The organism is Sulfurovum lithotrophicum, assembly GCF_000987835.1.
GTDB lineage: Bacteria > Campylobacterota > Campylobacteria > Campylobacterales > Sulfurovaceae > Sulfurovum > Sulfurovum lithotrophicum.
In genome coordinates this window covers 461,372-519,042 of the sequence record NZ_CP011308.1, presented here as the reverse complement: position 1 = coordinate 519,042, position 57,671 = coordinate 461,372, and the positions used below count along the sequence as shown (strand labels likewise).

Annotated in this window: 54 protein-coding genes (2 of these 54 running past the window's edge); 41 read left to right on the top strand and 13 right to left on the bottom strand. The window is 44.5% G+C overall.

What is annotated here, in order from left to right; all coding sequences use genetic code 11:
* Together YH65_RS02465 and YH65_RS02460 are read right to left on the bottom strand one after the other, a co-directional pair.
* Positions 1–787 carry the 5' portion of a DMT family transporter gene (locus YH65_RS02465; RefSeq protein WP_046550481.1) on the bottom strand. It extends 116 nt beyond the left edge of the window, so 787 of the gene's 903 nt are visible here — the first part of the coding sequence; it begins with the start codon at positions 785–787; the stop codon falls past the left edge of the window.
* Between the two features lie 92 nt (positions 788–879).
* On the bottom strand, positions 880–1,620 hold the full coding sequence (locus YH65_RS02460; RefSeq protein ID WP_046550480.1) for a DUF3108 domain-containing protein: 741 nt from the start codon (positions 1,618–1,620) through the stop codon (positions 880–882).
* A 64-nt stretch (positions 1,621–1,684) separates the two neighbouring features.
* On the opposite strand from YH65_RS02460, the gene YH65_RS02455 reads away from it, so the two are divergent.
* The 3 genes from YH65_RS02455 (at position 1,685) to trpS (ending at position 5,564) form a co-directional block, all read left to right on the top strand.
* Complete coding sequence (locus tag YH65_RS02455; protein WP_046550479.1) at positions 1,685–2,875, top strand: mechanosensitive ion channel family protein; 1,191 nt, start codon at positions 1,685–1,687, stop codon at positions 2,873–2,875.
* 139 nt (positions 2,876–3,014) lie between these two features.
* Entirely contained in the window at positions 3,015–4,415 is a 1,401-nt protein-coding gene (gene der, locus YH65_RS02450; RefSeq protein ID WP_046550478.1) for a ribosome biogenesis GTPase Der, read from the top strand.
* Between the two features lie 189 nt (positions 4,416–4,604).
* Complete coding sequence (gene trpS, locus YH65_RS02445) at positions 4,605–5,564, top strand: tryptophan--tRNA ligase (protein WP_046550477.1); 960 nt, start codon at positions 4,605–4,607, stop codon at positions 5,562–5,564.
* Between the two features lie 18 nt (positions 5,565–5,582).
* On the opposite strand, the gene murI is transcribed toward trpS, so the two are convergent.
* On the bottom strand, positions 5,583–6,374 hold the full coding sequence (gene murI / locus YH65_RS02440; RefSeq protein WP_046550476.1) for a glutamate racemase: 792 nt from the start codon (positions 6,372–6,374) through the stop codon (positions 5,583–5,585).
* A 10-nt stretch (positions 6,375–6,384) separates the two neighbouring features.
* The gene (gene rho / locus YH65_RS02435; protein ID WP_046550475.1) at positions 6,385–7,710 is read right to left on the bottom strand and encodes a transcription termination factor Rho; all 1,326 of its coding nucleotides are present in this window, start codon (positions 7,708–7,710) and stop codon (positions 6,385–6,387) included.
* Between the two features lie 211 nt (positions 7,711–7,921).
* On the opposite strand from rho, the gene gdhA reads away from it, so the two are divergent.
* Positions 7,922–9,283, top strand: coding sequence for an NADP-specific glutamate dehydrogenase (gdhA, locus tag YH65_RS02430; RefSeq protein ID WP_046550474.1), 1,362 nt, complete (start codon positions 7,922–7,924; stop codon positions 9,281–9,283).
* Between the two features lie 102 nt (positions 9,284–9,385).
* Here the strand turns inward: gdhA and YH65_RS02425 are convergent, their stop codons facing one another.
* On the bottom strand, positions 9,386–9,796 hold the full coding sequence (locus tag YH65_RS02425) for a hypothetical protein (RefSeq protein WP_245609213.1): 411 nt from the start codon (positions 9,794–9,796) through the stop codon (positions 9,386–9,388).
* Between the two features lie 53 nt (positions 9,797–9,849).
* Here YH65_RS02425 and YH65_RS02420 point away from each other — a divergent pair, with 53 nt between their 5' ends.
* From YH65_RS02420 to rfaE1, 30 genes are all read left to right on the top strand, one after another.
* Positions 9,850–12,267: a heavy metal translocating P-type ATPase gene (locus YH65_RS02420; protein WP_046550473.1), complete on the top strand. Its 2,418-nt coding sequence runs from the start codon at positions 9,850–9,852 to the stop codon at positions 12,265–12,267.
* A gap of 141 nt (positions 12,268–12,408) precedes the next feature.
* Positions 12,409–12,660, top strand: a complete 252-nt coding sequence (gene ccoS / locus YH65_RS02415) for a cbb3-type cytochrome oxidase assembly protein CcoS (RefSeq protein WP_154806459.1) — start codon at positions 12,409–12,411, stop codon at positions 12,658–12,660.
* Positions 12,661–12,780: 120 nt separating this feature from the next.
* Positions 12,781–13,362, top strand: coding sequence for a YfaZ family outer membrane protein (locus YH65_RS02410; RefSeq protein ID WP_046550472.1), 582 nt, complete (start codon positions 12,781–12,783; stop codon positions 13,360–13,362).
* Between the two features lie 120 nt (positions 13,363–13,482).
* Positions 13,483–14,496, top strand: coding sequence for a UDP-glucose 4-epimerase GalE (gene galE, locus YH65_RS02405; RefSeq protein ID WP_046550471.1), 1,014 nt, complete (start codon positions 13,483–13,485; stop codon positions 14,494–14,496).
* 43 nt (positions 14,497–14,539) lie between these two features.
* A complete protein-coding gene (locus YH65_RS02400; protein ID WP_046550470.1) occupies positions 14,540–15,952 on the top strand; it encodes a phosphomannomutase/phosphoglucomutase in 1,413 nt (470 codons plus the stop codon).
* The gene (locus YH65_RS02395) at positions 15,949–17,163 is read left to right on the top strand and encodes a glucose-6-phosphate isomerase (RefSeq protein WP_046550469.1); all 1,215 of its coding nucleotides are present in this window, start codon (positions 15,949–15,951) and stop codon (positions 17,161–17,163) included. The genes YH65_RS02400 and YH65_RS02395 overlap by 4 nt, the downstream gene beginning before the upstream one ends.
* A gap of 65 nt (positions 17,164–17,228) precedes the next feature.
* Positions 17,229–18,062: a UTP--glucose-1-phosphate uridylyltransferase GalU gene (gene galU, locus YH65_RS02390; protein WP_046550468.1), complete on the top strand. Its 834-nt coding sequence runs from the start codon at positions 17,229–17,231 to the stop codon at positions 18,060–18,062.
* The gene (locus YH65_RS02385) at positions 18,055–19,458 is read left to right on the top strand and encodes a mannose-1-phosphate guanylyltransferase/mannose-6-phosphate isomerase (protein WP_046550467.1); all 1,404 of its coding nucleotides are present in this window, start codon (positions 18,055–18,057) and stop codon (positions 19,456–19,458) included. The genes galU and YH65_RS02385 overlap by 8 nt, the downstream gene beginning before the upstream one ends.
* The gene (gene gmd, locus YH65_RS02380; RefSeq protein ID WP_046550466.1) at positions 19,459–20,610 is read left to right on the top strand and encodes a GDP-mannose 4,6-dehydratase; all 1,152 of its coding nucleotides are present in this window, start codon (positions 19,459–19,461) and stop codon (positions 20,608–20,610) included.
* A gap of 8 nt (positions 20,611–20,618) precedes the next feature.
* A complete protein-coding gene (locus YH65_RS02375) occupies positions 20,619–21,707 on the top strand; it encodes a GDP-L-fucose synthase family protein (RefSeq protein ID WP_046550465.1) in 1,089 nt (362 codons plus the stop codon).
* A 244-nt stretch (positions 21,708–21,951) separates the two neighbouring features.
* Entirely contained in the window at positions 21,952–22,323 is a 372-nt protein-coding gene (locus YH65_RS02370; RefSeq protein ID WP_046550464.1) for a hypothetical protein, read from the top strand.
* Positions 22,324–22,543: 220 nt separating this feature from the next.
* Positions 22,544–23,653 carry a tail fiber domain-containing protein gene (locus YH65_RS02365; RefSeq protein WP_046550463.1) on the top strand — a complete coding sequence of 370 codons (1,110 nt, stop codon included), beginning with the start codon at positions 22,544–22,546 and terminating at the stop codon, positions 23,651–23,653.
* 72 nt (positions 23,654–23,725) lie between these two features.
* The gene (locus YH65_RS02360) at positions 23,726–24,532 is read left to right on the top strand and encodes an ABC transporter permease (protein WP_046550462.1); all 807 of its coding nucleotides are present in this window, start codon (positions 23,726–23,728) and stop codon (positions 24,530–24,532) included.
* Entirely contained in the window at positions 24,532–25,884 is a 1,353-nt protein-coding gene (locus YH65_RS02355; protein WP_046550461.1) for an ABC transporter ATP-binding protein, read from the top strand. Before YH65_RS02360 ends, YH65_RS02355 begins: the two co-directional genes overlap by 1 nt.
* Positions 25,885–26,511, top strand: coding sequence for a sulfotransferase family 2 domain-containing protein (locus tag YH65_RS02350; protein WP_052746067.1), 627 nt, complete (start codon positions 25,885–25,887; stop codon positions 26,509–26,511). It begins immediately after the preceding gene.
* A 3-nt stretch (positions 26,512–26,514) separates the two neighbouring features.
* Positions 26,515–27,528, top strand: coding sequence for a sulfotransferase (locus YH65_RS02345; protein WP_046550460.1), 1,014 nt, complete (start codon positions 26,515–26,517; stop codon positions 27,526–27,528).
* Entirely contained in the window at positions 27,525–29,078 is a 1,554-nt protein-coding gene (locus tag YH65_RS02340) for a glycosyltransferase family 4 protein (RefSeq protein WP_052746066.1), read from the top strand. The genes YH65_RS02345 and YH65_RS02340 overlap by 4 nt, the downstream gene beginning before the upstream one ends.
* Positions 29,075–29,803 (top strand): glycosyltransferase family 2 protein, encoded by a 729-nt coding sequence (locus YH65_RS02335; RefSeq protein WP_046550459.1) that lies wholly within the window; start codon positions 29,075–29,077, stop codon positions 29,801–29,803. The genes YH65_RS02340 and YH65_RS02335 overlap by 4 nt, the downstream gene beginning before the upstream one ends.
* Entirely contained in the window at positions 29,800–30,642 is an 843-nt protein-coding gene (locus YH65_RS11180) for a glycosyltransferase family 2 protein (RefSeq protein WP_052746065.1), read from the top strand. Before YH65_RS02335 ends, YH65_RS11180 begins: the two co-directional genes overlap by 4 nt.
* Complete coding sequence (locus YH65_RS02325) at positions 30,642–31,670, top strand: hypothetical protein (protein WP_046550458.1); 1,029 nt, start codon at positions 30,642–30,644, stop codon at positions 31,668–31,670. The genes YH65_RS11180 and YH65_RS02325 overlap by 1 nt, the downstream gene beginning before the upstream one ends.
* 235 nt (positions 31,671–31,905) lie before the next feature.
* The gene (locus YH65_RS02320) at positions 31,906–33,228 is read left to right on the top strand and encodes an MBOAT family O-acyltransferase (protein WP_223156731.1); all 1,323 of its coding nucleotides are present in this window, start codon (positions 31,906–31,908) and stop codon (positions 33,226–33,228) included.
* On the top strand, positions 33,203–34,093 hold the full coding sequence (locus YH65_RS02315) for a hypothetical protein (RefSeq protein ID WP_046550456.1): 891 nt from the start codon (positions 33,203–33,205) through the stop codon (positions 34,091–34,093). Before YH65_RS02320 ends, YH65_RS02315 begins: the two co-directional genes overlap by 26 nt.
* Before the next feature lie 21 nt (positions 34,094–34,114).
* Positions 34,115–34,942, top strand: coding sequence for a glycosyltransferase family 2 protein (locus YH65_RS02310; protein WP_046550455.1), 828 nt, complete (start codon positions 34,115–34,117; stop codon positions 34,940–34,942).
* Positions 34,942–36,072 (top strand): glycosyltransferase, encoded by a 1,131-nt coding sequence (locus tag YH65_RS02305; protein ID WP_046550454.1) that lies wholly within the window; start codon positions 34,942–34,944, stop codon positions 36,070–36,072. Before YH65_RS02310 ends, YH65_RS02305 begins: the two co-directional genes overlap by 1 nt.
* Positions 36,060–36,605, top strand: coding sequence for a putative colanic acid biosynthesis acetyltransferase (locus YH65_RS02300; protein ID WP_046550453.1), 546 nt, complete (start codon positions 36,060–36,062; stop codon positions 36,603–36,605). Before YH65_RS02305 ends, YH65_RS02300 begins: the two co-directional genes overlap by 13 nt.
* A complete protein-coding gene (locus tag YH65_RS02295) occupies positions 36,598–37,824 on the top strand; it encodes a WcaI family glycosyltransferase (RefSeq protein ID WP_046550452.1) in 1,227 nt (408 codons plus the stop codon). Before YH65_RS02300 ends, YH65_RS02295 begins: the two co-directional genes overlap by 8 nt.
* 79 nt (positions 37,825–37,903) lie before the next feature.
* Entirely contained in the window at positions 37,904–39,223 is a 1,320-nt protein-coding gene (locus YH65_RS02290; protein ID WP_046550451.1) for a sugar transferase, read from the top strand.
* 5 nt (positions 39,224–39,228) lie between these two features.
* Positions 39,229–39,756, top strand: coding sequence for a D-glycero-beta-D-manno-heptose 1,7-bisphosphate 7-phosphatase (gene gmhB / locus YH65_RS02285; protein WP_046550450.1), 528 nt, complete (start codon positions 39,229–39,231; stop codon positions 39,754–39,756).
* A complete protein-coding gene (gene rfaD, locus YH65_RS02280; RefSeq protein ID WP_046550449.1) occupies positions 39,753–40,763 on the top strand; it encodes an ADP-glyceromanno-heptose 6-epimerase in 1,011 nt (336 codons plus the stop codon). The genes gmhB and rfaD overlap by 4 nt, the downstream gene beginning before the upstream one ends.
* Positions 40,756–42,186, top strand: a complete 1,431-nt coding sequence (gene rfaE1 / locus YH65_RS02275) for a D-glycero-beta-D-manno-heptose-7-phosphate kinase (RefSeq protein WP_046550448.1) — start codon at positions 40,756–40,758, stop codon at positions 42,184–42,186. The genes rfaD and rfaE1 overlap by 8 nt, the downstream gene beginning before the upstream one ends.
* A gap of 4 nt (positions 42,187–42,190) precedes the next feature.
* Here the strand turns inward: rfaE1 and YH65_RS02270 are convergent, their stop codons facing one another.
* Entirely contained in the window at positions 42,191–43,897 is a 1,707-nt protein-coding gene (locus YH65_RS02270) for an ABC transporter ATP-binding protein (protein WP_046550447.1), read from the bottom strand.
* A gap of 95 nt (positions 43,898–43,992) precedes the next feature.
* Here YH65_RS02270 and gmhA point away from each other — a divergent pair, with 95 nt between their 5' ends.
* Positions 43,993–44,559 carry a D-sedoheptulose 7-phosphate isomerase gene (gmhA, locus tag YH65_RS02265; protein ID WP_046550446.1) on the top strand — a complete coding sequence of 189 codons (567 nt, stop codon included), beginning with the start codon at positions 43,993–43,995 and terminating at the stop codon, positions 44,557–44,559.
* On the opposite strand, the gene waaF is transcribed toward gmhA, so the two are convergent.
* Genes waaF through waaC form a run of 7 tightly spaced genes read right to left on the bottom strand, consistent with a single transcriptional unit; the run spans position 44,551 to position 51,166 of the window.
* Positions 44,551–45,495 (bottom strand): lipopolysaccharide heptosyltransferase II, encoded by a 945-nt coding sequence (waaF, locus tag YH65_RS02260; RefSeq protein WP_046550445.1) that lies wholly within the window; start codon positions 45,493–45,495, stop codon positions 44,551–44,553. The genes gmhA and waaF overlap by 9 nt on opposite strands.
* Positions 45,492–46,268 carry a glycosyltransferase family 2 protein gene (locus YH65_RS11580; RefSeq protein ID WP_046550444.1) on the bottom strand — a complete coding sequence of 259 codons (777 nt, stop codon included), beginning with the start codon at positions 46,266–46,268 and terminating at the stop codon, positions 45,492–45,494. The genes waaF and YH65_RS11580 overlap by 4 nt, the downstream gene beginning before the upstream one ends.
* On the bottom strand, positions 46,265–47,011 hold the full coding sequence (locus tag YH65_RS11575) for a glycosyltransferase family 2 protein (protein ID WP_046551978.1): 747 nt from the start codon (positions 47,009–47,011) through the stop codon (positions 46,265–46,267). Before YH65_RS11575 ends, YH65_RS11580 begins: the two co-directional genes overlap by 4 nt.
* Positions 46,990–48,081 (bottom strand): glycosyltransferase family 9 protein, encoded by a 1,092-nt coding sequence (locus tag YH65_RS02245; RefSeq protein ID WP_046550443.1) that lies wholly within the window; start codon positions 48,079–48,081, stop codon positions 46,990–46,992. The genes YH65_RS11575 and YH65_RS02245 overlap by 22 nt, the downstream gene beginning before the upstream one ends.
* Entirely contained in the window at positions 48,065–49,273 is a 1,209-nt protein-coding gene (locus YH65_RS02240) for an O-antigen ligase family protein (protein ID WP_046551977.1), read from the bottom strand. The genes YH65_RS02245 and YH65_RS02240 overlap by 17 nt, the downstream gene beginning before the upstream one ends.
* A 7-nt stretch (positions 49,274–49,280) precedes the next feature.
* The gene (locus YH65_RS02235; protein WP_046550442.1) at positions 49,281–50,174 is read right to left on the bottom strand and encodes a lipid A biosynthesis lauroyl acyltransferase; all 894 of its coding nucleotides are present in this window, start codon (positions 50,172–50,174) and stop codon (positions 49,281–49,283) included.
* On the bottom strand, positions 50,171–51,166 hold the full coding sequence (waaC, locus tag YH65_RS02230; protein ID WP_046550441.1) for a lipopolysaccharide heptosyltransferase I: 996 nt from the start codon (positions 51,164–51,166) through the stop codon (positions 50,171–50,173). The genes YH65_RS02235 and waaC overlap by 4 nt, the downstream gene beginning before the upstream one ends.
* 127 nt (positions 51,167–51,293) lie before the next feature.
* Here waaC and hisH point away from each other — a divergent pair, with 127 nt between their 5' ends.
* From hisH to YH65_RS02200, 6 genes are all read left to right on the top strand, one after another.
* On the top strand, positions 51,294–51,905 hold the full coding sequence (hisH, locus tag YH65_RS02225) for an imidazole glycerol phosphate synthase subunit HisH (protein ID WP_046550440.1): 612 nt from the start codon (positions 51,294–51,296) through the stop codon (positions 51,903–51,905).
* A gap of 36 nt (positions 51,906–51,941) precedes the next feature.
* Entirely contained in the window at positions 51,942–52,655 is a 714-nt protein-coding gene (gene hisA / locus YH65_RS02220; RefSeq protein WP_012083716.1) for a 1-(5-phosphoribosyl)-5-[(5-phosphoribosylamino)methylideneamino]imidazole-4-carboxamide isomerase, read from the top strand.
* The gene (locus YH65_RS02215; protein WP_046550439.1) at positions 52,645–53,475 is read left to right on the top strand and encodes a 50S ribosomal protein L11 methyltransferase; all 831 of its coding nucleotides are present in this window, start codon (positions 52,645–52,647) and stop codon (positions 53,473–53,475) included. The genes hisA and YH65_RS02215 overlap by 11 nt, the downstream gene beginning before the upstream one ends.
* Positions 53,468–55,483, top strand: coding sequence for an ATP-dependent zinc metalloprotease FtsH (gene ftsH, locus YH65_RS02210; protein WP_046550438.1), 2,016 nt, complete (start codon positions 53,468–53,470; stop codon positions 55,481–55,483). Before YH65_RS02215 ends, ftsH begins: the two co-directional genes overlap by 8 nt.
* A complete protein-coding gene (pssA, locus tag YH65_RS02205; RefSeq protein WP_046550437.1) occupies positions 55,484–56,203 on the top strand; it encodes a CDP-diacylglycerol--serine O-phosphatidyltransferase in 720 nt (239 codons plus the stop codon).
* A gap of 323 nt (positions 56,204–56,526) precedes the next feature.
* A protein-coding gene (locus YH65_RS02200) for a 2-isopropylmalate synthase (RefSeq protein ID WP_046550436.1) crosses the window boundary here: on the top strand, positions 56,527–57,671 show its 5' portion. 412 nt of this gene lie beyond the right edge of the window; 1,145 of the gene's 1,557 nt are visible here — the first part of the coding sequence; it begins with the start codon at positions 56,527–56,529; the stop codon falls past the right edge of the window.

Here is a 57,671-nt window from a genome sequence, read left to right as displayed (position 1 = left end):
CGAACACGATATTGCTGTAGGAGATGGTTCCTACGATCCCCGCTTTGGTCAGTTCATAGGCTTTGGTCATTAAAAGCTGTGACATCGTTGCAAAAATACCCACGGCGGTCACATAAAGCCACTCCACTCCCTGAGGCCAGACAAATTTGGCAAACATCCAGTCGAATCCCTCCGGGACGCTTACATAAGGTGTGATAAGCATCAAAAAGAGTGGCGCTATGGTTCCTACGCCCATAAAGGACATGACTATGGCACGGGTATCGTAATACCTTCGAAGCTCCCTTATCGAAGTATATGCCAGAGCTGCACCGATACCCGAAAAGATACCCAGGATATCGTATTTGTCAAAGCTGCCTCCCTGGGGCTGTGCGATCAATACGATACCGACAAAACCGATCACGATCGCGATCATCGCCGAGGGAGGCAGTTTCTCTTTCAGGAAAATATAGGCAAAGATCGCCACAAAGATCGGGGAAGTTTTGTTGTAGGTCACCGCTTCTCCAAGGGGGATATGCGCCATGATGTAGAAGTATGCCAGCAGTGCGGCAAAACCCATGGAACCCCGAAATATCAGAAGCAGGAACTTGCCACCTGTCTGCTTCAAAGGTACTTTGTAAATGGAAAGGCCGACCAGCACCACACCGAAGATATTTCTGAAGAAAGTCACCTCAACAGGAGGCAGGACCTGTGAAACCACTTTGGCAAAGCCACCCATGAACGCGAACGAGAGTGATGCCAGCAGCATAAAAAGGATACCCCTGTCCATATTCCTGATGATTTGTGTCATTGTGCGGCCTGATTTAATAAATTTTTTCGGAAGTTTAGCATAAAAAGGAGCGTTCAGTGACATTTCAATCGATTTTGTTTTAAATGCGGAAGCTATTTGATCCTTTCGACCACCAGGTCACCATACAATACCAAATCTTTCAAAACAGCTTTTTGGGCGATGTTGTCTTTGCCCACTGCAATCATCAGCTCCCCTTTGTTACTCTCGAAGATCTTCTGGTAAACGATAGCCGTCAGGTACCGAAAGTTACCTTTACCAAGTATCTTTTCATAGATACTCCTTCTATCCATATCGGGGACGATGATGGTCACTTTTCCATCCTGTTTTTCCGCTCCTACTGCACCTATCTCATAAGTACCCGCTTTTGAAAGGTCAATTTTTTTTGGGAGATTGAAATAGAGTGTGAGCAGGTCGTCCTGACTGTAAAAAGCAAGCTCTTTTGTTTCATTTTTATATATTTTCCCTTTTTTCCTGGCAATGTAGGTTTTCGTCACTTTTTTCTTCCTGTGATCCGTGCGATATATCTTTTCACTGTATTTGTCACCATAACTCCTGATCATACGTAACGAATCAGAGATCAGTATGCCATTGACGATGTGTCCTTTGCTGATATATTTCTCCTGCCGGTTCCTGCTCAGTTTTTTAACGATGCCTGTTGTTCTGGCTGATATTTCTATGACATAGCTGTTTTTACTGGTCTCCAAATGTGCTGTACTGACACCAAGCTGTCCGAATATACCGTAGCTTACACTGTATGCAGCATCAAGCACTTTGGCATGCCCGACTGATACCAAAAAGATCATAACAAGTATGTATTGCACTGTTTTATTCATTGTTTTTCTCCTACTTGAATGTTATTTTACTATAATGATGGGGATAAAGCGTGGAGGAATTTTTATGGATACAAATACCAGTATAGAGCAGAACCTGACAAGCACACTCAATGTTGTCGACAATCTTGATATGGGGCTTGCCCAGGATATACAGAATCAGCTTATTCCATTGTATACGTCCAAATACGGAGCTTTTTTTCAACAGATGATCTTTGATATACCTCTGGCAAACCTTTTGCTGGCCATTCTTGTCTTTTTATTCATTCTGGTATTGCGAAAAGTATTTACCCGTATCATATTGGGCTTTTTACAGAGACTTGCCAAACATTCAAAGACCTTTTATGATGACCGCATCATTTCGGCATTGAAAGAGCCTTTGCGTTTTGCATTTATCATCATGGCGTTACACTTTTTCTTTCTTCTCATTTTTAAAGAAACAGTCTTCATCAAAACCATACTCAATACGCTGGTGATCTATACAATATTCTGGGCTATGCTTGCCATTACCGAAGCATTAAGGGAACTTTTTTATGATTTGACCGCAAAATTCAATCCGGATCTCTCCAGAGAAATGGGCAATTTTATTTTGGCCATACTCAAGATCGTTATTGGCGGTATCGGGCTGGCTGCCATTTTACAGACATGGGGTATTAACGTCACTGCACTCATCGCATCTTTGGGACTGGGTGGTCTCGCATTTGCTTTGGCAGCAAAAGATACAGCCGCCAATCTTTTCGGTTCTTTTGCCCTGCTTGCCGACAAGTCCATCCGTATCGGTGAATGGGTAAAAGTTGGAGGTGTGGAAGGGGTAGTGGAAGATGTAGGAATGCGTACAACCAAGATACGCTCTTTTCAGAAAACACTTATTACTGTTCCAAATCAACTGGTAGCCAACCAGCCCATAGAGAATTTCTCACGCAGAGGTATCCGCCGTATCAAGATGCATATCGGACTTACCTATGGTACGACCTCACAGCAGCTCGTCAAAATAAAAAGTGACATCGAAGCGATGCTTCGTTCACACAAAGGCATCAGTCAGAAAGATTCATTGATGGTCTTTTTCGACTCTTTTGGAGATTCATCTCTGGATATCTTCATCTACACCTTCACTGCAACAGCAAACTGGGCTAATTACCTTGAGATCAGAGAAGATATTCACCTCAAAATCATGCAGATCGTTGAAGAGAACGGCAGCAGTTTCGCCTTCCCAAGTCAGAGTATTTATGTGGAACAATTACCCCCTGCCCAATCGTAGGTTGGGGGTAATCTTACCCCGACATCCTTATCAACTTCGTATAAATTAACTCATATGCGAATGATTGTCGGGACGAGGGCATCCCGACCTACGTTATTTTCTGCTATAATTGCATTAATTATCTACAGAAAGAATATTAATGCAAGAACATAACCTAACAAAAGTAGCCATACTCGGCCGTCCCAATGTCGGAAAGAGTTCCCTCTTCAATCGTCTTGCCAGGCAGAGAGATGCCATTACCTCCGATGTATCCGGTACAACACGCGATATCAAAAAACGCCTTGTGACCATTTCGGGCAACCGGGAATTCGAAGTCATAGACACCGGAGGAATAGACTACTCTTCCGAACTTTTCTCCAAAGTGGCGGACTTCTCACTCAAGGCAGCCGATATGGCCGATGTGATCATTTACATGGTCGACGGGAAGACCCTGCCCGATGAAAAGGACAGGGAACTCTTCTACAAACTGCAGCAACTGGGCAAACCGCTCGCGCTTGTAGTCAACAAGATCGACAATGACAAAGAGGAGGAGCGCTACTGGGAATTTCTTGAATTCGGCGCCGATGCCACCTTCCCTATGTCGGTAAGCCATAACCGATACTTCAACGACTTCTATGCCTGGCTGGAACAGTATATTCCGGCTGCAGAAGAAAAAGAACCACTTGAACTGACAGAAGATGAAGTCAATCCCTTCGAGGAGATCGTACGCGACATCAACAGTACCACTGAAGAGGCGGACAACAAGATCAGCGTGGCTATTATCGGACGGGTCAATACGGGCAAAAGTTCCCTGCTCAATGCCCTGCTCGGGGAAGAGCGCTCCGTAGTATCGGATGTCGCCGGTACGACCATCGATCCTATCGATGAAACGATCGAGCACAATGACTATGAGATCACCTTTGTGGACACAGCTGGTATCAGAAAACGAAGCAAGATCGTCGGTATAGAGAAGTACGCTCTGGGCCGTACGGAAGCGATGCTCGAAAAAGCGGATATCGCCCTGTTGATCATCGATGCCACAGTGGGTGTGACGGAACTGGATGAAAGGGTCGCAGGCCTCATAGAGAAGTTCAGGCTCGGTGCGCTCATCGTCATCAACAAGTGGGATATCCGTGGTGAAAAAACATACGAGGAGGCGGTGGACGACATCCGTGACGAGCTCAAGTTCCTGCACTACGCCCCACTCATCACCATCTCGGCAAAAACCGGCATGCGCGTGAACAAGATACTCGACCAGATTACCGCGATCTATGAAAGATACAAACAGCGCATCCCTACTTCCAAGCTCAACGACGTGCTCAGAGAAGCCATGCAACGCCACCATGTCCCGTCATACAACGGTGCACTGGTCAAGATAAAATTCGCTACACAGTACGAGACCAAACCGCCAAAGATCGCACTGATTACCAACCGCCCGGACGGCCTGCACTTCTCCTACAAGCGTTACCTGGCAAACTACATCAGAAGCAAATTTGACTTCGAGGGCGTACCTTTGGATATTGTCGCCAGAAAACGCGGTGAGAGATTTGAAGAAGAGTGATCGTAGGGTGCTGTCTCCCGACGGCACCAGAAACCCGATATTCCAATAGTGGTGCCGTGAGGGGCACAGCACCCTACAATAAACCCACGTAAGGCAGTTTTAGCACCCTGCATTGATTTTTCTTAGCACTTAACACTTAATACTTAACACTCTCCTGCTATAATTTCACAAATTATAGCAGGAGACAGCATGCGCGTACTCACAGGAATCCAGGCTTCGGGCAAACTTCACATCGGGAACTATTTCGGTGCTATGAAACCGATGGTCGAACTTCAGGAAGAGCATGAACTCTTTACCTTCATCGCCAACTACCATTCACTCACTTCTTCCAAAGATGCCGAAACTCTCAGACAAAATACCGTCGAAGCGGCGGTAGACTACCTTGCTGTAGGGATCGACCCCGAGAAAACAACCTTTTGGGTACAGAGCCATGTTCCCGAAGTCCTTGAACTTTACTGGATACTCTCCAAGTTCACACCGATGGGGCTGCTGGAACGTGCACACAGTTACAAAGACAAAGTGGCCAAAGGGATTCCTGCCAGCCATGCGCTCTTCTCCTACCCTGTACTGATGGCCGCAGACATTCTGCTCTATGATGTCGAAAAAGTTCCTGTAGGAAAAGACCAGATCCAGCATGTGGAAATGACCAGAGACATTGCCATTAAATTCAACAACGAATATGGAGAGCTCTTTACCCTGCCTGAGCATATGGTCGCAGAAGAGGTCGCCACCGTCCCCGGCATAGACGGACAGAAAATGAGCAAGAGTTACGGCAATGCCATCGACCTCTTCATGGATGAAAAACCTTTACAAAAGCGATGCAACAAGATCGTCAGCTCATCCACTCCTTTGGGAGAACCTCTGGAATGGGAGAACTGCAACATCTACAACCTCTCGGCACTCTTTTTGGATGAAACCCGGAAAAAAGAGCTTCAGGAACGCTATCAAAGCGGCAAAGAGGGATACGGACACTTCAAAAAATACCTCAAAGATCTTATCTGGGAAGAGCTGGCCGAAGCCAGAGAGAAGAGAGCCTACTACCTCGACCATATGGACGAGGTCAACGACATCCTGTCCATGGGCGCCAAAAAGGCAAAGTGTATCGCCGATGCCAAGATGGAAAAAGTAAGAGCCGCTATAGGATTATAGCACTGCTCTTATGGTCATTTACATCTTTTGCAGTGATACAGGGGAAATATACTCGTAACTTTCAATGAGAATATCAACACTTTCTTTACGGATCTGTCCGGTAGCGTAGACATACACATGTAGCGCACCTTCATTACGATGGCCTCTCTCTTTGGCAAGATCAAGCAGTCGTTTCGCAATGGCATCTCCGGTATGGATAAGGTTCATTTTCCTCTGCATGATCTCTTCGATCTTGTGTGCCACCAAAGGATAATGCGTACACCCGAGCACGATAGTATCGACACTGTTCTCACGCATGGAATGGAGCCAACCCTCGAGCATTTCATGCGTTTTTTTACTTTCGATCTCACCGTTCTCGATCTGTTCTACCAGACCGGGACAGGCTTGTTCATACAGTATGACCGTCTCTTTGGCAGAAAGGACATTGACAAGATCCTGATACTTTTCTCCCAACAGTGTGGCAGGCGTGGCAAGCACACCGATATTGCCTGTTCTGGTCTGCTCCAGCGCCGGCTTGATGCCCGGTTCCGTACCGATGATGATCAGTTCCGGATAGGTTTCTCTAAGTGTTTTTATCGCAGCGGAGGTTGCCGTATTGCAAGCAATGATCAATGCATCGATCTGGTGTTTTTTGATAAAATAGGCTGTAATATCGAGGCTGTACTGCAGGATCTGTTTAGGTGTTTTTTCACCGTAGGGTGCATGTTTTGTATCGGCAATGTAAAAAATGTCTGCACCCCTGACCGCCCGGGCCAGTGCCTGAACGACCGTCAGACCGCCCAATCCGGAATCAAAGACACCTACACGCATAGGAATGAACCTACTCGTTCATCATTGCAAGGAACTCTTCATTGCTCTTTGTCTTCATCATTTTGGAGAAGAGGAATTTGAGTCCTTCCACTTCTTCCATATTCTGCATCGCATTTCTGAGTGCCCAGACTTTCTGAAGTGTTTCAGGATCAACAAGAAGCTCCTCTTTTCTCGTTCCGGACTTGGTGACATCGATCGCAGGGTAGATTCGTCTTTCGGAAATGTGTCTGCTGAGTACCACTTCGGAGTTACCCGTACCTTTGAACTCTTCAAAGATCACTTCATCCATACGGCTTCCCGTATCTATGAGTGCTGTTGCGATGATAGTCAGTGAACCGCCCTCTTCAATGTTTCTTGCCGCACCGAAGAACCTTTTAGGTTTATGAAGCGCATTGGCATCGACACCACCGGAGAGAACTTTTCCTGAACTGGGCGTTACCGTGTTGTAGGCACGCGCCAGTCTGGTAATGGAGTCAAGCAGTATGATGACATCTTTTCCCATTTCCACGCGTCTTTTGGCTTTCTCGATGACCATCTCAGCAGTCCTGACATGGTTCTGTGCGGGAAGGTCGAACGTGGAGGCATAGACTTCACCCTTGACCGAGCGTTGCATATCTGTAACTTCTTCGGGTCTCTCATCTACAAGCAGTACCATCAGTGAAGCATCCGGGTTGTTGTGCGTGATCCCGTGTGCCAGTTCTTTGAGCAGCTCTGTCTTACCTGTTCTCGGCGGTGCAACGACCAGGGCTCTCTGCCCTTTTCCTATGGGGGTAAAGAGGTCGAGTACACGGCCTGTCATGCGCATAGGATTGTACTCAAGTTTGAGCTTTTCATTGGCATAGAGCGGTGTAAGGTTGTCAAAAAGCGGTCTCTGCTTGGATTTTTCGGGTGCGACATAGTTGATCGCTTCGATCTTGAGAAGCGCATAGTACTTCTCCTGGTCTTTGGGTGGGCGTACCTGACCGGTCACGATATCACCGTTTCTGAGGGCAAATCTTTTGACCTGCGTCGCTGAAACATAAGTGTCGTTGCTGGAGTTGGCAAAATTCCCGTCGATGGAACGCAGGAAACCGTAACCGTCGTTCATCACTTCAAGGATACCTGTATAGAGGATGAATCCTCCCTGGTTCACCTGTGATTTCAGGATCTCGAATATCAGGTCGCGTCTCTGGTATTCGTTGGGGTTCTCTACCTTGACCTCTTTGGCAATAGTGACAAGATCTTCCAGGGGTTTTTGCTGAAGTTCTTCGATCTTGTAACCCTGTACGGGCACGTGTGTTCTGTTCTTTCTACCGGCATTATTGCCACTGGCAGGTTTTTTGTTGTTATCGCTCATTGTTCCTCTTGTAATTGGATATGAAATTGAAGGAAATCTCTAATATTGAAGTTCCCTGAAGATTTTGCACGGATAATGGTTATTACTGCTCTATGCGGTAATAGATTATTTTTGTGTAGTGATGTTATTATAATCCTTTTTGGCTGAAATGTCAAACTTACAGCGATATCCTGATAAAATCGGGATATTAATAAAACCAGGAGCCGATCATATGTCAGTCCAATCCCATATCGATAAAGTATTGCGCAATATTCAAATCTGCAGTCCAGGGCAGGAAGAGTTCTATCAGGCAGCACATGAGGTACTGCATTCTCTGGTACCATTGATGGAAGAGGACAACCGTTACGACTTCCATAATATTCTGGAAAGACTCGTGGTACCGGAACGGACCATCATCTTCCGTGTCTGCTGGATCGATGACAACGGAAAAGTACAAACCAACCTTGGCTACCGCGTACAGTTCAATTCGGCCATTGGCCAATACAAGGGCGGTCTGCGTTTTCACCCCACGGTTAACCTCGGTATTATCAAGTTCCTCGGTTTTGAGCAGATCTTCAAAAATGCCCTTACCGGTCTGCAGATAGGCGGTGCAAAAGGAGGAAGCAACTTCGATCCCAAAGGGAAAAGTGACAATGAGATCATGCGTTTCTGTCAGGCATTCATGTCCGAACTCTTTAAACATATCGGAAAAACAAGAGATGTGCCCGCCGGCGATATCGGCGTAGGTGCCAGAGAGATCGGCTACCTCTTCGGAGAGTACAAAAAACTGACAGGACACTTTGAAGGTGTCATTACGGGTAAAGCACTGAACTGGGGCGGTTCCTGTGCCAGAAAAGAGGCAACAGGCTACGGTACGGTCTACTTTGCGGAGAATATTCTGGCCAAATACGATGATGCGCTGAAAGGGAAAATCTGCACGGTATCGGGTTCCGGTAACGTGGCCATCTATACCATTGAAAAACTCTACGAGATGGAAGCCATCCCGGTCACCTGCAGTGACAGCAAAGGAACGATCTATCATAAAACCGGGATCGATGTCAATTCTCTCAAAGCGATCAAGGAGATCAACCACCAGTCCCTTGAAGCCTATTCACAGGTACATCCTGACAGCATTTACACACCGGTGAGCCACTACTCCGAAGGACACCATCAGACATGGAGTATCCCCTGCGATATCGCTTTTCCCTGTGCCACCCAGAACGAACTCAACCTTGAAGATGCCAAAATACTCGTTGCGAACGGATGCATACTAGTCAATGAAGGTGCAAACATGCCTACCACCCCTGAAGCGGTTGAATATCTCAAAACCAACAATGTCCTCTTTGGCCCGGGAAAAGCGGCCAATGCCGGCGGGGTTGCCACCAGTCAGCTCGAAATGAGCCAAAATGCCAGTATGGAAAACTGGACCTTTGACGAAGTAGACATTAAACTGCGCCAGATCATGCGAAACATCTTTGACACTGCCTATGACACTTCAAAAGAGTTCGGCGTCGAAGGCGACCTGGTCACAGGAGCAAACATCGCCGGCTTCAGGAAAGTAGCGGATTCGATGATCGATCAGGGAGCGGTATGATAAATGTTGAATGTTGAAATTTTTCACGTATTTTTTTATATAACCTGAATATAATATAGTATAAAAAAAGAACCGTAGGATGCTGTGCCTCCACCGCACCATTTAAGACATCAACCCATAATATAATAGCGGCGGATACAAGCTCACTCCCATCAAAAAAAACCATGAAGGGATCTTCCACTCCAGCATAGCGGAAAGATCCGGGGAGAGATCTCCTCTGATGAAGATTTTTTTGATCAACTCCAGCTTGTAGAACAGATCGAAGATCTTGAATGCCAGTATCAGGATCATATAGATATTCAGTCTATCCGTTGCGACAATGACAAAAAGTATGAAGTAGAATGCCGGATGCATTAGAAAAAAGAGAAAAATACTTTTTCGGTACCATCCGTAAAGTTTTTCCATCACCCCGTAAAGCGTATCCGACCGTTGCATAAAGGCTTCAAAAAGCTCGAGAAATACCAAGATAAGAGTGAGTGTCAGTGCTGTTTCCATGGCAAATTTTACCCACATTTGGGTAAAATCCGAACACAAATAAACCCATACACCATATATTAAGGACTCATTTGGCCCAGATCGCCTGTACCCACTGCAACCTGAAATTTGACGAATCAGTGATGATTACCGAAAAGCAGGATGATAAAACACTCTACTTCTGCTGCAAAGGCTGTCAGGGCGTCTACCATCTGCTTGAGAGCGAGGGGCTCGATACTTTTTATGACAAATTGGGAGACACACCACTGCAACCAGCCATACAGAGCAGTGAAGACCTGGAAAAATTTGACCTTGAGGGATTCAAGAACAAATATATCAAAGAGCATGAGGACGGGCTTTACGAGATCAACCTCATCATAGAGGGTATCCACTGTTCAGCCTGTGTCTGGCTCAACGAAAAGGTACTGCATAAAACGGACGGGGTGATCGAAGCGACCATCAACTACACCAACAACAAAGCCAAAGTGGTCTGGGACCCCGAAGTGATCCAGCTCTCGAAGATCATCGAGACCATCCGTTCCATCGGCTACAATGCCTACCCCTATGACCCCGCGCTTCAGGAAGAACGGGCAAACAAGACCAAAAAAGAGTACTACTCCCGTATTCTGGTCGCTGTCTTTGGCTCTATGAACATCATGTGGATCGCCATCGCCCATTATGCAGGGTACTTCAGCGGCATGGAGCAGCGGTTCAAGGACATTTTGAATGTAGCCGAGTTTATTCTGGCTACGCCTGTACTCTTCTACAGCGGCTGGGTCTTCTTCCGGGGAGCATACTATGGCTACAAGAACAATATAGTCAATATGGATACACTGGTCGCCTCCGGTGCACTTTCGGCCTACCTCTACTCTATCTATGCCATGGTCACGCAGCATGGCGAGGTCTATTTTGACTCAGTTGCCATGATCATCACTTTCGTTCTTGTAGGCAAATACCTTGAAGTACTCAGCAAAAAGCATGCGGTTGACACGCTTGACTCCATCATGGGAAGTACACCGACCGAAGTGACCGTTATCCAAAATAATGAAAAAGTGCTCGTTTCCGTAGAGAATGTCTCTTTGGGAGATATCATCGAACTGAAACCCGGGGAAAAAGTGGTCATTGACGGTATTGTAACCTCCGGCGAAGGTTCTTTTGATGAAAGCTCTCTGACCGGAGAGAGCGAAGCGGTCTTCAAACAGAAAGGCGATAGCATTCTAAGCGGATCCATCTGTCTTGATTCAGTGGTACGTTACGAAGCGACCAAAGACGCCTCCTCTTCCCTGCTCCACTCCATCGTCTCCCTTCTGGAGGAATCCATCACCAAAAAACCGCGTATCGAACAGCTTGCCGATACTGTTTCAGGGTATTTCTCCAGCATCATTCTCATCATCGCACTGCTGACTTTTACGGGATGGTGGCTCTTTGCCGGCAATTTCGAACAGGCACTCATCATCGGTATCTCCGTCATTGTCATCGCCTGTCCCTGCGCCCTGGGACTGGCAACCCCTATGGCAACACTGGTGGGCATAGGAATGGCTGCCAAACGCAACATCCTCTTTAAAGAAGCAGGATTTCTGGAGACCATGGCCAAAAGTGACCTGCTCGCACTCGACAAAACCGGTACTATTACCGAAGGAAAACCCTCAGTAGTAAAAGAAGTACATTACAATGAGTACGACAGAGTGCTTCTCTATGCCCTTGTCTCCACTTCGAACCATCCCATCTCCAACGGGATCAAAAGATATCTCGAAGGTAATGAAGATACATTCCAGACACTTACCCTTGACAAGATAAAAACCATTCAGGCAAAAGGGATCGAAGCTGTGTATAACGGTCAGAAACTTGTCGGAGGGAACGCTTCTTTTATGAAAGATTTCGGCATTGCATGTGACGAAACTTCTGAAAATACCCTTTTCTATTTTGCGATCGATGGTAAGCTGATGGCAAAATTCGAACTGAGCGATACTATCCGGGAAGGTGCCAGAGAAGCAATCCAAAACATCCGCTCTCTTGGGATCAAAGTGCTCATGCTCACCGGTGACCATGAAAAGAGTGCCAACAAGGTAGCCAAAGCTGTAGGGATCGACCATGTCTATGCCAAACTGCTTCCGCAGCAGAAAGCGGAGATGATCGACAACTTCCACAAAGAAGGCCATATCGTTGTCATGGCTGGAGACGGCATCAACGATACGATCGCTCTTGCCAAATCGGATATCGCCATTGCCATGGGTAACGGTGCAGATGTGGCCATCTCTGTCAGCGATGTTGTATTGTTGGACGAAAAACCACAAAGCATCTACGAAGCCTACAGGCTATCCAAACGTACCTATCGCGCCGTCAGAGAGAACCTCGGTTTTTCACTGCTCTACAACCTCGTTGCTGTACCTCTCGCCATGGCCGGTTTCGTCAATCCGCTTGTTGCCGCACTCTCTATGAGTTTGAGTTCTCTCGTCGTCGTAGGCAACTCAATGCGGATCAAATTATTGAAATTCAAGAATGAGCATTAAAGTGTTACACGGTTATAATTTTAAAAAAATCACGTAAAAAGGATACATGAATGTTTCCACTCTTCACTCTTTACCCCAAGGGCACTTGTCCCTCCGGTCGGGCGCACACTTCACTATTCATTTGCACTCAAGGAGTGCATTGTGTCTGACAACATTATCATCGTCATGATCGGTATTTCCACATTATTGGGTGCTACAGGCCTGGCTGCCCTGCTCTGGGGCGTTAAAACAGGCCAGTTCGATGACCAGTCCAAGTTCATCGATGCTGCCCGTTATGACAATGAAGAAGATCTCAGAGATGCTGTCATGATGGATGAGAAGAAAAAGGCACGACAGAAGAAAAAAGCCGAAGAATCCGAAAAGAAGAAGAAAAACTATATGCCGGCGGACTAGTACGATTATGAAATTTTTCATGCTCGACCTTTCGTAACACTTAACCCATAACACATAAACTACAACCTAACTTAACCTATTTCTCGTTATAATATGAATAAATATTAAAAAGGAGAAGCCATGCATTTAAAAGAACTGCTTTTTTCAACACTTTTGATCACTTGTTTTGTGTATGCCGAAACTTCTGTCGGTCTTGACGTCAACAATGAAGATGTTGAACTGGCCGCAGAGATCAACTTCAATTCACTTGCGGACTATTCCAGCGGAACGACCTATGTGATTAGCGGGACCTACCTTTATTCGGGGGGCAACGACAACGATAACGGAGAACACCTTTTTACTCTTGGCTTCAGCGGTCAGAACAACCTGCCGGGTGTGGAAGGTCTCTCTGTCACCCTTGGAGCAAAAGGCGTATTTGCAGACAACTTTGCGGCACTGCCCCTTTTTGTACGTGCAAACTATGCACTGCCGCTCATTGATACCATACCAACCACCTCTTTTTTCGCCGGCCTTGCCTATGCCCCTTCTGTACTTACTTTCAGTGACGGGGAAGACTACAGCGAATTCAGGATCGGTGCCGACATGGAGGTGATTTCCAATACGCACATTTTTGTAGGCTACAGAAATATCGATACCGATTATACCTATGGTGACTACAATTTCAATGACAGCTTCTACGGCGGATTAAAGCTTAGCTTCTAACAATATGCGTGTTACGAGTTATATGCCAAGTACTACGAAAAATGATATAATCACACTCTATTTAAAAACCGTAACATGCAATACGTAGCACGTAACACTCAAGACCAAAGGATTTTTCCAATGAAAGTTCTCGTCACCGGCGGTGCCGGATATATCGGTTCCCATACTGTCATCCTGCTTGTTGAAGCAGGCTATGAGGTGGTAGTCTTTGACAATTTCTGCAATTCTTCAAGAGAAAGTATCCGCAGGGTTGAAAAGATCGTCGGCCGGACGATCACGACTATTGAAGGCGACATCAGGAACAAGGAAGCGCTTCACACCGTCTTTACTGACCATAAGATCAATGCGGTCATCCATTTTGCAGGGCTCAAAGCTGTAGGCGAATCCGTTGAGCAGCCCCTCAGGTACTATGATAACAATGTCCATGGTACTGTCACACTCTGTGAAGTGATGGAGGAGCACGGATGCAAATCTATCATTTTCAGCTCTTCTGCAACAGTATACGGCGATCCGGCAAGTACTCCCATCACAGAAGAGTTCCCTACATCGGCGACCAATCCCTACGGCAGAAGCAAACTTTTCATCGAAGAGATACTCCGTGACCTCCATACCTCGGACAGTGAATGGAAGATCGTTCTGCTGCGCTACTTCAACCCCGTAGGTGCACACCCCTCGGGAACTATAGGCGAAGACCCCAGCGACATCCCCAACAACCTCATGCCCTTCATTACCCAGACGGCTGTGGGCAAACGCTCCTGCCTCAGCGTCTTTGGCGATAACTACGAAACGCATGACGGGACAGGTGTGCGCGACTACATCCATGTCATGGACCTGGCCGACGGACACGTAAAGGCCCTGAAAAGGCTCAAAGACTTCAATAAGGTTATGGCCATCAACCTCGGTACAGGCACAGGATATTCCGTTCTCGATATGGTCAAAGCATTTGAAAAAGCTTCAGGCAGAGAAATCTCCTACTGCATCGCACCACGCAGAGCCGGAGATATTGCCAAATGCTATGCAGACCCTTCCTATGCAAAAAAGATTTTAGGCTGGGAAGCAAAAAAGGGGATAGAAACGATGTGTAAAGATTCCTGGAGATGGCAGTCAAACAATCCAAACGGATATAGTTCTTAACCCGTTTTTGTTATAATTATCAAAATATTTTGTAAGGAACAACATGTCCATCCCCTCTTCCATTTTCCGAGAATACGATATCAGAGGTATTTACAATAAAGAGCTCAATGAACAGTCTGTCAAACTGATAGGCTATCACCTGGGAAAAAAGATCGGCAAAGGCAAGGTGGTCTCCATCGGCTATGATGCACGTTCTCACTCCCCCATTTTGAGAGACTACCTTACTTCAGGACTCAATGCAGCCGGATGTACCGTCCTCGACATGGGTATGGTAGCCACACCTGTAAATTATTTTAGCAACTATCAAAAGATCGAAGATCTTCATCCCACATCTTTAGATGGTATTGTGGGGGCACAACACCCTACGGCTTCCATTATGATCACCGGTTCCCACAATCCTTCCGAATACAATGGTTTCAAGATCACCCTTGACAAAACACCTTTCTTTGGTAAGGATATTTACGCACTCGGAGATGCCATCATCACCGATCAGGAGAGGATTATCCCTGATGATACTAAGAAGATCGATATCAATGTCAAAACCCCTTACATCAACTTTATGGTCAAAGAGTTCAGCCATCTAAAGGGCCTGGACAAGAAGATCGTCATCGACTGCGGTAACGGTGTGGCAGATACGGTCATTACAGATATATTCGATGCTCTGGAGCTCAACTATACCGGACTTTACTGTGAGCCCGACGGTACCTTTCCCAACCATCATCCTGACCCCTCCGTAGAGAAGAATCTTGCCGATGTCAAAACTGCTCTGGAAAAAGAAGGGGACATTGCTTTTGCCTATGACGGTGATGCCGACCGCATCGCAGTACTGACACATAAACACAACATCAAGGGTGACCAGATGGCACTGTTGTATGCCATGAAGATGGAAAATCCAACTGTCATCGGAGAAGTCAAATGTTCACAGGTCATGTATGACGAACTTGAAAAACGCGGTGCCAAGGCCATCATGTACAAAACAGGCCACTCCAACCTCAAGGTCAAGATGAAAGAGGCGAATGCGGACCTTGCCTGCGAAGTTTCAGGCCACATTTTCTTCAAACACCGCTACTTCGGCTACGACGATGCCATCTATGCCACGTTGCGTATGCTTGAACTTATTGCAGACGGCATTGACCTTGACAAAGAGATAGAAGCCCTGCCTCAAGTCTTCTCCACTGAAGAGTTGAAGGTGGAAACTACGGAAGAGGAAAAATTTGCCATCATAGACCAAGTCAAAGAACTGCTCAAAAACCCTCCGAAAGATTTCCCGACTATCCTCAACATCATTGATGTGGACGGTGTCCGTATCAACTTTGAAAAAGGCTGGGGACTTGTCAGGGCCAGCAACACCACTCCTGTACTGGTGACACGTTTCGAATCGACAGATGCCGCACTGGCAAAAGCGTATGAGCTCAAAGTCAATCAGCTCATTAAAACGGCAAAGAGTTCATTGTGATCAATAAACTCTATTTTAACCCTTCCGACAAAGCTGTTCAGGAAAATGCTTTCGAGGCACTTTGTCAAGAACAGAACTACATAGGTTATTACAACCTTCCAAATCAGGATATTACACCTCTATTGGAATATTGCAATACTATCCCGGATGACATAGAAACAATTGCCGTCATCGGAATCGGCGGCAGCTCTTTGGGGGCAAAAGCTGTTTATGAGTTCATTAAACCCACCAAAGAACTGAAAAGAAGACTATGCTTTTTTGAAAGTACCGACCCTATCAATATCACAACACTTCTTTCAAAGATCGACCTTGAAAAGACGCATTTTCTTGTCATTTCCAAATCAGGTACAACTATTGAGACTTTCTCCATCTACAAGTACCTCTATTCTCTCCAAAACAATGCCTCAGCCTACACTTTCATTACCGATCCCGGATCACCGCTTGAACAGTATGCCAAGGAGATAAAAGCTTCTGTGCTGCACCTGCCTGACAATGTAGGCGGAAGGTTCTCTGTTCTCTCTGCTGTAGGTTTGGTTCCTCTGGCTCTGTGCGGCATCGATATTGAAGCACTTTTACTGGGTGCAAAAAGTATTAAAGAGAGTTTTTTCAACAATGGCTACATGAAAGACACCCTGCTCAAAAAAGCCGCTTTTTATGCCAAACACCATGCACAGTACCATATCAACTGTATCTTTGCCTACTCCGAAACACTCAAATACTTCTGTGAATGGTATGTACAGCTCTGGGGTGAAAGTCTCGGGAAACACCAACGGCACTCCGCTTTTCATGTCGGGCTGACCCCTATCGGGCTCATCGGCCCAAAAGACCAGCACTCCTTCCTCCAGCTCATCATGGAAGGGACCAGAGATAAATCCGTCACTTTTATCAAGATCGAAGATTTTCATGACAACATTACTATTCCAGATATCACCCTTACCCATTTGGAATCACTCGACACACTCAATTCATTACCTTTCTCAAAACTCATCAATATGCAGTGCGACTCAGTCATAGAAGCACTTCAGGATCAGGGAGACATACCTTTAGACACCATAAGCGTCACCTCCGTAACAGAAAAAAACATTGGTTCCCTTATCTTCTATTATGAACTTCTCACCTCTCTTGTGGGAGAGCTCATAGATGTCAATACCTACGACCAGCCTGGAGTTGAAGCGGGGAAGATCATTTTGAAGAAGAAGTTGGAAGCATAGCTGTATTATTACTGTATAATACAGCTTTAGCTATAATTATTATAATATTAATAAAGTGAGAAATAATGATCAAAAAATGTCTATTTCCGGCAGCCGGTTACGGTACACGTTTCCTGCCTGCTACCAAAGCTACCCCCAAAGAAATGCTTCCCATCCTTACTAAACCTCTTATTCAATATGGTGTTGAGGAAGCCGTTGAAGCGGGGCTCAATACTATGGCTATTATCACAGGTCGGGGGAAGAGAGCCATAGAAGACCATTTTGACATCTCTTATGAGCTGGAGCATCAGGTCAAAGGTACAAGCAAAGAACCCCTCCTCAATGAAATTCGTTCCCTTATTACCCAATGTACCTTCTCCTATACCAGACAGCTTGAAATGAAAGGCCTGGGCCATGCCATCCTTACAGGAGAGACTCTCATAGGCGATGAACCTTTTGCCGTCATTCTGGCCGATGACCTCTGTCATAACAATGGAGACGATCCCATATTGAAACAAATGGTAAATATTTATGAAAAATATCAATGTTCAGTTATAGCGATTGAAGAGGTTCCTATGGATAAAACTGACAAATACGGTGTTATAGCAGGCAATCTGGTAGATGGAACGGACGATACCTACAGGGTCACCGACATGATAGAAAAACCAGACCCTAAAGATGCACCGACCAATATGGCTATCATAGGCAGATATATTTTGACTCCGGATATCTTTGACATCCTGCGTGAAACAAAGCCAGGAAAAGGCGGAGAGATACAAATTACCGATGCCCTGCTCGAACAGGCCAAACAGGGAAATGTCATTGCCTACAAATTCAAGGGCAACCGTTTTGACTGCGGGTCCGTTGACGGTTTTGTCAAAGCCACGAATTATTTTTACAATAAAGGTAAACATGACTAATATCATATTATGCGGCGGCAGCGGTACCCGGCTGTGGCCACTCAGCCGTACGCTTATGCCCAAACAGTTCGTCAAGCTCTTCGAAGAAGAGTCCCTCTTCCAGAAGACCGTGGAGCGTAACCAGAAAGCCTGCGACTCTCAGTTCATTGTCTCCAACACAGAACAGTACTTTCTGGCAGTAGACCAGATAGAAGAACATAACGACGATCATTCAAAATTAAACATTCAACATTTAACATTCCTGTTGGAGCCGGTAGGGAGGAATACAGCTCCGGCCATCGCGCTTGCCTGTCTAGCGCTTGACCCCGAAGAGACAGTCCTTGTCACACCTTCCGATCATCTCATCAAGGATGAAGTTGCCTACCTGGAAGCTGTAGAGAGAGCAAAAGCTCTGGCAGTGCAGGGCAGTCTCGTTACCTTCGGTATCACTCCACAATATCCCGAAACGGGGTTTGGTTATATTGAAGCAGAAGGTGAAGATGTCCGCTCCTTCAGGGAGAAGCCTGATGCACAGACCGCCCAGTCCTATCTTGATGCAGGAAACTACTACTGGAACTCAGGGATGTTCTGTTTCAAGGCGGGTACGTTCCTTGATGAACTCCAAAGCTACGCACCGGAGATCTTCGAAGCATCGGTAAAGGCTTATGGACAGGCAAAGAAAGATGACATGATCCGTATATCCCATGAAGATATGATGGCCATCCCCGAAGACAGCATCGACTATGCGGTGATGGAGCAGAGCAGCCGTGTCAAAGTCGTGCCTTCGGACATTGCATGGAGCGATCTTGGAAGTTTCGACGCACTATATGAGGAACTGCCGCAGGACAGTAACGGCAATGCTTCTTCTTCCCTGAACTCAGAGATCATCACACAGCAGGCCAGCAACAATCTCATCCTCTCTGAAAAGCTGGTCGCCGCCATTGATGTGGATGACCTGCTCATCGTTGACACCGCCGATGCGCTTCTGGTCTCCCAAAAGGGTAGCTCACAGAAGGTCAAGGAAGTAGTGAAAAAGCTTAAAGAGCGTAACTCCGAGCTGCCCAACATCCATGTCACTGCACACAGACCTTGGGGAACCTATACTATACTGGATGAATCCAATGGATACAAGGTCAAACGTATCGTGGTCAAACCGGGTAAACGCCTTTCTCTGCAGAAACATTTCCACCGTTCTGAACACTGGATCGTTGTCTCAGGTACAGCCACCGTTACACGTGGCAACAAAGAGTATCTCGTACGTGCGAATGAATCGACCTATATCCCTATGGGAGAAATACACCGTCTGGAAAACGTAGGAAAGATCGACCTGGTAATGATCGAAGCGCAGGTAGGCGAGTATGTGGGCGAAGATGATATCGTTCGTCTTGCTGATGATTTTAAAAGAATGGAGAATTAAATGGCAGAACAAAAAGTAGCACTTATCACCGGAGTCACTGGACAGGACGGGTCCTACCTGGCTGAATTCCTTTTAAAGAAAGGGTATATTGTACATGGTATCAAAAGAAGAGCATCTCTTTTTAACACGGACCGTATCGACCACCTCTATCAGGACCCACATGTAGAGCACAGGAACTTCATCCTGCATTATGGCGAGATGACGGATTCCATGAACCTGACGCGTATCATCCAGGAAGTCCAGCCAGACGAGATCTACAACCTCGCCGCCATGTCTCACGTAGCCGTCTCGTTCGAAACACCCGAATACGTGGCCAATGCGGACGGAACGGGAACACTTCGTATCCTCGAAGCGGTCAGACTGCTTGGACTTACAGAGAAGACACGCATCTACCAGGCATCCACTTCAGAGCTTTATGGAAAAGTACAGGAAGTTCCTCAGACAGAGACGACACCGTTCTATCCGCGTTCTCCTTATGCCGTGGCAAAGATGTATGCCTACTGGATCACGGTCAACTACCGTGAAGCGTATGACATGTTTGCCTGTAACGGCATTCTCTTCAACCATGAATCTCCCGTACGTGGTGAAACCTTCGTAACCAGAAAGATCACAAGGGCTGCTTCCAAGATCGCTCTGGGCCTTCAGGACAAACTCTACCTGGGTAATCTCGATGCCAAGCGTGACTGGGGACATGCCAAAGACTACGTGAAGATGATGTGGCTGATCCTTCAGGCGGATGAACCCGAAGACTGGGTCATCGCTACAGGTGTCACCACGGCTGTACGTGACTTTGTACGTATGGCGTTTGGTTATGTGGGTATCGAACTGGAATTCAAAGGCGAAGGTGTCGATGAAGTGGGTATCGTCAAGTCCATCGATGAGACAAAGGCGAAGAATGCCGGGCTTGACGTCCAAAGACTCCAGGAGCTTGCAGGCAAAGCAGTGGTCGCCGTTGATCCGCGCTACTTCCGTCCAACCGAAGTGGACCTGCTTATCGGTGATCCGACAAAAGCGGAACAGAAACTCGGCTGGAAGCGTGAATACAAACTCGAAGAGCTCGTCAATGATATGATGAAGTCAGACCTCCACCTGATGACCAAAGACCAGTACCTCAAAGAGGGCGGTTACACCATCATGAACTATTTCGAATAGGCAGTACAGTGCAAAAAAACAGCAAGATCTACGTTGCCGGTCACAGGGGACTGGTAGGCTCCGCCATTGTCAACAACCTCAAAGCCAAGGGCTATACCAATGTCATAGGCAGGACGCACAGTGAACTGGACCTCTTGGACCAGAATGCCGTCAAGGAATTCTTCGAGACGGAAAAACCAGACTATGTTTTTCTCGCAGCCGCGAAAGTGGGCGGTATTGTGGCGAACAACACCTACCGTGCCGACTTCATTTATGAAAACCTCCAGATCCAGAATAACATCATCCACCAGAGTTACCTTAACGGTGTGAAGAAACTGATGTTCCTGGGGTCCACCTGCATCTACCCCAAAAACTGCCCTCAGCCTATGAAAGAGGAATACCTGCTGACAAGCGAGCTGGAGTACACCAACGAACCTTATGCCATCGCCAAGATCGCGGGTATCAAGATGTGTGAGAGTTACAACCTGCAGTACGGAACCAACTATATCTCCGTCATGCCGACCAACCTTTACGGCCCCAACGACAACTTCGATCTTGAGAAGTCCCATGTACTTCCGGCACTCATCAGAAAGATCCACTGCGCGAAACTTCTCAACGAAGGCAAAGAGGAAGAAGTGGTCAAGGACCTAAAGGCAGAAAGCATCGATGAGGCAAAAGAGTATCTGGCAAAATTCGGTGTTGACGGCAACAGAGTGGAGATCTGGGGTTCCGGAAAACCGATGCGGGAATTCCTCTGGTCTGAAGATATGGCAGATGCCTGCGTTTTCCTTATGGAGAACCGTGACTTCAAAGATACCTACAGCGTTTCTGAAGGCGCTAACACTACCTGTACTCCCACCGAAGTCAAAAACCAGGAGGTCAGGAACACCCACATCAATATCGGTACCGGTGTGGATATCTCCATCAAAGAACTGGCAGAGACCATTAAAGGGATCGTCGGCTTCAAAGGGGAGCTCTATTTCAATACGGACAAACCCGACGGAACCATGAAGAAGCTGACAGATGTTTCCAAGCTTCATGGACTGGGATGGCAACACAGCATCGGCCTGACGGAAGGCATAGAGAAGATGTATCAGTGGTACAAAGAACAAAGTTGACCCTCGGGTACCTGTATATCACCCAAAGAACCTTCTCATTCTCTATTCCATTTACTTTTTCAAAAGGAATATTATAGATTTATAATATTCCGTCTTGTTTTTCACATAAAATCATAATTAAATTTGATGATAACCTGACTTCAATATCCTCTCAGGCTGTTTTTTTTGTTTTTTTACTGTTTTGGCACATTTTTGGCACATTTTTATGTCATAATATAATTGTAATAAACTAAAAGGAGTTAGTATGAAACGAAATTTTTTATTAAAATGTTTGCTCATAGGAGCAGTTGCAAGTGTGGGTGCATTTGCAGAAATGACGGTAGAAAAGACGAACGGAAGTCTGACCATTACGTCAGACATAAGCGGTACGGTCATTGCCAAAGTCATGGGACCCAATGGCGAAGTCATCGTCAATAAGACATATGAAGGCAATTCTTTCAGCTGGACACCTTCCGGTCCGGACGGTGCCTACAGATATAATGTAAGGGTCGTTCCCAAAGTGGAGAAGGCAATTGCCTCGGCCAATAAAGCAACAGGAGCCAAAAGTGACTATGCCGGCGGTTCGGTAGAGGTTAGAAATGCTCAGATGACAACAGATACTAAAGAGAAGGAATAAGGTCATGAAAAATTTACAAATTTCAACACTTGCATCCATTATGATTGCATCAGTAAGTATTTTATCACAAGGAAATGCTACTGTTCTAACGGATAGAGCAGATATTCAATCGACAAGCGCGTTTCAATATGTGTATTTTGATCAAACAACTTATGGTACCGACCAGGAATGGTATCTTCGTGCAACATCTCCAAATGATAGTCGAGGAAGCAGTATTACAATGATTGATGATGTAGATGACACCAATCACGATTATACAACGGTCTTTTCTATTACTCATTCATTATACAATGAAAACAGCTTCATTGTAGACACAGCAGGTGATATCAGCCTTGCAGACGGTTCTGTCTTTGTCGATAGATCTGCAGATCGTGTAGGGATCGGGACAACGACTCCATCGTATCCATTACATGTAGCCGGTGGAGGTGATATTGGTATGACTAATGGAACTAGTACATGGTATCTGGATAACAATAACGATTGGTTTAATATTGGGGGGTCTGTAAATAGAGTATTTACATTGAATACAAATGCTCCCGCCAATAACTTCTATATGCTTGCAAACGGGGATGTTGGTATAGGGGTCGGTTTTAGCCCTAGTGCCAAACTTGATGTGGGGGGGACCCTACGTAACACCGATACAATTACCTCATCCTGGACAGGTTCCTCAACTGCATGGCTGCACCAGGGGCTGGTACTTGAGAGTTACAACACCAACGCAGCCGCAAACTCCGAAGTAGGTTTTTCACTGGTCAACAGCCGTGACAACCTCAGATGGGATTTCAGGCTCAATGACAACGGTAATTCATTCAGTGCAACGAAAAGAAATACCGGAGGAAATGAATTCAACGTTTATAACACTACAACAGATTTTCGCAATGCAAGAGTCAAAATGGGCGGGGTGACCGTCTTTGAGAACGGCCACCTTGTCACCGCATCGAGCAGAGAGCTCAAAACGGACATCAAACCGCTCGACACACAGGCAGCGATGGATGCTTTCCACAAACTCCAGCCTGTAAGTTACGAATACAAGGCGCAGAAAGGCGAACCTGTAGTCGGTTTCATTGCGGAAGATGTCCCCGAGCTTGTTGCCATGCCTTCAAGAAAGACGTTTGACTCGGCTGAAGTGACAGCTTTGCTGACCAAGGTCGTTCAGGAGCAGGACAAAGTACTTTCCCAGACGAGAAAAGAACTGAAAGAGGCTCAGGAAAAGATCGCCAGACTGGAAAAAATGGAGAAAAAAGTCGCCATGATGGAGTCCATTCTGACCAACCTTGCACTTGACACTTCGAGAAGCACGAAAGAGAAGGTCTCTTTGAACCAGAAATAAAACTTCTTCCCGCCAGGGGCGGGAGGCTCTTGCAAACATTCAATATTCAACATTATAAGTGTATAATATCTTATGATTAAACGAACCCAAAACTTCCTGCATGATATTTACAATAAGCGTGATATACTCTTTGAATTGGCGAAGCGTGATTTCCAGCAGCAGTATATGGGATCCTATCTTGGCGTTGTCTGGGTCTATCTCCAACCCCTGCTTTTTATTGGCGTACTCTACCTCGTTTTCACCATGGGTTTCAAAAGCGGTGGAGGCAGTGAAGGCGTGCCTTTTGCTGTTTATCTTATCGGCGGTATGATCGCATGGATGTACCTTGCTGAAAATCTGAATGCGGGGGCAGCCATTATCAAAAAACATGCTTTCCTCCTGAAAAAAGTCGATTTCCGGCTCAGTATACTACCTATCGTCAAGCTGATGAGCTCCTCCATACCGCATCTCTTTTTTATTTTCATCGCGATCTTCATTGCCGCACTGAACGGCATATACCCTACCCTCTATACCCTGCAGATCATTTACTACTTCACCGCCATGCTTGCTTTGCTCCTCGGTATCGGGTGGCTGACCTCATCGACCAATATCTTCGTACCGGACATCTCCAAGTTCGTCGGCGTCCTTGTTACCTTCGGTTTCTGGCTTACACCCATCTTCTGGGATCTTTCCAGAATTCCGGAACGGTATCAGTGGATCATCAAACTCAATCCCGCCGTCTATATTGTAGAAGGGTACAGGGATTCTATCATCAACCATATCGGTTTTTGGGAAAAACCGTATGAAACCCTCTACTACTGGACCTTCACGGCAGTAATGCTCTGGTCCGGCATTACCGTATTCAAAAGGCTCAGGCCACACTTTGCAGAGGTGGCATAATGAACGATATTGCCATATCGATCAGAAATGTTTCGAAGTATTACAAACTGTATAACTCCCCCAAAGACAGACTGAAAGAGGCACTGAGCTTCAGTGGGAAACAGTATCATAAAAAGTTCTATGCTACCAGAAACCTTAACCTCCAAATACAAAAAGGGGAGATCCTCGGTATCGTGGGTAAGAACGGAAGCGGAAAGTCGACCCTGCTCAAGCTGATCACCGGGGTCCTTACCCCTGATGAAGGCTCCATTGCGGTCAACGGAAAGATCTCCGCCCTGCTGGAACTCGGTTCGGGATTCAACCCTGAGTTCACAGGGATGCAGAATATCTTTTTCTACGGGACTATTCTGGGATTCTGCAGAGAGGAGATAGCAGAGAAGCTTGATGACATCCTCGCGTTTGCCGATATCGGTGATTTCATCTACCAGCCACTGAAGACATACTCAAGCGGCATGAAATCCAGGCTCGGTTTTGCCGTGGCCGTACACATAGACCCGGAAATACTGATACTCGATGAAGTACTTGCGGTAGGTGATGTACTGTTCAAACGCAAATGTTATGCCAAGATGGAAGAATTCTTTCAAAGTGGCAAGACCATCCTGTACGTTTCACATGATGCCAACTCCATCAAACAGTTGTGTACTAGAGCTATCTTCCTGTCTGACGGGAACATATTGCTCGATGCTGACGCAAAAACAGTTACGACACATTATGAAAAATTTCTCTTTGCACCAAAACAGCAACAGAAGGAGCTGAAACATTCTCTGCAGAGGACCAAAAAAGCAAAAACTGCAAAACAGAGTGTTGAAAGAAAAAAACCTTCCGACAGATCAGAAAATTCGGAAAAGAAAGGTGATCACCCATATTTCATTCCCAACTTTACTCCAAAATCAAGAACGGTCTATGATGATAGCAAAGTGGAAATAGCGGACATCCGTATCGAAACCATTGAAGGCGAAACAGTGAATGCGCTGGTACACGGAGAAAAGTATTACTATTGCTATCAACTCACATTCAAGGAAACGTGTGAAGAGGTGGCATTCGGAATGAGCATACAGAATGAAAAGGGGTTTCAGATCACATCGACGGGAAGTTTGAATTACGATATGCTCATCGAAGAAGCTCATAGTGGCGATACCTATGCTGCAAAATGGGAATTCATCTGTTTGCTGACAGCAGGCGTATATTATGCCAATGCGGGTACAACCTACATGCTAGACGGAGAGAGACAACTACTGAACCGGGTCATCGACGGCCTGGCCTTCAAAGTCCTGCCTCTTTCCCATACAGTTCACGGGATCGTTTCGCTCCAGCAGGTACCGGACTACCGGCTACTGGAAAAGGACAGCTGAATGAAGGAAAAAAAAATATCTATTTTCAAACCTTATAACGATCTATGTAAATGTATCTATATCCATATTCCGAAGGTGGCGGGCATCAGTATAGAAGAGGCATTGTTCCGGGAAAAGGTCGGTCACAAATGGGCGTTGATGTACAAAGGCGAAGACAAACAGAAGTTCAACGATTATTTCAAATTCTCATTTGTGCGAAATCCTTACGACCGCCTGGCATCCGCTTTCTTCTTTCTAAAGAACGGAGGACGGAATGAGTTCGATAAGAAATGGTCGGAAGAGAATTTGTCCGCCATAGAGGACTTCACACATTTCATCCAAAACCTGCAAAATGAGGTCTTCAGAGAAAAAGTCCTGAAATGGACACACTTCATTCCGCAATACAAATATGTCTGTGACCAAAAAGGAGAGATTATTGTGGATTATATAGGAAAATTTGAAACGCTCCACAATGATTTTTCCCATGTAGCCGACACATTGGGTATCCCAGTTCATCTCTCTCATCAGAATAAAACATCGAATAAAAAAGATTACAGAACATTGTATACCGAAGATATGCAGGAAACGGTATACAGGCTTTATCAAAAAGATTTCGAATTGTTTGACTATGACTTTCATATCGGGTAGCGGATGATGGGAAACAATATCCTGATCCATATCGGTTATCCGAAAGCTGCGAGTACCACCCTGCAGAAACACCTGTTCCACAAACATTCACAACTATTCAATCTGGGATTGTACCCGGGGACGAATATAGGTATCGATACAGAAGAAGCACATGAAGCTTCCCTGTATGAGAAAGATCCGTATCTCCGTACATTCTATGACAACCTCATACAGATGGACAGCATAGAGTATGATTACAATGACACTACGGTACTCTATAGCAAAAGCGTACGTCCCTATATAACGGATCAGGAACGGGTACGGGACAGAAAGATCGTTTTGAGCAACGAACGATTTGCCTCGGTATTTTACGCCCATAAGGACAATGGTGTGAAAGCACAACGTCTTCATGCCTTCTTTCCGGAGGCAAAGATCATCATCATTCTCAGAAACCAGATCGAATGGCTCAGGTCGCAGTACAGAGACAGACCTTTCGACCCCAGATGCTTTGACACATCCATACCGATGGAATTTGACAAATGGGTCAAAATGATCTATTGGGATCAAAGTATCAAACAGATATCCATGCTGGAATACGACAAGATTATTCGCTACTATCAGAAGCTATTCGGTAAGGACAGGGTCGGCGTCTTTTTATTTGAAGACCTGGTGTTCGAAAAAAGAAAATTTGCCGATGATATCTCTTCATTCATGGGAATTTCTGCTAACGAGACATACAACCTTCTTAAAGAAGCACATGAGAATAAAGGGGTGTCAAACAGATTCAATACCTACAGGACACTGAAAGAAAAATATATATCAAAGTCATTTCTACACAAGTTGGACCACAGCAGAATAAATCGTACTATCGAACGGTTCTTAAAAGAAAAAGGAGACAAAGAATTGACAATGACAGAGGAAATCAGGACAAGACTCACTCAAAAGTTTTCCAAAGGAAACCTCTTTTTAAAAGAGACACTTGCTCTTCCTGTAGATAAATACAACTACCCGGGCAGTACAGACAAGGCGACATCATGAAGATAGGATTGTTCCTGGAAAACCGGAAGATCAGAAATATAGACCTGTCAAGGCCGGAGGAAGGGAACCCGGGAATAGGCGGGACCGAATATATGTTCGTCAGTATGCCCTACTACTTCAAAAAACTTATTTCGGATGATACTGAATTCGTCTATTATACACTGAATGAGACTCAGCTCGATGGCAAATTCTCTACTGTGCGATGTGATGACTGCTATGATGCTTATGTAAAATGCAGTCAAAGCGACTGCGATATCTTTATATGGCGGCCTGTTGAGAATAAAGAGAATTGGTATCTCATCCACAATATAGATAAATTCAAACTGCCTGCAATAGCATGGGTCCACAATACCTTGTCGGAAAAGATGCTGAACACTCTGGCGGAAAAAACGAATATAAAACGATATGTGACTGTAAGTCAGGAGCAGCTTGACATTTTGCGTCACCATCCGATCATCAATAAAGCATGTACCATTTACAATGGTTTTGACCCAGATACCGTGGAAACCAGGCCCATCACAGAAAAAGATCCGAATATGGTAGTCTATGTCGGCAGTATGATCAAGGCAAAAGGTTTTGGACTTTTGGCAAGAGCCTGGAAAAAAATTTTATTGCAGCATCCCTCTGCACAGCTTTATGTCATAGGCAGCGGAAAACTTTACAACCGTGATCAGCAGCTGGGTCCGTGGAATGTGGCTGATGAAGCATTCGAAAGTCAGGAGATCAGACCTTTCCTCTCGGATGAAAAGGGCGGCATACTGCCCTCCGTACATTTTCTGGGTGTGCTCGGAAAAGAAAAAAATGAATATCTGGCCAAAGCACAGGTCGGTGTTGTGAATCCGAGCGCACTGACGGAGAACTGTCCCGGAAGTGCTCTGGAATTCCAGGCTTCGAACACACCGGTGGTCTCACGGTGTGACTGGGGACTTCTGGATACGGTGATCAACAACAAAACAGGTCGCCTTGGAACGACAGAAGATGCACTTGTGGACAATATACTTTTTTTCCTGAAAAACCCACAAGAGGCATACCGGTATGGCAAAGCCGGCAGGGAGTTTGTCAGCAGGAAGTTTGATTATGAAACGATCGTCACACAATGGAAAACACTTTTTGAAGAAGTAATAGACGGCAAACAGGCAGTGATACCTCTGATTGAAGAAAATATATTTTTCAGGAGAAAATGGCTCAGAGAACTGATACGGCTCAGCAGAAGGGAACTGCATAAAGACAAGATCGTCAAACCTTTTGACGAAGAATCGGACATCCTGAAACTCATAGCCGTGCAGCAGTCTTTATCGCAGTTTGTCCAAGCCATGTCACCAGAGAACCAGGATACGTACGAAAAATATCTCGGTAACCATTCCAAGATAGGCGAAGAAAACAAATTCCTGCTTGAAAAACTGCAGGAAAAGAATGAGTTATTAACAAAAAAACAAAAAGAAATCGATAAGAGGGACCTGCAACTATCCCAGATATTGAATTCAAAAAAATATAAACTTGCCAAATTACTGGCCTATCCGTTTACACTCATCAAAAGGATCGTGCAATGACAGTCACTGTCGTAACCGTTGTGTATAACTGCGAAGATACTATAGAAGAAACGATCAAAAGCGTTCTGTCCCAAACGTATCCTCATATAGAGTACATCATCATCGACGGTGCATCAAAAGACAACACACTAGATATCATCAACAAGTATGAAGACCAGATCGATGTCATAGTGAGTGAAAAAGACAAGGGGATCTATGATGCTATGAACAAAGCCATACAGATGGCAACAGGTGAGTGGATCAATTTCATGAATGCCGGGGACAGCTTTGCCTCCGATGATGTATTGTCAAAAATATTTGAAGGGCACGACGTTTCGGACTATGATTTCATTTACGGTGAACATTACTGGAAAGATAGCGACACAAAGCATCTTGTCAAGACCAGACCTCTGGAACTGATGTGGCAAAAGATATGTTTTTCCCATCAAAGTCTGTTTTCCAGAACTAACCTCATGAAAGACAAACCCTATGATCTGGCCTATAAGATAGTATGTGATTATGAAAACTACTTTTCACGGTATATGGAAGGCAAAAAGTTTCTCAAAGTCGATTTTCCCATAGCGGTATTTCTTGCCGGCGGCTTCTCGGATATCAATTTCATGGGAAGAACGAAGGAACGATACAAAGTGGTATCGCAATACCATAACAGTTTCAAAGTAAAAAAATATTATCTGAATACAATAGTACAATACTATTTGAATAAAATAAAAAAGCGGATAAAATGACAAACAATCCCCCATTATCGGTCATTGTGCCCAATTACAACAATAGCAGATACATAGATGAGTGTATCGGCAGTGTCTTGGCGCAGACCTACAAGAACATTGAAATCATTATCATCGATGATGCTTCCACCGACGGTTCACAGGAGATTTTAAAAAAGTATGAGGCAGAATACCCTTTCATCAAAGTCATTTTCAACGAAAAGAACCAGGGAGTGACCAGGAACAGGGATACCGCGATCCGGCTCGCTTCCGGAGACTACATTACGACGCTTGACAGTGACGACTACTATATGGATGCGCGTAAACTCGAAAAAGAGATGACCATCCTCAAAAAGTATCGCAACGAAGGTCGTTCCAACATCATTGCTTTTTCAGATATTGTTCTGGTCGATAAAGAGGGCGAACGGCTATTCCCTAATGCAAAGAACACTGTAAAAGAGGGAAATATCTTTAAAAATATCTTTGCGAGGGACTGTATGGTACCCAGAGATTTCATATTTACAAAACAGCAGTATTTCGATACAGGTGGATTTGATATCGACATCCCGATATATGAGGACTGGGACTTGAAACTGAGACTGGCAAAGCATAATGCATTCTATTTTACCGGTGTGGAAGGGATAGGCTACAGAAGGCATGGAGAAGGCCTGTCCGCTGCAAACAACAACAAACATGTCAAATGGCTCAAATACATTTATAAAAAGAATTCCGGGCTCATCGACAAAGAGGATAAAGCCTATATAGACAAAGCGTTGGATAGATTCATGCAGAAAGCCTTTGCCGGCAGTATAAAAACAAAATTAAAAGATAAAATAAAAACTTTGATAGGAAGAAAATAATGGAAAATAGAAAGACTGTATTTTTACACAGCATGTTTAGAGCCGGAAGTACCTATATATTCAACAAATTCAGGTCCTATGATGCGTTTTATACCTATTACGAACCGTTGCACCATGACCTGGTGCGACTGAAAAAAGAATCACTGGATATATGGAACTATGATAAAAAAGCTACGGATGTCATGAACCATCCGGAGTTGGGGAAGCCGCATTTCTATGAATTCCATACGGCATTCGGTCCCGGCAGTGAATGCCTGCCGTTCTACGATACTGATTTTGCGTACAAAGAGTTTTTCAAGGTCCAAAAATCCGATGTACTGAAACACTATATTGACAACCTCATTGACACAACACCTAAAGAGAAGATACCGGTACTGCAGTTCAACAGAACTTCCATGAGAATAGACTGGTTCAAACAGCATTATGCCGACAGTTTGAACCTTTTTCTTCTCAGGAACCCCAGGGACCAGTTCGAGTCGTATTATCAAAGAGGAAAAGCTGGGAAAAACGTATTTCTCACAATCAATCTCTATATCGTTCTGCTGGACCCAAAAGTGTCTGACCTACTCCTCGATAAAAGAGTGGATTTTAACAGCAGTGATAATGTCGGTGCCGACTTGAGTGTCTGCATGGACCTGTCCAAAAACTTTACGATCAAAGAGCACTATAAATTCTTCTACTATATCTGGGTCTCTTCGTTTCAGCTTGCGAACGATCATGCCAACCTGATAGTGGATATGGACAAACTGAATTACGACCAGGCATATCTGGAAGAGGTCAAAACAAAAATTCATGACTATACTTTGGTCGACATGGATTTCAACGACTATAAAATAAAAAACAATACACAATTGTCCATTGCGCCCAAAAGCATGCACAAGATCGAGAACAGTGTCAACGATATAGCAGACCTCAATGATGATTTCAAAGAAAATCTTCTCGGCTATCTCAGTCAGCTGAACGACAATACTGCCGTTGAACCTTTACCATTCTTACAAAAATTATTTGGATATTTCAAAAAGCGTTAAAGAATAAAAATAAAATTACGGGTTTTGGAATGAATGGAAAAGAAAGTTATCTTCAAGCTTGCAAAAACTCAAATTATCCTATAATAATGTTATTGGTTTTTTATAAAAAAACAGAACGATCTATCAAACAAAAGGCTGTATTATTCTTTTCAATAGTTTTCCGTTTTTATTTTTGGTGATAGTAACACTCGTACTTTATTACAATAAGTTCCTTCGGAAATACCAAATATATATTTTGATCATATCGAGTTTTGTTTTCTATACCTACGGTCAGCCTATTCTGTCCCTCCTTCTTCTCAGTTCAGCCTCCATCAATGCTGTGGCAAGTTATTTTGTATATTTTGAAAACAATAAAAGAAGAAAAAAACAGTATGCATTTCTGGGGGTTGCTTTCAACCTGGCTGTCCTATCGTTCTTCAAATACAGTCCTCTGTTCGGACGGGCACTTGAACACTTCCGGTCACTCGACGGCATAGGCGACTTCCTTGTTTCCATTCCTCTGCCTGTAGGTATCTCATTCTATACCTTTCAGGGTATCAGTCTGGTTGTAGACCTGTACCGCTCCAACCATCAAAGCGAATGTCCTTTGTTCAAGGTAGACAGAAATTTTATCCGTCACTATATCCATACCATCTTTTTCATCTCTTTCTTCCCACAACTGGTTGCCGGGCCTATCGTCAAGGCATATGAGTTCTATCCTCAGATCAAAACCAAATACCTTGAAGAGATAAATTTTGAATCTGCTTTCAAGATATTGATCATCGGCTATTTTTTGAAAATGGTCATTGCTGACAACCTTAAAGACCAGACATTCTGGATGATGTTCCCCTACTTCCAGGTACATTCATCCTATACTCTTATGACCATGCTGTTCGGATACTCGATACAGATATTCACCGACTTCGCAGGATACAGCCTGATCGCTATCGGTGTGGCGAAACTCTATGGGTATGATCTTCCCAAAAACTTCAACTTCCCCTATATATCCAAAAGTTTTTCCGAGTTCTGGACCCGATGGCATATTACGCTGTCCACATGGTTGAAAGAATACCTCTATATCCCTCTGGGAGGAAATAGACGTGGCAGGGTCCGGACCTATATTAACCTCTTCATTGTCATGCTTCTGGGTGGTTTGTGGCATGGCGCCGCATGGAGCTACATGTTCTGGGGTGCCTACCACGGTATCCTTCTTGCAGGAGAGCGGTTCATTCTTCAACGCTACGGAATACCAAACAACAGATACCTCGATATAGTGAGGATATTGATGGTCTTTATACTGGTTACACTGGGATGGCTGCTGTTCAAACTGCCTGAATTCCCACAGGTCATACTTTATTGTAATGCGATGATACATAACTTCAACTACCCGGTCAATCAAACGATCATTACCTATGTGGCACTTTACACTTTCCCTGTCGCACTGTACTATGTGAACTATCTGCTTCGGACAAGAACAGGGAAAAATTATCTTGATACAAGCATTGTCTATGCGATCATGCTTTTAAACATTTTTATCAATAGCGGGAGCAGCGGTGAATTTATTTATTTCCAATTTTAAAAAGATCTCCGGGATATTCTGGAGTTTTTTGGCAATGTTCCTACTCTATAACATCTATATAGCCGTATGTACGCCAAAGATCACTCATTATCAGAACCAGTGGCAAAGGAACACCGCTGTTGCACAGGAGTTTATTTACAGCCCAAAAGCAGAAAATATCATTGTAGGTTCCTCATTGAGCGCCCGGCTCAATCCGACACTGCTGCCACCAACCTTTTTCAATCTCTCTTTTTCCGGAGGAAGTGTACTGACCGGACTTGAGATCATCAAAAAAACAGGCTATATACCCAAACGTCTCTATGTTGAAACAAACCTTATTTTTCGATTTAAAAGTACAAAAATGATCAACACGCTTTTTTATCCTGTCTGGTGGAGGGTCAAGGCATACCTTCCTGCACTTCAGGAAAAATACCAGCCTCTCAATGTACTGTTGTCCAAATCTTTTTGTTCCAAACAGAACAGCCAGACTCCTGCCAGGCCAAAAGGTCCAAAACGCTACAGGGATTCAAAAAGAGATATCAACATACAGCGTTTCAACCTTATGATGAAGCAGCGGAAAGCAGCATATGCCAAGCCTTTGAATACCAGAAATCTGAAAGCGGTGAAAAGACTGATACATTATTTTGAAAAGCAAGGAACTCAGATCGTATTTTTCGAAATGCCAATAGATCCAGAATTGGCGAACACGCCCCAGGCACAGAAGCGCAGGGCGATCATCAAAAGTATTTTCAAGGACCCATGGCTTCCATTACCGGATTATACACAGTATGTGACTGCAGATGGTCACCACTTGACCCATAAAAGCGCCTATAACTATACAAAGGATTTTCTCAATGCAATTCAAAATCTCTATTTGGACAAGTAAAAAATCTACTGGTCAGAAAACATGAGAGCAAAGGAGCACATTATTCAAAAAGAAACCGTCGATGAAGATCATCATTCCCAGTTACCTCTTATTACTGTCGTGACCGTCGTTTTCAATACTGTGAACGGTATTGAAAATACGATCCGAAGTGTCATTGATCAGGACTATGAACATATTGAGTACATTGTCATTGACGGTGGTTCAATGGACGGCACTGTAGAGGTCATTCAAAAATATGATCATAACATCGACTACTGGGTCAGTGAAAAGGACAACGGCATATACGATGCGATGAACAAAGCCATCAAACTGGCAAAGGGAAAGTGGATCAACTTCATGAATGCCGAGGACACCTTTGCCGACAGTCATGTTCTCTCCAACATTTTTAAAAAGCATGATTTTACGGATAATACACTCATCTTTGGCGACAGCATAGATGTCTACCCAGGTTTTGAAAAATATTCCAAGGTTTCCTATGATCCCACTGCACTCTGGAAAGGGATGCAGTTCTCGCATCAAAGCACCTTTTCTCCGGTTTCCTACCATAAAAAATACCTTTTTGACCGTAGCTACAGGATCGCTTCCGATTTTCATTTTATCTATCATGCCTATCTGAACGGTCTCATATTCAAATACATACCCATGCCCATCGCCAGAATATATATCGGCGGTGTCTCCTACACGGATAGAATGCGGGTCATTGACGAATACAGGAAAGTCAGTACGGAAGAAACAAGCGATAGAGAGAAACTCTATTTTAAAATGCAGAAAACAAAGATCTTTGTCAAAAACATTATCAAAAAGTATCTTGGTATGTACGTAACACATCTGTTCATAAAGCATAAATAATGAAAAAAGACACATTGCAGCATACTCATACGATAGATACACCAGTCATACATATCACAGAAGATTTCTCAAAAATGAGCGGAGGATTACGCACGGTCATCAGTGACCTGAACGGACATTTACGGCAACATTCCGTAGAAAGCAGTATTGTTACGACCCTGTCTGAAAAAGACGACAATGTAATACTCTATCCCAGGGACTGGCCCAAAGGGCTCTGGGATCATGCCGGTGAACTGGAAAGCTATTTAAAAAAACATACAGATGCGATATTCCATATCCACGGCATCTGGATGTATCCCCAATACATTGCATCCAAGATCGCACAACAGGAAAACGTACCCTCCGTTCTCTCTCCCCATGGTATGCTGCAACCTTGGCTCTGGGAACAGGGAACCCTCAAAAAAAGGATCTACTTTGAAATACTGGTCAAAAAATATTTTCAACAGAGCACAGTTATCCACGCCATTACACCCAATGAAAAAGAGAACCTCTTTCAGGAATTCCCTCACCAAAACATTGAAGTGATCCCTAACTCCATCTCTTACAAAGAGATAGAATCATATAATATACAAAAAGAAGAGAAAGAGAAATATATTCTATTCCTGGGCAGACTGCACAAAGTAAAAGGGATTGACCTGCTTATCAAAGCCTTTGCCCAGTTAAACGCAAAAGAAATGAAGCTGAAGATCGCCGGTCCGATCAATGAGTATAAAGAGACGCTTGACGGCCTGATAAAAGCATTGGGAGTGGAAGCGAAAGTTGAATTTCTGGGTCTGGTCTCCAAAAGGGAGAAATATCAGCTCTATAAAAATGCCTGGGTATTCGTTCTCCCCTCTTATTCTGAAGTGATAGGTATGGTTAACCTGGAAGCGGGTATACTTGAAACACCAGTTATCACAACCCATCAGACAGGGATCTATCCTGAATGGCAGGAGAACGGCGGTATGCTGATCGATCCGAATATAGAGGCATTGAAAAAGAGCCTTCAGGAAGCGGTATCCTGGTCAGAATCGGAACGAAATGAAAGAGGGAGAAAACTCAAAGCGTTCATCATTGAACACTACAGCTGGGAGAACAATGTATACAAATGGAAAGAACTATATGAAGGTGTAGCATCATGCAGACATTGAAAGACTTCACGTTACCGAAAAACTTCAGAGGACGGTCCGGTATCACGGTACAATTATGGTGGTTCACCCAGACACTTCTCTTCCGCCCCTCCCCGCAGATATTTTACGGCTGGAGACGCTTTCTGCTCCGTATGTTCGGCGCAAAAATAGGGAAAAACGTCATTATACGTCCGAATGTCACGATCACCTACCCATGGAAGGTCAGTATAGGAGATGACAGCTGGATCGGTGACAATGTGGAACTGTACAGCCTTGGCCCCATAGAGATAGGAAAGAATGTCGTCATATCGCAAAGATCCTATCTGTGCGCTGCATCACACCGATATGACAGAGAAAATTTTCCCATCTTCAGTCAAAAGATCATCATAAAAGATGAATGCTGGCTTGCAACAGATGTCTATGTCGCTCCGGGAATCACTGTCGGCAGAGGAACGGTGGTCGGTGCAAGAAGCAGTGTATTCAAGGATCTTCCTGCCGCAAAGGTATGTGTCGGGTCACCCGCATTGCCTATAAAGGACAGGACTGTTGGATAAACACATTACTGTCATAGGTATCAATTTCTATCCTGAAGAGAGTGCGACAGGACTCTACAGTACGCAAATGGCCGAGTACCTTTCCCAAACATATCAGGTAGATGTCATCACCGGATTCCCCTATTATCCTGAGTGGGAAATAGCGGAAGAGTATCGGAAGAAACCTGTTTTTATGACGGAGAAAAAAAATAGTATAACCATACACAGATACAGACAATATGTACCGAAGAACCCTACCTTCAAGACGCGTACCCTTCATCTCCTTGATTTTACCTTGGGAAGTATACGCAATCTGTTCAGGGTCAAACAAAGTGATCTGGTGATCTGCATCGTTCCTTTCACGAGTTCTATCCTGCTGGGTCTGCTCCTTGCAAAACTTCGCGGTGCAAAGGTATGGGTACACATACAGGATTTCGAATTTGATGCGGCCATCGAATCCGGTCTGGCCGGTGAAGAGAAAGGTTTCAAAACAAAGATCTTCAATCTACTCTTCCAGCTGGAAAAGACACTTCTGGATAAAGCAAATATCGTTAGTACGATCAGTCATGCCATGATCGAAAAGCTAAAAAGCAAAACCCGTACCAAAAACTATTTTTTCCCGAATTGGGTTGATGAAACATTCATAGATCCGATGAAGGCTGGGCAACATGCCCTTTTGAGATCAGCAAAATTCAAAATACTGTACAGCGGTAGCATCGGAGCAAAACAGGATTGGGATTTTTTCATACGGATCGCTGAATATTTTACAGAGAATGACAATATAGAGTTCATTGTTGTAGGTGCCGGCGCAAAGAAAGAATGGTTGGTACAGAACACTAAAAAACTAAAGAACGTACGGCATGCATCTCCTGTGGCATACAATATTCTTCCAGACCTTCTGTGCAGCGCAGACCTGCATATATTGTTTCAGAAAAACAATGTTCTCGATACGGTCATGCCTTCGAAACTGCTCGGTATGATGGCCAGTGCAAAGCCGTCACTTGTAACCGGCAACACGGCTTCGGAAGTAGCCAGGGTTTTTGAAAGATCCAAAGGAGGATACTTTTACGACAGTAACGATTTTGATCATGCGGTAAAGACCATAGAACATCTTTCTTCAGATAAAAGCAGCTGTGCAGAGACAGGCCAAAATGCACGGGATTATGTTATACAGTACTACTCTGCTACCAAAGTCCTCACTGCTTTTGGAGAGAAGGTCAAAGAAATGATCCGGGACTAGCAAGGGAAATGGTATGCTTGCCCAATCTAAAAAAATATTTTTTTTGCTACAATAACTTTTGAAATATGGAGGGTAGCGTGTGAAAGAACTTTATAGTAAAATCATTCTATTATTGCTTGACCTGCTCGCGATATTTATTTCAATAGTGATAGGCTATGAGATACGTTATTTTCTGGGTGCTTCCTTTGAACATCAATTCGGCCATACACTTTCACTCTATCTTTCATTGTGGATGATCTATGTTTTTCCCATAGGTTTGATGTTCAATGAGGGCATCTATACCAGACGATATGATTTTTGGCATGAAAGCCGGCTTGTGCTTAAAGCACTTTTCATGTCACTGATTCTCATTCTTGCCATTCTTGCGATGACCAAAACGATCAATGAATATTCACGCGCCACTATCATATTCATTTTCCTGTCCATCTCTTTTTTCATACCTCTCTTCAAGAACATCGGAAAGAAATATCTCTACAAAATAGGTCTATGGCAACGTAAAGTCAAAATTTACAGTCATGATACATTCCTATCGGAGGAGATAAAAACCAATCATTACCTGGGGTACATTGAAGTACACAAGGAAGAGCCCAAGACCGTTTTTATCAATTCGACAGAGCTGGGTATAGATGCTACACAGGCTATCTTGCATAAAGAAGTCAAAAAACACCATGAAGTTATATTCATTCCTTTGATCAACGAATATAATCTGACCCATTCATTCATCTATGAACTTTCCAATACCCGCACCAATCTCATCGTCTTTCAGAACCGTCTGAAAAGCCCACTCAGAACAGAATTCAAAAACATATCTGATTTCATGCTCTCACTCTTGATGTTTCCTTTTCTGATCCCGGTCATGCTTGCAGTCGCTTACAAAATTAAACGTGAAAACCCTGATGAAAAAATATTTTTCAAGCAGAAACGCCTGGGAAAGCACGGGAAACCCTTCAACTGCTATAAATTCCAAACTATGTATGAGAACAGTGACGCAATGCTCGAAACGTATCTGAAAGAGCACCCTGAAGAGATAGACTATTATCAAAAATACCATAAGTATGAACATGACCCCCGTGTTACGAAGGTCGGGCACTTCCTTCGCCGTACTTCTCTGGACGAACTGCCGCAGATCTTCAATGTATTCAGAGGTGACATGAGCTTCATAGGTCCCCGTCCCTATATGCTTGACGAAAAAGAGATCATAGGCGAAGAGATCGAAACTATACTTTCTGTAAAACCGGGCATCACAGGCCTATGGCAGGTCAGTGGCAGGTCGGATGTGGATTTTCAGACACGTGTGGAATTGGATGTCTGGTATATAAGGAACTGGAACCTGTGGATGGACCTTGTCATCCTTATCAAGACCATCAAAACCGTTCTCGTTCGGGAAGGGGCAAGCTGAATCATATGAAAGCACTCTTTCTGGACCGTGACGGGGTCATCAATGTGGACCATGGCTATGTACACAAGATAGAAGATTTCAAATTCGTCGAGGGAATCTTCGATCTCGTCAGGTTTTTTTCCGATGCGGGGTATCAGATCTTTGTGGTGACCAACCAGTCCGGGATCGGCCGGGGATATTATGGTGAAAGGGACTTTCAGAAAGTGACAAGCTGGATGAAAGAGAAGTTTGAACAGCAGGGTATTCACATAGAAGAGGTAAAGCACTGCCCCCATGCACCGGAAGAAAACTGCTGCTGCAGAAAACCGGAAACAGGTATGATAGAAGCAATAATGGCAACCTACGATATCGACCTGTCCCGTTCCTGGATGATCGGCGACAAACAGAGCGACATCGATCTTGCGGGAAATGCCGGTATCGGCCACAGCATTGCAATCGGCAATAAGAAGATCGAGAAGGCGGACTATTTTTTTCCTGCAATAGCAGAGTGCAAACGCTTTTTAGAGGAAAATCCGGCTATAATAACTGCATGAAATACAATGATATAGACTTTAACGGCAAAACCATACTTATTACCGGCGGTGCCGGTTTCATCGGCTCGAACCTGGCATTCTACTTTCAGGAGAACTTTCCCCAAAGCAGCATTGTCGTCTTTGACAAATTCAGAAGCGAAGAGAAGTTTTCCAACGGCAACCTGAAAAGCTTCGGACACTACAAGAACCTGATAGGCTTTCATGGCGACGTGATCTGCGGCGACCTCAATTCCAAGGAAGACATCAAGGCACTTGAAGCCTACGACTTTGACTACATATTCCATGAAGCCGCCATCTCCGATACACGTGTGTATGATCAGGAGATCATCATGCAGACCAATGTCAACTCTTTTTATGACATACTGGAAATGGCCAGACGCATGAACGCCGTTCTGGTCTATGCCTCTTCGGCCGCGACTTACGGCTCCCTGCCCTCCCCACAGACTGTAGGCAAAGAACATCCCGAGAACCCTTATGGTTTCAGTAAATATGCCATGGACCAGATAGCCTACCGATATATGAATATCTACCCCGATATGACCATCGTGGGACTGAAGTACTTCAATGTCTACGGCGCAAGAGAATTCTTCAAGGACAAAACCGCTTCGACGGTCATTCAGTTCGGCCACCAAATACTCTCGGGCAAAGCACCGAGACTCTTTGAAGGAAGCGATAAAATCGTCCGTGACTTCGTCTATATCAAAGATGTGATACAGGCGAACATCAAAGCCTGCGCACCTAAAAAGAACGGTGTCTACAATGTGGGAACTTCCAAACCGAGAAGTTTTCAGGATATTGCCGACATCCTCCAGAAAGAACTGGGTACTGACTACGGTACCGAATACTTCCCCAACCCCTTCACCGGATACCAGATGCATACACAGGCGGATATCAGTACCTCAAAAGAGTATCTCGGGTATACACCGGAGTGGGAACTCGAAGCGGGGATCAAAGAGTATATAGACGAAATCAAAACTCTCTACAAGACAGAAGTGGCACATGGATAAGATACGGGCCAAAAAAGCGAAGATCGCCGTAGTGGGTGATCTGATGATCGACCACTATATCTGGGGAGAGTGTGAACGCATTTCCCCTGAAGCACCGGTACAGGTACTGGAAGTTTCCAAAGAGAGCAATGTACTCGGTGGGGCGGGAAATGTCATCAACAACCTTACTGCGCTGGATGCGGAAGTTTCTGTCTATACAGTACTGGGGGAAGATGCCAATGCCGCACTTGCAGAAAGGCTTCTTAGAGAGGCGGGTGCAAACTGTGATGCCGTCATTCGTCAGGAGAAACGTGTAACGACCAGAAAGAGCCGCGTAATCGCTTCCAACCAGCAGATCATACGTTTTGATGATGAAAGCCGGGAAGATATCTCTTTGGGCTCACAGTATGCGTTGCTCACAGACCTTCAGAAGAACATCTTCTCCTGTGATGCAGTACTGCTCTCCGATTATGGCAAAGGTGTGCTCACTCCAACGCTTACACGGGACATCATCTCTCTGGCCAAAGCACATGACAAACCGGTATTGGTAGATCCCAAAGGGACTGACTACGGCAAATACGAAGGTGCCACGCTTCTGACACCGAACAAAAAAGAGGCATCCCTGGCCACAGGCATTGAGCTTTCTGATCAGGATACGCTCAGAGAAGCCGGTTTCAAACTCAAGAACGAACTCTCACTTACTTACGGTATCATCACGCTGAGCGAAGAAGGGATCGCCATATTCAATGACGGGATGCACATCATCCCCACGGTTGCAAGAGAAGTCTATGATGTCACAGGTGCAGGAGATACAGTACTGGCCTCACTGGGCATTGCCATGGCAAGCGGGCTTGATATTACCGAAGCCTGTGAATTTGCCAACAAGGCGGCCGCTATCGTTGTGGCAAAGGTCGGTTCGGCTACGGCAACGCTCAACGAGATAGAAGAGTATGAACACTCCCTCAACAAAGGACAGGCGGAAAGCAAGATCAAGGATTTCACACAGATAAAACGAATAGCCAAGCGCCTGAGAGCACAGGGGAGGAAGATCATCTTTACCAACGGCTGTTTTGATATCCTTCACCGCGGACATGCAAGCTACCTTCAACAGGCCAAGGCATTGGGAGATTTCCTTATCGTTGGCCTCAACTCCGATGAGAGTATTACCAGACTAAAGGGCGAGTCAAGGCCTATCAACGACCTTGAGGACAGAGCCTTTCTTCTGGCTGCTCTTGAAAGTGTCGACTATGTCGTACCCTTTACGGAAGACACCCCTTACGAACTGATCAAACGCGTTATGCCTGACGTACTTGTCAAAGGTGCGGATTATGAAGGTAAAGAGGTGGTCGGCAGCGATATTGCCAAAGAAGTGAAGCTCATCAGCTTCGTTGAGGGGAAAAGTACCTCATCGATCATCGGGAAGATCTCCGGAAACAGTTGCTGAAAGGTTATTCTTCACCCTTATTTGCCAATCTCCTGAACGCTTCCGAACGGGAAAGAAGTTCACTGTAACTCCCCCTATCTATGATCCTGCCCTCTTCAAAAAGCAGGATCGTATCGGCATTCTCCACAGTGCTGAGCCTGTGTGCCACAATGAAGGTGACCATTTCATTTTTGATCCCTTCAAGCGCTTTTTGAATGGCTTTTTCACTCTTGTTGTCCAGTGCAGAGGTTGCCTCGTCAAGTATGAGGATCTCCGGTGATTTGTAAAGTGCCCTTGCCAGAGCGATACGCTGTCTCTGCCCGCCGCTCAGGTTGACACCAAATTCGTCCAGGGAGGTATATATCCCCTCGTCCATCTCTTTCACAAATTCCCATGCCTGTGCTTTTTTCAATGCAGCAATGACCTGTTCTTCATCAGCCTCGCTTCCATAGGCCACATTGGCAAGCACTGTGTCCTGAAAGATATAGATACGCTGTGTCACATAGGCGATCTTCCGATGCAGGGAATCAAGCGTGTACTCGGCAATATTGAGATCATTGATCTTCAGTTCCCCCAAAGTCGGTTCATAGAAACGTACCAGAAGATTGACAAAGCTGCTTTTCCCCGCTCCACTGTCCCCTACCAATGCATATACTTTTCCTTTCCGGGCTTCAAGGCTAATCCCCTCAAGTGCTTTTTTACCGCCATAGTCCAGTGAAACGTTTTCAAAGATGACTTTTTCAACATATTGCAGTTCTTTGTTCCCCGAAACGATCGTCGGGGCACTTTCAAACAATTCGCTCATCCGCTCCGTCGCCGCTACTGCATCCTGAATACGATTGTGAATATTGGAGAGTACCTTTATGGGATCATAGAGCATGAAGAGTGCCGTTACAAAAGCAAAAAAAGTACCTACGGTGATCTCATCATGAATGACCTGAAGTGCACCGACATAAATGGCGACAGCAATGGCTACAGAACCGAAAACCTCTAAAGAGGGGCCCACCAGTGCATTGACCCTCATCTGCTTGATGGCCAGCTGGAAGAAATTCATATTCTCTTTGGAGAAGCGCTCATACTCGTACTCCTGGGAAGAACTTGATTTGATCACTTCGATATTATTGAATATCTCGGTCAGGCGTGATGTCAGGTCGGAATTGCTCTCCTGGGAACGTTTGGAATATTTTTTCATTTTACGCGCCAGAATCTGAAGCGGCAGAAGTGCCAGCGGCATAATCACCAGAAAATAAAATGCCAGCTTCGGACTCTGGTAGATCACATAGGCTGTCAGTGTGACGATCAGCATGGCTTTGACCATCAGTGTCGGAATCATGGAAGAGACAACGGACTGGATACGATTGATGTCATTGGTGACACGGCTCAACAGTTCCCCGCTTCGCATTTTGTTGAGATAGTCGATATCCTGATACATCAAATGGAGAGCTAATCTGTCACGCAGTTTCCGGACGATGTCATCTCCGATATAGACCGTATAGTAGGTCTGCACAAAACGTCCGGTAGACTTCAGCATAAAGACCCCAACGATGGCAAAGGGGATCAATTTCAGCATCTCCTGGTCCTTGTTGATGAAAATATCATCCAGTACAGGTTTAAGAAGGTGTGCCGAGAGTGTCGTACCCACTGCCACGGCGATCATACCGAGAATAGCAAAGATGAATTCTCTTTTATAATCAAGCATATAGGGCAGAAAATATTTAATGAGTTGTTTCATTGTATGTTAAATTCTTTTTTAGGTTAATTATACAGAAGTATTCCATTATCCCGGATTATGTGAAACTTTGCTACCATAATGTTCAAGGAGTGCCCATGAAAGAGATGATACAGGCCGAATTCGAAGCACACAGAAAAACGATTGAAAAAACGATTGACATACTGATCCCTTCTGTAGAAAAGGCTTCGCGTATGCTTGTGGATACACTGAGGAACGGTCACAAGGTCCTTTTATGCGGAAACGGCGGTTCGGCTGCCGATGCCCAGCATATCGCAGCAGAACTGACGGGACGGTACAAAAGCGAGCGCAGAGGTCTTCCCGGTATTGCCTTGACTACAGACACTTCGGCACTCACTGCAATCTCCAATGATTACGGATATGACCGTGTCTTCGACCGGCAGGTCGAGGCATTGGCAAACAAAGGAGACCTGCTCATCGGTATTTCGACCAGTGGGAATTCCAAAAATGTTCTCTCCGCTTTCAAGGTGGCTAAAACACTTGGCTGCGACTGTCTGGGTCTGTCGGGGAGAGACGGCGGAGAAATGAATGAAGTATGCGACATTAACATTGTAGTACCCTCTAACGATACTCCCCGCATACAGGAGATGCACATACTCATAGGGCATACACTCTGTCAGGCAGTAGATAACGAATTAAGTTAACTGCTTAACTGCCTTTAGCACATCTTCCGCTTTTATGAACTTCATACACTCATGATGTTTCAAAGGACAGGTCCGCTTCATACACGGCGCACATGCCATCTCTTTTTTAACAATGATCCCTTTGGGGTTTTTCCATTGGCTGGTCTCTTTATCTTTCGTGGGGCCGAACAATGCTACAGTAGATACCTGGAATGCTGCTGCTACATGCATCGGACCGCTGTCTCCGGTAATAAAAAGATCCAGCTGCGATATTCGGTCTATCAGTTCCGGAATAGTTGTTTTTCCGGCAAGGTTCATATAATTCTGGACACCGGATTTTCTCAATTCTTCTTCTATATCTACTGCGATATCTGTTTCATTCGGGCCACCAAAGATCACAATATCATACCTGTCGGAAAGCACAATGGCTACCTCGGCAAACTTTTCAGGGTACCAGCGCTTGGCACTTCCATACGTTGCACCGGGGTTGATACCCAATGTTTTTCTATCACTTTTTTTCGATAACACTTTCCGTTGATATATCTTCAATGTACCCGGTGTGGTTTGTAAACCCAGACAGCTGTTGATAAGATCGTTGTAACGCAGCACCTGATGCTTTTCGATATGTTTATCTTTGCGATAGATGCATTTTTGGGATGCATCAAGAAACCAGAAGAGGAACTTCGTACTGAAACTGCTTCTGAACGATATGGCGATGTCAATCTTGCCTATCTCCCTGGCCTGTTTGTAAAGGTTTAGATACCTGTTCCCCTCGCTTCGGCTTTTGTCCACAACGATCTCTTTGACATTGGGGTGATCCAGGAACAGCTGAGTGGAGAGAAAGGAACCGAAAATAATAAGCTCACATTCCGGATAGTGCCTGACAATATTTTCAATAGCAGGTGTAGCCATCACTGCATCACCGAGCCAGGTAGGGAGTTCAATGAATATTTTCATACCAGTCCCTTAGCACACCACTTTTCTTTTAATACAATCGTATCCTCCAGTATCTGATCATTCAGCGGTAGAGATACACGAGTATTTTCACGATGATACAGGTGATATGCAATTGCATTAAACCTCACATCCTTTCTTTCAATACCTGCATTCATCAGTCTTGCAGCGAACTCACTGTCTTCTCTCCCCCATCCTATAAATGCTTCATTAAAACCGTTTACCTTATAGGCATCCTCTTTATAGAGGGAAAAATTGCATGTCTTGATCCCTTTGAGAGTACTTCGCCTTTGTGAGAATATTTTCGATAATATATTCGAATGAATTGCATTTTTACGATTTTGAAGTCCCTGTGAAAAAAAAGAAAAACGGTATACTTTATGCAGTAACACCTCTTGTGTTCTATGCTCTGTCAACAGTACTCTCGAGCCCTGAATAAAGGTATTGCTTTTCGCCTGTTTCAAATGGTCTTCCATGAATTTCGGATGAAGTATCATGTCTCCATCTATCAGGACAAGATAGTCACTGTTTGCCTGACGTATTGCCTTGTTTCTCACACTGGCTGCACGGAATCCTTCATCTTCCTGCCAGGCATGATAGACCGGTACGATACACTCTTTTGCAATACGCTGAATAAGCTCTGCGGTTCCGGGACCACTACCGTCATCTGCAATAACGATCTCATTGGGTACTATACTTTGTTCCATCACGCTTTTCAGCACAAGTTCCAGTGCCTGTGGCCAGTTATAGGTCGTAATGATCAGGGAAACAGTCATTTTCTATTTTTTTCCAATAATTTAATATATTTATAAAACACTCCATTCGCATTGGATACGGAAATAAGCAGCCCTTCATACCCATACAAAAAACCTTTTTGAAAAATATAATTTTTTATAAAAGAAAAGAGTGCCCTGCTGAATGCCTTGAATGTAGAGCTCTTTTTTTTCTTCTGATTCTCCTGGGCATATAAAGTGGAGTAGTGTTGCATTTTAGAGATCAGTTCTTCTGCATTATTAAAAGAGTAATGCTTCATGGGATAACGCAGTTTTTGTACCTCAATACCGTTCAATATAAGGCTTTCATGCACCTGTTTACTGTCAAACTGAACCTTTTCTCTGTTAAAAAGCCGCCGTACATAATCATTTTCCCAGCCGCAGCATCGGATCAAACGCCCGGCATAATAGTTATCCCGCTTGATCGCATAGACATTGTTTTCATTTAAAGGAAGTGAAGTGATCTCATCTATCAGTTCTTCTTCCAGCACTTCATCACTGTCAATAGAGAGTATCCAGTCATTTCTTGCAAACGATACGGCAAGCTGCTTCATCGGTCCGAATCCGATGAACTCATGTTCATGGACCCTTACATTTTTATATGTCTGTGCGATTTCAACAGTATTGTCTGAAGATCCGTTATCCAAAATAATAACTTCATCGAACAACTTTAAAGCATTCAAAACCTGCTCCAAATAAACAGATGAATTTTTCGTCAGCATTACTACACTGATTTTCTTATCCATTCAGACACCTCCCTGAAAATGACATGAGGATCGATCTGATAGAGACAATCGCTTCTACCGCCCTTATCGTCACAACCCGCCAGACCACAGGCAACACAGGGCATATCTGCCTGAAAAAGTGTTACATTTCCATATGTTTGAACCGGTTTGCTCTCTGCAGCATAACTCTGTGACTGATTGGACCACGGAGACCATATCTGCGGCAATGTAGGACCAAAGATGGCAAATATTCTTTTATTCTGCCCCGAAGCAATATGCATATTGAGTGTATCCATACCGATATAGGCCAGTGAAAGATCGCTTAATGCAATATATTCATCCAATGATGTATCACCCATAAAATCATAAATGTATTCCAGTTCAGGTAAAGAATTCTTGATCTGTACTTCCAGTGGGCTGTTTGCACCTGTTATGATCACAGGGATCTTTAACTGATTCAATAGTTTAAGCAGTCTGTTTCTTAATTCTTCGGGATAGACTTTGTACTCATGCTGTGCAGAGGGGTGGTATATTATAAATTTATCAATACCTTTCTCTTTGAGTTGTGCAGCTATTTTTTCTTTAGCTTCCTGTGTATAGTTCGTCCGCAGTTCAATATGCGACAGCTCTATACCAAGCGGCTTTAGTGGAGCAAGATTGTTCAACAGAATATGCCGATCATTCTTAAAAGTATAACTGTGCTTTAAAAATATTTTTTTCCACCAAGATTTTTTATGTTCCGCTTCCCTTGCGCTGACAGCATATGGACTGGCAGTAGCGGCATAAAGAATGCTTCTGTCGTTTGCAGTCAAATTAATACTTAGGTCATATTTTCTATAAAGTGTTCTGAAAAGATCAAATTCATTTTTTATACGGGAGAATAACGGCAGTTCACGCCATTTATAGCTATAAGTATATACCTGATGGATATACCTGATCGTTTTAGCTATTCCCAAAGTATCGTCATTGACCAGCAGATCTATTTGTGGTGCCTCATAATGCTTGTAAAGTGCATCGATCAATGGAGAGGAAAGAAGTACATCTCCATTATAGCGACGGATAATGACAAGTATTCTATTCACTTTTTTCATTGAAAGGCCTATACAGGAATGCACTGAACAATACAAAAAGGTTTGTTGTATGATGTCCCAATAAATAGGAATCACTTAGCATGATCACCATGAAAAAAAGCGGAAGAAAAATACCTATTTTCTTGCGCAAATCATTCATTTCACGTTGTGCAAACCTGATCTGTGAATAAAAAATATATAGCAAAATAAAAAGGCCCACTAATCCGAACTGGGCCATTTCCAGTAAATACATATTATGTGGTTGTTTTGTGCTTGCAATGTTAGGAGTTTTTTCCATATTTATCTCTTCATAACGTTTTTTAAAATCCCCGGTCCCCACCCCTATAAGCGGGTCCTCTTTGATCATTTCAAGCGTATTGATCGCAAAATTAATTCGCAAACCTACACTGCTATTCGTATCAGAATCAAAATTTTCTATCTGGCTGACCGCCAGCTTAATTCTATCCTGAAAGATCTGACTGCCAAAATAGGCTGTAAGAGAAACACCTCCGACTACCAAGAAAGAAACCAAAAGGGCTTTGAAAAAATTTTTATCGAAATATTGAAAAAAAAGTATGATAACGGCAACAAGATAGCCGACCTGTCCTGCCCTCCCTCCCGTAATGAACATATTGATGCTCATCGTCACAATAAATAATCCAAGTACAGCTTTCTCTTTGATATTTAATGTTTTGTCAAACAGAATAAAATACCCCATCAAATAGATAGCAACTGCCAGGAGGGGATTATAGGAAGTATGATGAATAAAAGGTGTAGGATCATATACGCTTGCATGAAAAATGGGGGGAATAACTTTGAACCAGATCAGATAGGAGATAATCTCAGATAGCGTCATAGCAAGCAAAAAGGCAGAAACATAGTAACGGATATGTTCTTTTTTGACCAGACTCATAATTATAGGGGCAAAAAGGAACATCCATTCCTTTTTGATCATATGCAGTCCCCAGGAGAAATCTTCCGTCCAAAGCAACCCTACGATATGAAGCAGGAAAAAAAGTAAAAATGCCTGTAATACTTTAGAGTCTTTGATCAATTGCCACGTCTGTTTATAATTTCCCTTCAAAAGCCAGAAAAGTAAGATGAATGCTGCAAATATATTATTGATCGCTACGGAAATTGGTAAAGTAAAAGCATACAAGATCACTAACCATGATCCAAGTTGTTCACTTTTCAATTTTGGCAATATGTTCATCATAGCACTATTCATAATATTTCTCAAACTGGTTCTTCCATCGCTGGTGCAGCCAAAACCACTCTTCGGGCTTTTTTCTGATGATCTCTTCCGTAATATTGGCCTGTTGCTGTACCGAACGGAGGATATCTCCCTCTTTGTCTTCTGTTTTTTCTGTTTGTATCGGATCATAAAATGTCAATTCGTAGTGCTTGTGATCCTCTGTCGTAATGAAAACCGGAATGATCACCGCATCAAAACGCCTGCTTAAAATAGCTGCAGAAGGTGTATGTCTGACCGGTTTTCCAAAAAAGTCTATCAACACACCTTCATTTTCACTCGTATTCTGATCGACCAGCAATCCAAGCATGCGATTATGTTTCAAAGCTTGTATCATGGATTTCATCGCACCTTTTTTATCAAGCATCTCTATATCGAACTGTTGACGGTTCTGGTTAAGAATTTCATCCATGGTAGGCGAATCAAGTTTTCTTCCCACTCCTGTCAATGGACCAAATTTGGCAGCGATTGAGAGTGCCACCAGTTCCCAGTTACTGTAATGGGCTGTCACAAGGATCACTTTTCTGCCCTCTTTCAGTGCATCCTCAAGAATATACGAATTTTTAAAAGTGACCTTCGAAAGCAGTCTTTCCCTCGAGATCCCCTGGTTCTTGACAAAATCCGCCAGTGTCATTGCCAGATAAAAGTAGCATTCTCTGACAATATGCTCTTTTTCTGCTTCTGTCAATGTATTTCCGTATGCAAGGTCAAGATTGACTTTAGCTATCTTCCTGTGCTTCCTGTCGACGATGTAAACAAGGTAGGAAAAACCTCTCATCAGCCAAACCAGCAAACGGTCAGGAATGATCCAGACAAAGAATTTGAAAAGATTGAACACACCCAGATACAAGAGATCTTTCATTTACACAACTCCTTTGCCAAAATCACCACTTGATCAACCGGGATATCTGCAATGCAGAGATCTTCTCTGTCCAACCGTTTTGGGTCTATTGCCTTGCCGCAATCCAGTACCCTGTTGAACTCTGTCTCCAAAGTATTCCGCTTGGCCGGTGTAGGGCCAAAAAGGGTGATGCTTGGCCGATTGAGTGCCCAGGCCATATGTGTAGGGCCGCTGTCACCGCCTATGACCAGATCGGATGAAGCAATCAATGCTTTAAGCTCATTCAGTGTCATTTCCGGCAATACCTTCGCTTCGCTATGCTGTGCAATATACTCCGCGCTTTTCTTCTCACTCTCATTTCCCCATACCAACAGATGGTTCCCTGTCAATTGTTTGATCACTTCCAAAAATTTCTCCCGTGGATAGATCTTGCTTTCCCAGCTCGAACCCAGAATATAGACAATATTTTTATCCTCCTGTTCCAAAAAAGGAACTGTTTTTTGCCTGTTTTCCTCGGTAAAAAACAAAAAGGGCTTTTTTTGTGCCAACGAAACAGATTCATCACTGCTGCCTATTGCCTGCATCATCAATTTCATATTCCTTTCTATCACATTCATTTCATAAGGTATGAAAAAAGTCTTACCATAGAAGAATGCGGCCATACTTTCACGGATGGAGTGCCTGTCAAAACCTGTTGTACTGCCAAGCATTCTTGAAACAATGGCCGATTTGATAAGCCCCTGCGCATCGATGACCACATCATAATTGTTTGTGGCATATTCACGAACTTTTTGCACTTCAGACAGAAATTGCCTACGTTTTTTTTTCAAACCTTTCAAATTCACGGGCAGGATATGGTCGATATCAGGGTTGTGTTCAAGTATCGGAGCAAAGACCTCTTCCACGATCCAGTCGATCCGGAGGGAAGGATCATACGCTTTCATAAATTGCAGTGCCGCCATTGCATGAATAATATCACCCATAGCGGAGAGTTTTACGATCGCAACTTTCATACACTGCCTTATTTTTAGGGAACCTTGAATTTGTATCATTTTATCAAAATATCCTAAAGGTGGATAACCTCTTTCAATTTAATTGGCTATAATCACAGTTATTTAACTCAACAAGGAATACCAAATCATGATCGGTATCGTCGACTACAATATGGGGAACCTTGCCTCTGTCATCAATGCATTCAAAAAAGTGGGTGCGGATGCCAGGCTGGAAAGCGATCCTTCCAAACTGCAGCAATATGACAAACTCATTCTCCCCGGTGTGGGGGCTTTCGGTGATGCGATGGCGCATTTGAAAAGTAACGGTATGGATGAAGCAGTCAAAGTATTTGCGGCTTCCGAAAAACCGCTGTTGGGTATTTGTCTGGGAATGCAGCTGCTTTTTGAGAGTTCCGAGGAATTTGGCAAAACAGAAGGTCTTGGTCTCATCCCCGGGAAAGTGGTGGCTTTTGATGAAAACAAGTTCGATCATCCCCAGAAAGTGCCGCATATGGGATGGAATGAGCTTTTTGTGCAAAAAGAAACACCTATATTTGAAGGACTGCCTCAAGAAATCTATCTTTACTTTGTACATTCATTCCATGCTGTCTGTGATGACAGGTATGCTATAGGAAAAACACATTACGGATACGAGTTTGTTTCAGCCGTACAGAACGGGAATATATACGGTATTCAGCCACACCCGGAAAAAAGCCATGAGAACGGTTTGAAGATCATAGAAAATTTTACAAAATCATAATACGGTGCGTGATTATGCACCCTACGAAGGAAAACAATGACAATATTGCCCGCTATTGATTTAAAAGACGGAAAAGCAGTCAGACTAAGCAAAGGGCTCATGGAGTCCGCCAAGATCTACAGTGATGAACCCTGGCAAGTTGCCAAGCGTTTTGAAGAACTCGGAAGCGAATGGGTACACCTTGTCGACCTTAACGGTGCCTTTGCCGGAAAACCTGAAAACCTTGAACAGATCAAGAAGATCAGGGAGAACTGCAACCTCAAACTTGAACTTGGAGGAGGGATCAGGGATGAAGAGACCATCAAAATGTATCTTGATCTCGGCATCGACAGACTCATTCTCGGTTCCATTGCGGTCAAAGACCCGAAATTCGTCAGAGAGATGGCAGCCAAATACCCGATCGTTGTCGGTATCGATGCGATTGACGGCATGGTTGCAGTCGAAGGCTGGGGAGAAGTGTCCGATATGAAAGCCACCGACCTTGCAAAGGAATTCGCCGATGCCGGTGTTGAAGCCATTATCTGTACCGATGTGGGACGCGACGGGATGATGACCGGTGTGAACATTGACTTCACTCTTGCCATTAAGGAAGCCTCCGGACTGGAGACCATCGCAAGCGGCGGATTGAAAGATATGACGGATATCAATGCGCTCATTGAAGCAGGCATTGACGGCACTATTGTCGGCAAAGCATTCTATGAAGGTACCCTCGACCTCGAAGAAGCGTTTAGGACTGTAAATGCAGGATAAGTATTATGAACTGACGATTACTCTGGATGATCAGTATGTCGATCTTATTTCTGATTACATTATGAATATCCATGATGAAGGCTTGGAGTTCGGTACAGGGAAGATCGTCATACGAAGCGAGTCTGATTTAACTTTCGTTAAAGATGCACTGGTAGCCTTACAGGATGAGCTTGAGAGTGACATCCATATGGATTTCAACTTGGAAGAGAAAGAGAATATTGACTGGATCAAGAGTTATCAGGAGTCCATTCAGCCTATTGAAGCGGGAAAGTTCTATATCTTTCCCAGCTGGTACGAACCAAAAGAGAGATTCATCAACATTAAAATAGACCCTGCGTTGGCCTTTGGTTCCGGTCATCATGCCACGACATTCTCCTGTCTTGAAGCGATCAGTGAAACTGTCAAAGAGGGAGACCGCATCATCGATGTCGGTTGCGGTTCAGGTATTTTGGGTCTTGCGGCAAAAAAACTGGGTGCCACTGTCGAATTGTGTGATACCGACCCACTTTCAGTTAAAAGCTGCAAAGAGAACTTCAAGCTCAATGAAGCGCAGTACGACAAACTCTGGGAAGGCTCTATCGATAAAGCTGAAGGTACGTATGATGTGGTCATCGCCAATATCATTGCAGATGTGTTAAGATTCATCTCCAAGGATCTTAAAGCCGCAGTACAAGAAGGTGGATACCTGATACTTTCAGGTATTTTAGATAAAAAAGAAGAACTGGTAAAAGCATCTTTTCAAGATCTGACTTTAGAAAAAAGAACCCTAAAAGACGAATGGGTAACACTCGTCTACAAAAAGGAAAAAATAAATGGCTAATCCAAACAATAACAATGATAATAAGCAAAACAATAATAACAACTTTTTCAATGACAATCCCCTGCTCGCCTTTGCGATCTTCTCCATTGTCATCATCCTGATCTTCAAATCCTTCGTCGGTGAAGGAGACAGTCTCGGCACTATGATGAATACACAGGGTGTAGCGCAGACAAAACAGGTAAAATATTCGGAGATCAAGAAGAGAATCGAAGAGGGAGCGGTTAAAAGTGTCAAATTGACTCCCTCAATGGTCGAAGCGATCATTGAGGACAACGGGCGTAAAGTCCGCTATGTGGCACAGAATGTCCCAACATACGACAGAGACCTCATTCCACTGCTTGACAAAAAAGGTATCGCCTACGAAGGTGTGGTGGGTAACGGTTTCTTTTCTGAACTGATCAGCATGATGCTGCCTATCCTCATCTTCTTCGCTATCTGGATCTTCCTTGCCAAAAAGATGAGTAAAGGTATGGGGGGAGGCATTCTGGGAGCAGGAAAAGCCGATAAACTCATCAACTCCGAGAAACCCGATACACGTTTTGACGATGTCCAGGGAGTAGAAGAGGCAAAAGACGAAGTCAAAGAGATCGTCGATTTCCTCAAATTCCCGGAACGGTACATAGAACTCGGCGCCAAGATCCCCAAAGGGGTCCTGCTTGTGGGCCCTCCGGGTACCGGTAAGACCCTGCTTGCCAAAGCGGTGGCGGGAGAGGCCTCGGTACCGTTCTTCTCCGTAAGCGGTTCCGGATTCATAGAGATGTTCGTCGGGGTCGGTGCCAGCCGTGTGCGTGACCTTTTTGCACAGGCAAAGAAAGAAGCACCTTCCATCATCTTCATCGATGAGATCGACGCCATCGGTAAAAGCCGTGCAAGTGGGGGACAAATGGGCGGAAATGACGAGAGAGAACAAACCCTCAATCAGCTTCTTGCAGAAATGGACGGCTTCGGAACCGATACCCCTGTCATCGTACTTGCAGCCACCAACAGGCCGGAAACACTTGATGCTGCTTTACTTAGAGCAGGACGTTTCGACAGACAGGTACTTGTAGATAAACCTGATTATGAAGGTCGTTTAGCTATCCTCAAAGTACACTCTAAAGATGTCAAACTCGCTCCCAATGTCGATCTTGAAATCGTTGCCAAACAGACTGCCGGGCTGGCCGGGGCCGATCTTGCCAACATTATCAATGAAGCGGCCCTGCTTGCGGGACGCCAGAACAAGAAACAGATCGAACAGTCAGACTTGCTTGAAGCCATTGAACGTTCCTTTGTAGGACTTGAGAAAAAGAATCGCAAGATCAACGAGACGGAAAAGAAGATCGTTGCCTATCACGAGAGCGGACATGCACTCATGTCTGAACTCAGCGAAGGCGCTACCCGTGTCACCAAGGTCTCCATCATCCCACGCGGGCTGGGCGCACTTGGCTATACGCTGCATCTTCCCGAAGATGAAGAGCGTTTTCTGAAACAGAAACATGAACTGATGGCAGAAGTCGATGTACTCCTTGGCGGACGCGCGGCTGAAGATGTATTCATTGGAGAGATCTCTACGGGAGCAGGAAATGACCTTGACCGTGCTACTGCCATCTTAAAAGATATGGTCTCAGTGTACGGAATGACCGATGTAGCCGGGCTCATGGTCCTTTCCCGCAGTCAAAACTCTTTCCTCGGTGCCGGAGCGGTATCGACCGATTACAGTGATAAGACAGCTGAGGCTATGGACAGCTATATCAAATCCACTCTGAACGAACGCTACGGCTATGTAAAGGAAACACTCCAGGATTATTATGGCGCTATCGACAATATGGCCAAAGAACTTTTGGGAACGGAAGTGATCGAAGGAAAAACAGTCCGCAGGATCATCGAAGAGTACGAAAAAGAAAAAGGTATGCCTAGCCGTCTTGCCCATAAAGACAAGGTCGCCAAAAACAAAGCAGAGGCAGAAAAAAAAGAAGAAGCATTAAAAAAAGAGATATCCGAAGAGAGTGATAACAACAAAGAAGCCTAGATGAAACGCAACATAAAGCTGATCTACCTACTGCCGAATCTCTTTACCGCAAGCAGTATCTTTATCGGTGTACTCAGTATTGTTGAAGCCAGTAAAGAAGATTTCAACTCTGCCGCATGGCTGATCCTGCTTGCACTGGTCTTTGACGGCCTGGACGGACGTGTTGCCCGTATGACCAATACCACCAGCCAGTTCGGAGTGGAGTTCGACTCACTTGCCGACATCATCTCTTTCGGTATCGCACCGGCCATGCTGCTCTATTTTTTCACAGGGAACGAGTTTGGACGTTTCGGAATACTGGTATCGGCGCTTTATGTCATCTTCGGTGCCATTCGTCTGGCACGTTTCAACATCTGCACAGCCAAAGCAGATCCCAATGTTTTCATTGGCTTGCCCATTCCAACAGCCGCGATCTTTATCTCGATGTGGATACTTCTTTTTCATAAATATGCACTGGAAAACTACAGTATCTTACTTCTGTTTCTTTGTCTTGGTATTTCCCTTTTGATGGTCAGCAATTTTCGCTATCCCTCTTTCAAGAAAATACAGCTTGACAGACCGATGCTTTTTAAGACCATGATCACCCTGGTGCTTGCCACCTCCCTGCTTTACCTTTTCTCTACAGAAGGATTTGCTTTGATCATTCTTCTCTATGTACTGTATGGACCGATTCGCGCACTTTACACCTATAACATCCGTAAAATTCATTTTAAAAGATAATCTTTATCCCTTGCTATTTTACAGGATTTTGGATATACTTTCCAAAAATTACAGGAGTACATTATGAAAACATACACAAGAAACAGAACCATTTTCACACAAGTTGACAGACTCCTCCTACTTCTCTCACTCTAATTCCCATATTTTAAATATACACAACGCATTTCTAATTAACCACTATTTCGGTAAAATTAGACTACCATTTATGCAATGCCACAGAACAAAGTTCTATGCGGGCTGCGCTAACGCCAAGTTTACTTCATCAGCAAGCTTACGAAAACAGTTTCGTTTTAGGCGTTCTTATCATTTTCAAGGTAAATATAATGAACAAAGAGACCATTAAAATATTTGACACAACATTGAGAGACGGTGAACAGAGTCCCGGGGCTTCCATGAACACAGAAGAGAAGATCCAGATCGCGGCGCAGTTGGAGCGTTTAGGGGTGGACATTATCGAAGCAGGATTCGCAGCAGCAAGCCCGGGAGACTTTGACGCCATTGAAAAGATCGCACAGCGTGTAAGCAACTCTACTGTCTGTTCTTTGGCAAGAGCGATAGACTCGGATGTCAAAGCAGCAGGCGAAGCGGTGGCCAAAGCCAGAATGAAGCGTATCCATACCTTCATCGCGACTTCAAAGATACATATGGAACACAAACTGAAAATGTCTCCTGACGAAGTCATCAAAAGAGCGGTCAGAGCGGTAGAGTACGCCCGTACTTTCGTTGAGGATGTAGAGTTCTCCTGTGAAGATGCCGGACGCTCAGACATAGGCTTCATGAAAGAGATATCCGATGCGGTCATCCAAGCAGGTGCTACGACCATCAACTTGCCCGACACCGTAGGCTTCAGACTTCCCTTCGAGATCGGTGCCATGGTCAAAGAGATGAGCGAATATGTCAAAGGGCGTGCTATCATCTCCGTGCACAACCATAATGATTTGGGCCTGGGTGTGGCCAACTCGCTTGAAGCCGTCATCAACGGTGCCAGACAGGTTGAATGTACCATAAACGGCTTGGGTGAACGCGCCGGGAATGCCGCATTGGAAGAGATCGTCATGGCATTGAGAACCAGACAGGATGTCTTTAAGGGCTTTGAAACAAACATCAACACTAAAGAGATCTACCCTTCCAGCCGTTTGATCGCAAGCATCACAGGTATCGAACCACAGCCGAACAAGGCGATCGTCGGAAAAAATGCTTTCGCCCATGAGAGCGGCATACACCAGGACGGTATGCTAAAGAACAAAGAGACCTACGAGATCATCCGTCCCGCAGATATCGGTTTGGATATGGAAGACACTCTGGTCCTGGGTAAACATTCGGGCCGTGCAGCATTCAAGGACAAATTGAGCAAACTGGGCTTTACATTGACAGATGAAGCATTGAACAGTTCTTTCGAGCGTTTCAAGATACTTGCGGACAGGAAAAAAGATATCTACGATGATGACTTGAGAGCATTGGTCACCAA

What these genes read in the sequence shown, in the direction of transcription:
- YH65_RS02460 (WP_046550480.1), bottom strand. Translation starts at nt 1,620, where the DNA reads ATGAATAAAACAGTGCAATACATACTTGTTATGATCTTTTTGGTATCA.
- YH65_RS02455 (WP_046550479.1), top strand. Translation starts at nt 1,685, where the DNA reads ATGGATACAAATACCAGTATAGAGCAGAACCTGACAAGCACACTCAAT.
- der (WP_046550478.1), top strand. Translation starts at nt 3,015, where the DNA reads ATGCAAGAACATAACCTAACAAAAGTAGCCATACTCGGCCGTCCCAAT.
- trpS (WP_046550477.1), top strand. Translation starts at nt 4,605, where the DNA reads ATGCGCGTACTCACAGGAATCCAGGCTTCGGGCAAACTTCACATCGGG.
- murI (WP_046550476.1), bottom strand. Translation starts at nt 6,374, where the DNA reads ATGCGTGTAGGTGTCTTTGATTCCGGATTGGGCGGTCTGACGGTCGTT.
- rho (WP_046550475.1), bottom strand. Translation starts at nt 7,710, where the DNA reads ATGAGCGATAACAACAAAAAACCTGCCAGTGGCAATAATGCCGGTAGA.
- gdhA (WP_046550474.1), top strand. Translation starts at nt 7,922, where the DNA reads ATGTCAGTCCAATCCCATATCGATAAAGTATTGCGCAATATTCAAATC.
- YH65_RS02425 (WP_245609213.1), bottom strand. Translation starts at nt 9,796, where the DNA reads ATGTGGGTAAAATTTGCCATGGAAACAGCACTGACACTCACTCTTATC.
- YH65_RS02410 (WP_046550472.1), top strand. Translation starts at nt 12,781, where the DNA reads ATGCATTTAAAAGAACTGCTTTTTTCAACACTTTTGATCACTTGTTTT.
- galE (WP_046550471.1), top strand. Translation starts at nt 13,483, where the DNA reads ATGAAAGTTCTCGTCACCGGCGGTGCCGGATATATCGGTTCCCATACT.
- YH65_RS02400 (WP_046550470.1), top strand. Translation starts at nt 14,540, where the DNA reads ATGTCCATCCCCTCTTCCATTTTCCGAGAATACGATATCAGAGGTATT.
- galU (WP_046550468.1), top strand. Translation starts at nt 17,229, where the DNA reads ATGATCAAAAAATGTCTATTTCCGGCAGCCGGTTACGGTACACGTTTC.
- YH65_RS02385 (WP_046550467.1), top strand. Translation starts at nt 18,055, where the DNA reads ATGACTAATATCATATTATGCGGCGGCAGCGGTACCCGGCTGTGGCCA.
- gmd (WP_046550466.1), top strand. Translation starts at nt 19,459, where the DNA reads ATGGCAGAACAAAAAGTAGCACTTATCACCGGAGTCACTGGACAGGAC.
- YH65_RS02370 (WP_046550464.1), top strand. Translation starts at nt 21,952, where the DNA reads ATGAAACGAAATTTTTTATTAAAATGTTTGCTCATAGGAGCAGTTGCA.
- YH65_RS02365 (WP_046550463.1), top strand. Translation starts at nt 22,544, where the DNA reads ATGATTGATGATGTAGATGACACCAATCACGATTATACAACGGTCTTT.
- YH65_RS02360 (WP_046550462.1), top strand. Translation starts at nt 23,726, where the DNA reads ATGATTAAACGAACCCAAAACTTCCTGCATGATATTTACAATAAGCGT.
- YH65_RS02355 (WP_046550461.1), top strand. Translation starts at nt 24,532, where the DNA reads ATGAACGATATTGCCATATCGATCAGAAATGTTTCGAAGTATTACAAA.
- YH65_RS02350 (WP_052746067.1), top strand. Translation starts at nt 25,885, where the DNA reads ATGAAGGAAAAAAAAATATCTATTTTCAAACCTTATAACGATCTATGT.
- YH65_RS02345 (WP_046550460.1), top strand. Translation starts at nt 26,515, where the DNA reads ATGATGGGAAACAATATCCTGATCCATATCGGTTATCCGAAAGCTGCG.
- YH65_RS02340 (WP_052746066.1), top strand. Translation starts at nt 27,525, where the DNA reads ATGAAGATAGGATTGTTCCTGGAAAACCGGAAGATCAGAAATATAGAC.
- YH65_RS02335 (WP_046550459.1), top strand. Translation starts at nt 29,075, where the DNA reads ATGACAGTCACTGTCGTAACCGTTGTGTATAACTGCGAAGATACTATA.
- YH65_RS11180 (WP_052746065.1), top strand. Translation starts at nt 29,800, where the DNA reads ATGACAAACAATCCCCCATTATCGGTCATTGTGCCCAATTACAACAAT.
- YH65_RS02325 (WP_046550458.1), top strand. Translation starts at nt 30,642, where the DNA reads ATGGAAAATAGAAAGACTGTATTTTTACACAGCATGTTTAGAGCCGGA.
- YH65_RS02310 (WP_046550455.1), top strand. Translation starts at nt 34,115, where the DNA reads ATGAGAGCAAAGGAGCACATTATTCAAAAAGAAACCGTCGATGAAGAT.
- YH65_RS02305 (WP_046550454.1), top strand. Translation starts at nt 34,942, where the DNA reads ATGAAAAAAGACACATTGCAGCATACTCATACGATAGATACACCAGTC.
- YH65_RS02300 (WP_046550453.1), top strand. Translation starts at nt 36,060, where the DNA reads ATGCAGACATTGAAAGACTTCACGTTACCGAAAAACTTCAGAGGACGG.
- gmhB (WP_046550450.1), top strand. Translation starts at nt 39,229, where the DNA reads ATGAAAGCACTCTTTCTGGACCGTGACGGGGTCATCAATGTGGACCAT.
- rfaD (WP_046550449.1), top strand. Translation starts at nt 39,753, where the DNA reads ATGAAATACAATGATATAGACTTTAACGGCAAAACCATACTTATTACC.
- rfaE1 (WP_046550448.1), top strand. Translation starts at nt 40,756, where the DNA reads ATGGATAAGATACGGGCCAAAAAAGCGAAGATCGCCGTAGTGGGTGAT.
- YH65_RS02270 (WP_046550447.1), bottom strand. Translation starts at nt 43,897, where the DNA reads ATGAAACAACTCATTAAATATTTTCTGCCCTATATGCTTGATTATAAA.
- gmhA (WP_046550446.1), top strand. Translation starts at nt 43,993, where the DNA reads ATGAAAGAGATGATACAGGCCGAATTCGAAGCACACAGAAAAACGATT.
- waaF (WP_046550445.1), bottom strand. Translation starts at nt 45,495, where the DNA reads ATGAAAATATTCATTGAACTCCCTACCTGGCTCGGTGATGCAGTGATG.
- YH65_RS11580 (WP_046550444.1), bottom strand. Translation starts at nt 46,268, where the DNA reads ATGACTGTTTCCCTGATCATTACGACCTATAACTGGCCACAGGCACTG.
- YH65_RS11575 (WP_046551978.1), bottom strand. Translation starts at nt 47,011, where the DNA reads ATGGATAAGAAAATCAGTGTAGTAATGCTGACGAAAAATTCATCTGTT.
- YH65_RS02245 (WP_046550443.1), bottom strand. Translation starts at nt 48,081, where the DNA reads ATGAAAAAAGTGAATAGAATACTTGTCATTATCCGTCGCTATAATGGA.
- YH65_RS02240 (WP_046551977.1), bottom strand. Translation starts at nt 49,273, where the DNA reads ATGAACATATTGCCAAAATTGAAAAGTGAACAACTTGGATCATGGTTA.
- YH65_RS02235 (WP_046550442.1), bottom strand. Translation starts at nt 50,174, where the DNA reads ATGAAAGATCTCTTGTATCTGGGTGTGTTCAATCTTTTCAAATTCTTT.
- waaC (WP_046550441.1), bottom strand. Translation starts at nt 51,166, where the DNA reads ATGAAAGTTGCGATCGTAAAACTCTCCGCTATGGGTGATATTATTCAT.
- hisH (WP_046550440.1), top strand. Translation starts at nt 51,294, where the DNA reads ATGATCGGTATCGTCGACTACAATATGGGGAACCTTGCCTCTGTCATC.
- hisA (WP_012083716.1), top strand. Translation starts at nt 51,942, where the DNA reads ATGACAATATTGCCCGCTATTGATTTAAAAGACGGAAAAGCAGTCAGA.
- YH65_RS02215 (WP_046550439.1), top strand. Translation starts at nt 52,645, where the DNA reads ATGCAGGATAAGTATTATGAACTGACGATTACTCTGGATGATCAGTAT.
- ftsH (WP_046550438.1), top strand. Translation starts at nt 53,468, where the DNA reads ATGGCTAATCCAAACAATAACAATGATAATAAGCAAAACAATAATAAC.
- pssA (WP_046550437.1), top strand. Translation starts at nt 55,484, where the DNA reads ATGAAACGCAACATAAAGCTGATCTACCTACTGCCGAATCTCTTTACC.